The following is a 56,842-nucleotide window of genomic DNA, read 5'->3' on the forward strand; positions in this document are numbered from 1 at the left end:
GGCGGAGGCGACGGGAATTCGCCTACGGGGAGCCGCCCGACCAGGCGGATCACGACACCTCGGGAGCGTCGGACCTGAAGGTGGTGTTCGCCCGGGCGCTGGCCAGGCTGCCGGTGAAGCAGCGGGCGGTGCTGGTGCTGCGCTTCTACGAGGACCTGCCCGTCGGGGAGGTCGCCGCGATCCTCCGGGTCTCGTCCGGAACGGTGAAGAGCCAGACGCACGCGGCGCTGAAGCGGTTACGCGAGGTCGCTCCCGAGCTGGAAGAGGTGTTGATATGACGGACCAGAGGCTGCGGGAGCTCTTCGACGATCTCGCCGAGACCCTGCCTGAGGGGCCGTCACGCGCCGGTGAGCTGTGGCGGCAGGGCACGCGGAGCCGTAGCCGCCGCCGGTGGGCGGTGGTCGCGGCGGCCGCGACGGTCGCCGCGCTCGTCGTGGTGGAGATCGTGGTGTCCCCGGCGCCGGTCCAGCGCGGCATCGCCGTGTATCCCAGCGTCACACCCGCGCCTGGGACCCCGGCGGCCACACCCATGGACACGGCGCCGCCGCCCAGCGGCGAGGCGGGGCTGCCCACGCTGGCGACCGCGCTGCCGGAGAGGTGGGCCGACATCCCTGTCGTGACCGCGGTTCCCGGACCCGTTCTGGCGCTGGCCGAGTTCGGCGACGGGCGGATCTACATGATGAAGTCCGACGGCCGCGTCCCGCTCGATGTGAAGCCGGCTGATTCCGTGGACCCGGCCGGCAATGGCGGGACGCCGCTGAAGCCCAACTCGCTCTCCCCCGACGGCACGATGGCCGCCTTCCCGCAGAAGAACGAGGTGGTGGTCGTCGACCTCGTGATCGGCCAGGCCAGGCGCTATCCGGTGCCGGGGTTCAACGAGGTGGTGCTCTGGCGGGGCGAGCAGCTCCTCGTCGAGCAGGAGAAGGCGAACTACCTGCTCGACCTGGCCACGGGGAAGGCGCGGCGGCAGGCGTACAAGGGCTTCACAGGTGTCGCGGGCTACCGCGACCTCAGGATCGTCTCGCCCGGCGAAGGCGGGCGGACGGTCATCCAGGAGGGCGGGGTGGAGGTGACGCTGGACGTCCAGGGGATCACCAACCAGGGCAGCATGCCCGTGGGCGCCCTGGGCAACCACGGATGGCAGCGCGGCAACCTCGTCGCCAGGTCCGCGCCGGCCCCGGGCGACCGGGCGGAGAGAGCCGACGTGGTCGTCGTGGCCGACCCCGACACGGGACGGGTGGTCAGGACGCTGCTCCTGCCCTGGGGCGATCCTCCTGACATGAGGTGCGGGAAGAGCGGCTGCGCCGTGCGGGGCTGGATCAGCCAGGACACGGTGATCATCGAGAGCAGGGACCGGCTGCTCGGCTGGAACATCCACACCGGCGCGCTGTCACGCGTCGCCGACCTGCCCGAGGGCGTGACCGCCTACTCCCTGCGCGGTTGGTGAGCGGCTCCCGGGACGACCGGTCAGGAGGCGCGGTTCTGCCGCGAGGTCTTCTTCCGCCGGAGGCGGCGCGAGCTGGAGCCGCGGGGGTTCTGGACCGGCCCTCTCGGGACGACGTCGAAAGCACGCAGGCCGTCGCCGCAGATGGCCTCGCCGCCGTACCAGCCCCACAGGAAGAAGATCAGGCCGAACAGCAGGCCCAAGATCGCCGTCCCGATGAAGAAGTCGACGAATCCGGCGAGTTCGAAAGCGCTGAACGCCAGGATCGCGATGATGAGGTCCCTGGTGGGCATGCGGTGGTGCGGGGCGCCCACGGGCCGGTCATCGTGGCTCCACCCCCAGGGGATCCGCCGGCGCAGCCGCCCGGCCGGCCACAGCCGGGTGCCGTCCGGGAGGGTCACCACTGCCCGGCGGAACGGCCACGGGCCGACTCGCACCGAGACCTCGCCGCCCCTGGAGAAGTCGGCCCAGTTGGGCATCCGGTCCAGAGCCGGGTGCCAGTAGACCCGCTGCACGAAGGCTCCTACGTCGCCGGGCGGGATCAGGCGCAGATAGCCCGCGTACCACTGGGCCAGGCCCGATCCGTACGTGGCCAGCAGCGGCACGGCCCGCCACGACGCCTCCGGCATCCTGGCGGCCCGCAGGTTGAGTGCCAGGCGGGCGCCGACGAGCAGCACCAGGAAGGCGTAGGCCGCGAGCACGACCGGCAGACAGCGGCTCTGCCAGTCCCCGGGGGGCGGGAACGCCTCGTCCTCGGCGGGGAACACCAGGCCGGCCGCGTTACCGGGGTCGTAGCGGACGGTCGCCGTGGAATCCATGGCCAAGGGGGCATCGACCTGGACGACGGTGACGTGCTCGACGCCCTGGGCGTCGGTCCACGTCAGGTCCACGGTGTCGGCGTCGTCGTAGATGTGGCTCACGTACGCGGTGGCGCGTGCCGTGGCGCGCGCTTCCTGCCCCGCGACGCCGGCGCATCGTACGCCCAGGATGGCCACGGCCACCAGCAGGCCCAGCGTGAGCCCCGCCAACGACACCACGTTCGTGCGTAAGGCAGGGCGCTCCTCCGACCTCATCGCGATCACCCCGTCGTCCCGATGCCGATACCCGGCCAACGCCGGGGATCCCGGAAAAGTGCCATGGATCTGCGGCACGTAGGTCCCGCATGACCGCAACCGGGTCCAGGCGTCGTTGACGACGACCTGATGTTCCTCTCGGCTGATCATGTCCCAACGGGGCTTGGAAGTTGAGTTGAGCTCAACTAACATGATGCTGTGGAGCCATTGTCCGATCGCGCCGCCGCCACCCGCGGCCGCATCCTCGAAGCCGCCGCCGCCGAACTCATCGAGACCGGCGACGTCGAGGTCGCGGCGGTCGCGCGCCGTGCCGGGCTCAGCGTCGGCCTGCCGTACCGCTACTTCGAGACCCGCAGCGGCTTGATGAGCGCGCTGCTCGCCGACTTCTACGACCGGCTCGTGAACGAGACCGTGCTCGGCCACTTCTCCGGCCACACGTGGCTCGAGCGCTGGCGGGCGCAGCTCACCCGGTGGGTCGACTGGGTCTACGACGAGCCGCTCGCCTCCGTCGTGCTCGGCCGGATGGTCGGCGACGCCCAGGTCGCCGCGATGGAAGCCCGCTGTGCCAGCCAGGTCATCGCCCTCGGGGCCAAGCATGTGGCCGCCGGCCAGGCCGAAGGCGTCGTCACCCGCGGGCGCGACGCCGAGCTCATGTCCGCGGCCGTCGTCGGTGGCATGCGTTCGGTCCTGGCCGTCGTCCTCAATCAGGATCCCCGCCCCGACCGGGCCGCGGTGCTGCAGGAGATCTGGGAGTTCAGCACCGGCGCGCTCGGCGCGACCCGGGAGGACACGCCATGACCGGCAGGGTCCGGACGTCGGCCACCGCGGGAGCCATGTCCGCACTCCACCGTGACGGCTACCTCGTCATGCGCGACCTGCTCACCCCGGCCACCTGCAGCCGCATCCGCGCCGAGCTCACCCCGCTGCTCCGCCCCGCGGGCCGTGACCCCTTCCGGTCGCGCCACGTCCGGCGCGTGTACGGGGTGCTGCACAACACCCGGGCCACGGATCCCCTCATCGACCACCCCCGCGTGCTCGCCCTCCTCGACCGGCTGCTCCTGCCCAACTACCTGCTGTCCCAGCTGGAGGTCACGGAGGTCTCCCCCGGCGCGCCCGCCCGTCCCGCGAGCTACGACGATCAACGCTACCCGCTTGCCCGCCCCCGCCCGGCCCTGTCCATCGCCGCCCTCTGGACCCTCGACCCGGGCACCGTCCTGACGGTGTGGCAGGGCAGCCACCGCTGGCCCTCCCGTCACCCCACCACCGAGGGCGCGCCCCTCACTCCCCCGCCCGGCTCCTGCACCCTGCTCCTCGGCACCCTCTGGCACGGCCGGCCCCCGCAACCGGCACCGCCGTCCTTGACCGTCACCACGCAGTACTGCGAGCCGTGGCTACGCACCCGGGAGGCGTTCGCCCTCTCCCCCGGCAGGCAGGTGGCCCGGCAGCTCAGCGACCGGATCCGCCGCATGCTCGGATACAGCGTCCACCCGCCGGACACCGGTCTGGTGGACGGCATGCACCCCTACCGCCTCTTCTCCTGACACCCTCGATCCGGTGGTGGCAGAGCTGCCTTGGCGGGGCGTAAGCGGCACGGGCAGGCGCGCCTTCACGTCGCCACCATGCGACGCCTCCGCCGTCGGCATGTTCCTCAAAGGCGTTCGAGTTCTTCGGCGCGGCGCAGGTCCTTGGGGCGTCCCAGGGCTCGGCGCATCAGAATGAGGTCGTCCCGGCGCAGGTAGAGCACCCGCAGACCGTCCGTGTCGACGGCGGTCAGGGCCCGGTCGAGCAACGGGCTCACCTGCAGTGCCCCCCACGGCAGGGCGGGCGTGCAGCAGTCGCCGCTCACCCAGGGGGAGTCGAACTGCACCTTGGGACGCAGGAGCGCCTGCGGCCTGGGCGGGACGGGGCCATGTTCGTCGTCCAGCACCGTGCAGCCGGCGGCGGCGAGGGCGGCCGCCAGGGCGTCGGCCTGCTCCGGCGCTCCGTCCCACAGCAGGTCGAGGTCCCCGGTCAGCTCTGTCGACCCGTGCAGGATCCCGGCGACCTGGCCGATCACCACAGCTCGTGCTCCGGCCGCGTCCAGAGCCCGCAGCAGCGGGAAGGGGTCGAAGCGCTGCGCGCTGTCGGTCGCGAGGCTGCCTGCGACGGGATCGGCGTCGTCGTGGGTGCGGCCGGTGGCGGGGCGGCCGAGGGTCAGCGCCCTGGTGCGGTCGACGGCCTCGTGCAGCAGTTCCAGTGGTCCACGGTTCACCGCTTCATCCAACACCAGGCGTACGAACGGCTGTGCCGATGCTCCCCCGCCAAGCAGGCCGGAGGCGGCTTACGCGGATCGATTCATTCAATGCACGGTAGTTTGTTGGTGATCGTGGCGATTTTCCCTCATGCGGCCGTGCTCTCTTCTCGCCCTGCCGCACCCCCGGTCCCTCCTCACGCGGTGGCCGACCGGCCGGATTCGCCGCAGGAGACCGCGCCTCTTCCCGCGCGTCCCGGGCGGTGTCACGCCGCCTGCTCTGGCTCGCCTCACCCCTCCCGGTGATCGCCACCGGCCTCGCGGGGCGGCCCGATGCCCGCGCCCACGCCGTGCGGTGACACCGATCGGCCGACTGATTTTTGCCGGTAGATTCGTTCGGAAGGCCCTCTCACCTGGGAATTACGAGGATGACACGCGCCTTACCGGAAGAATTCCCGGCTAGTCAGATCAGTAATGCAGCCAATTCTTATACGGAATGCACACGAGCAATCACATACCTTCCGTAACTCCGATAGAGTGATTAAACTCACACAAATGACGACGCATCTAGCTCGTTACCTCACACCGATGGAGGACAGCTCTCGGTGGGACGGGTTCGAATTCCGGCCTGGCGACATCGTCATCAATTCCCCGGCGAAGTGCGGCACCACCTGGACCCAGATGATCTGCGCGCTCCTGGTCTTCCAGACACCCCGGCTGCCTGCGCCGCTGTCGAGCCTCTCACCGTGGATCGACATGCTCGTACGCCCGAAGCAGGAGGTCTGGGACCACCTGTCCGCTCAGCAGCACCGCCGTTTCATCAAGACCCACATCCCGCTCGACGGCATCCCGGCCGACCCCCAGGTCACCTACATCACGGTGGGGCGGGATCCGCGTGATGTCGCCATCTCCCTGCGCAGCCACGGCAAGAACCTCAAACGCGACGTGATCCGCCGGCTGATCCACCAGGCCGCCCACCCCGGCAACGGGGCGGCCGACGCCCCGGTCGACGGCCATGACGACAGGGACCTGCTCGACGAACGCACGTACTTGTTACGTTGGGTGGACAACGACGACTCGCCGTACGACAACCTCGACTCGCTGCGTGCGCTGATCTGGACGCAGAGCCGCGCGTGGGTACGCCGCGAGGAGCCGAACGTCATCCTGCTGCACTACGCCGAGCTTTCGGAGGACCTCGCCGGCCAGATGCGACGGCTCGCCGAACGGCTCGGCATCGAGATCGACGAGAGCAAGTGGCCGGAACTGGTCGAGGCCGCCACTTTCCAGCAGATGCGAAATCGCGCGGCCGAACTCGCACCCGACGAGCAACTGGGCTACATCCGCGATCGCCGGCGCTTTTTCCGCAGTGGTAAGTCGGGCCAATGGCAGCAGTTCCTCTCCGTCGAGGATCGAGCACACTACGACCGTCGAATAGCCGAGTTCGCGGAGCCGGACCTGCTCGAATGGCTCCATCACGAGACCGCGTGACGCGGTGTTCCGATGAAACACCAGAAAATTCCAGATGTACGGCCGGAAGTGCCCGGGCTCGTGACGGTGGAATGCGTTCCCTCGTTGGGCGACGTCGCCGGGTGCGTGTGGGATGACGTCGCCGACCCGCGGGACATGTTCCAGAGCCGCGCGTGGTTGCGGGCTCTGGAGCGATCCGGCGACGCCGCCCTCATGTACCTGATCGCCAGACGACCCGGGCACCCTCGGATCCTCGGTGCCCTCCCCCTCTATGACTCGCTCCCCAGTCGCGGCGACTACCTGTACTGGCCGGAGCTCCACTTCCAGGACCTGCTGCACGCCGCGGGTCCGCCCGGTGGCCGGCTGGGACTGGTGGCCGGCTCCCGTGCGGGGTTCAGCACGCGGCTCATCGTGGACCGCGCCCTGCCGAGTTCGACCAGGACGGCGGTCCTGCGGGCACTCCGGGAGGCCGCCTGCGCCGTCGCGGCCGAGCGCGGGCTCCCGTACACCTTCTTCCTGTTCCTCGACGCCTCCGCCTGGACGGACCTCGCTCCGGTCGCCGGCGACGGAGATCACCACCGATTGGCGAGCGTCGCGCAGACCGAGCTGGAGCTCCCCGGTGAGGGCTTCGAGGACTACCTCGCGACGCTGCCGCGCAACACCCGCACCAGCGTCCGCAGGGAAGTCGGGGTCTTCGCCAAGGAGTGCGCGACCGAGACCGTCCCTCTGCGCGAGGCCATCGCGACCATCGCGCCGATGATCGTGAACGTGCGGGCCAGGCACGGGATGGCCTACAGCGTGGACGCGGTCACGCGGCGCCTCTCGGCGTACGCCTCCGCCCTCGGCGACGCCGCGTCGACGGCCGTGCTCTGCCGCGCGCAGGGCCGTGTCGTCGGCACCGGGGTCATGTGCCGCTGGCACGACCGGCTGTACGTGACGGACTTCGGGCGCCTCGACGACGAAGCGCCGGACCCGTTCGTGTACTTCAACGCGGCGATCTACGAACCCATCAAGCACGCCTATGCGACGGGGCTGTCGAGCGTCGTCACCGGCGCCGGGGCGGAGCTCGGCAAGGCCCGGCGCGGCTCGGCCGTGCTCCCGCTGGTGCACCTGGCGTGGGCGGCGGCCGGAGATCGCCCGGACCGCCGGATCGACACCGCGCCGGCGGAGACCCGCAGGAAGCACTGGCGCGAGCTGCGCAGCTCTCATCCCAGGTACTTCGACTCGGTGTGGGACGGGCTGTTGTGACGCGACATCGAGCCGAGGGAGGCTAGCGTGAGGCGAGTGGACGAGCCGATCGGCCCCGTCCGTGACACGGCCGGGACCGCCGCGCCGGGACTTCTCGGGCGGGTGCCCCGAGACCCGAGCAGGGTGGCCCTGGTCCACGAGGATCGTGACCTCACCTTCGGCGACCTCGCCGCGCTCAGCGAGGACGTCAGCGACGCCGTACGAGGTCATCACCTGCAGCGCCGCGTGGTGGGCGTGCCGGCGGAGCGGAGCCCGGAGTTCGTCGCGCGGATCATGGGGGTCTGGAACGCGGGCGCGGTCCCGGCGATCCTCGGGGACTGGGGCAGCGAGCGGGTGCGCAGGGCGTTGACGGCCGCCGGCGCCGCGGCGACCTTCGGGCCCGCCCTGACCGGTCTGGAGCTGCTGGACACCGGCCGGCAGCTCCATGGCGAGGACATGGGAGAAGTCAGTCATGTCCTCTTCACCTCCGGCACGACGGGGAAGCCCAAGGGGATCGTCGTCGGACGAACGGCCTTCGAGGCCGCCGGCGTGGCGTTCTTCAAGGAACTGCCCATGGACGAATCCGATCGGATCGCCTTTCTCAGCAGACCCGGCCACGACCCGAGCCTGCGGGAGCTGATGGCGCCCTGGCTCACCGGTGCGACGTTGGTCATTCCCGACGGTCGCACGGCCTCGGATCCGCGGCTCGCGGCGGCCTGGCTCGCGAAGCGCTCCATCACCGTGCTCCAGGGCTCGCCGGTCCTTCTCCAGCTCATGGCGGGCTCGTCGCGGCTTCCCGTCGAGAGCCTGCGGCTGGTCTGCTCGGTGGGGGCCCGGCTCACGGCCGCGGCGCTGCGCTCAACGGCGCGGTTGGCCCCGCGTGCCACCATCGTCAACTGCTACGGCGCGTCGGAGACCCCGCAGGTCGTGTGCATGCACCAGGTGCCGCCCGGTGAAGGGGTCGCGAGCGAGGATCCGGTTCCCATCGGACGCGCGCTCGGCCATGCCTCTGTCAAGATCGACAGCGCGGGCCGGCTGCACGTGGAAGCCGCGGCCTGCGCGCTCGGCTACACCGACGGAACCCCGCTGGCGGTTCCCGGCCATGACGGCCGGCACTGGTACGACACCGGCGACCTCGTCCGTCGATTACCGGACGGCTCGCTGTGCTTCCTGAAGCGGGCGGACCGGCAGGTCCAGGTCAACGGCACGCGGGTGGAGCTGGAGGAGATCGAGGGCGCGGCCGCCCGGGTCGCCGGCGTCGTCGACGCGGTGGCGACGTTCGTCGAGGACGACAGCGGTGTCGGCTCCGTGCGCCTGACCGTCGTACGGAGCCCCACGACGGCGGTCGACGGCGACGTGCTTCGCGCGGTGCTCGGCGCCTGTCTGGACCCCGCGGTCATGCCCTCGAGCATCGAGGTGCGCGACTCGGAGGACCGGCCTGGCGCGCAGGACGAGGACCGGGCGGCGACGCTGTGGGAGGTGCTTCACGAGAGCGCGCGGTCCGTTCTGGGCCGAGGCCGGATCGACCCTGACCGCGGCTTCTTCGACGCCGGTTTCACGTCGATGTCCCTCATGCGTTTCGTGTCGGAGGTCTCCGTCCGTCTCGGAGCGGAGATCTCTCCCGTGCTCGTCTTCCAATATCCCACCCTGAACACTTTTGCCGATCACCTGGCTCGCTCCCTGCACGGATCGGAGGACGGACGACATGGGTGACCTCGTTGAGCCGATCGCGATCATCGGGATGGCCGGTCGTTTCCCGGCGGCGGCCGACACCCGGCAGCTGTGGAGAAACCTCGTGGCCGGACAGGAGGCGGTGCGCTTCCCGTCCGCGGACGAGCTGCGGTCGAGCGGCGTGTCGCGTGAGGCGCTGGACGACCCGGCCTACGTGCGGGCGGTGGCCGAGCCTGAGGGCATCGACCTGTTCGACGCCGAGTTCTTCCGCCTGACCCGGCGTGAGGCCGAGACGTGCGACCCGCAGCTGCGGCTGTACCTGGAGACCTCGCACGCCGCCGTCGAGAACGCCGGCTATGACGCCTCGAGACTCGGCAGAGCGGGCGTGTTCTCGTCGGTCGCCGCGAACCGCTACGGGATCGGCCGCGCCCTCGGGAGCCTGGAGGCGCTCCGGAGTGCCACCGGCATGGCGGCCGGCATGTGGAACAACCCCGACAGCGCGTCGACGCTGGTCTCGTACAAGCTGAATCTGAACGGCCCCAGCATGACGGTGCAGACCGCGTGTTCGAGCTCGCTCGTGGCCGTGCATCTCGCCGTGAACGCGCTTCGGCTCCACGAGTGCGACGTCGCTCTGGCCGGCGGCGCCGACGTCGAGTTCCCCGTCGGCCACGGGTACTGGTGGGCCCAGGACGGCCCGCTGAGCCGGGACGGCCACTGCCGCCCCTTCGACGCGGCGGCCAGCGGCACGATCTTCGGCAGCGGCGTCGGCGTCGTGGTGCTCAAGCGGCTCGCCGACGCCGTGGCCGACGGCGATCGGATCTGCGCGGTGATCCGGGCCGTGGCCGTCAACAACGACGGCGCGAACAAGGTCGGCTTCACCGCGCCCAGTGCCGATCGGCAGGCGGAGGTCGTGCTGAGAGCCATGGAGCTGGCCGGCGTGGGTCCCGCGGACATCGGGTACGTCGAGGCGCACGCCACCGCGACCCGGCTGGGCGACGCCATCGAGATCTCGGCGCTGAGGAAGGCGTTCGGCGCGGCGCCGGGACTCGCGCCCGGGCGGTGTCCCATCGGATCGATCAAGGGGAACGTGGGCCACCTGGGTCACGCGGCGGGGATCACCTCGCTGATCAAGGCCGCGTTGTCGCTGGACCATGAGCAGATCCCCGCGAGCATCAACCTCGAGGAGGTGAACCCGCTCCTCGGGCTCGGGGACTCACCGTTCTTCGTCAACGACGCGCTGCGGCCCTGGCCTCGATCGGCCGGCCACCCGCGTTTGGCGGGGGTCAGCTCGTTCGGGATCGGTGGCACGAACGCGCACGCGATCCTCGAAGAGGCGCCGGCCCGCGCGGCAGACCCGGCTCCGGGACCCACGCAGCTGATCGTGTGGTCGGGACGGACGCCGTCCGCGGCCGAGGCCTGCCCGCAGCTGCTCGCCCGAGCCTTCGAGGAGAGTGCGGACCCGCTCTCCAGTGTCTCGTTCACGCTGCAGCAGGGGCGCACGCCGCACCCGGTCCGAGGCGCCGTGGTGGTCGAGAGCGTCTCCGATGCGGCCACCGCCGTGCTCGACCGGGCGAGGCGCGTCGTCACGCCGGAGGAGCACGCGGACCGGAGCACCGTGTTCCTGTTCCCAGGGGAAGGGGCGCAGCACGCCCGCATGGCGGCGGAGCTCTATCGCACCGAGCCGGCGTTCAGGGCGGCGCTCGACGAGTGCTTCGACCTCTTCGAGGCCCACGGCCTGGCGCCGCGACAGAACCGGGCGGAGGCCTGGGTAGACACCACCGTCGGGCAGCCGTTGCTCTTCGGCGTCGAGTACGCGCTGGGGCGGCTGTGGCTGGCGCTGGGCGTCGAGCCCGACGTGCTGCTCGGCCACGGCGTCGGGGAGTTCGCGGCCGCCGCGCTCGCCGAGGTGTTCACCCTCCAGGAAGCGGTACGGCTGGTGAGCGCCCGAGCCCGGGCGATGGGCGAGTCCCCCGAGGGCGCGATGGTGGCGGTCGCGGCCGACCTGGGCACCGTGTCGCCGCTGCTGTTCGGGAGCCTCGACGTCGCCGTGGTGACCAGCGACCGGCAGACGGTCGTCGGCGGATCGGCGGACGACGTGCGCCGCTTCGAGGACGAGGTCCTCGCGGGGACGGGGCTCGCCGCGTCCCGGCTGAGATCGCGGCACGCCTACCACACCCCGGCCATGACGAGCGCCGCCGAGCGGTTCCGCCCGGCCTTCGACGGCATCGAGCCGCGTCGTCCCCGTTGGAAGATCTGCTCCGCGTCCACAGGCGGTCTGGTGGAGGCGGCACAGGCGCGCAGCGTGGACTTCTGGATCGAGCAGCTCACCCGGCCCGTGCTGGTCAAGCAGGCGCTCGAGGCCGTGCTGTCCGGCGGTGACCGGGTGCTGGTGGAGGTGGGCCCCGGGCGGACGCTCACCACCCTGGCCCGCGCGCATCCCGAGGTGCGCGCCAGGCGGCACCTGGCGGTGCCGACGCTCCCGGGCGGGCCGTCGAAGGGCGCCACCGAACGCGCCTCGTTCCTGCACGCGCTGGCCCGGATGTGGACCCTCGGCACGGAGGTGAACTGGTCGGCGCTGGGTGCCACGGGTCCTCGTGAACGCGTTCCTTTGCCGGGTTACCCGTACCAACGCGAGCGGCACTGGATCGAGCGGGCGTCCGCGAGCGGCTCCCCCGCGCCGGAGGCGGGGGAACCAGCGGACCGTGCGGTGTTCCGGCTGCCCACGTGGGTGGAGGCGGCACCGGCCGGGCATCGCGATGCCGGCGCCGGGGACCGGCCTCTGGTGCTCCTGCCCGACGATCCGCGACGAGCCGGCGAGCTGGTCGCCCTGCTCGGCAAGGCCGGGTGGGACCCGTTGCCGGTGCGGCACGGCTCCTCGTATTCGGAGGCGGCGGACGGGTTCGTGATCCGCCCCGGGCACTCGGCGGACGTCGTCCGGCTGCTGGACGAGCTGAGGGACTCGCGGCGATACCCGGAGCTCATCGTCGACGCGACGCAGCTCGGCGGCCCGGCCGAACCCGATCTGAGCAGCATCGACGACCAGCTCGACGCCGGTTTCCACCGGGTCGTCGAGCTGCTGCAGGAAGCGGCGCGGCGGGCGCCCGACAAGCGCGCTCGCGACGTCCTGGTCGTCACCGAGCTGTCCGCGGACGTGACGGGCGGCGAGAGCGTGCACCCGGTGCGGGCCATGCTGCTCGGACTCCTGCGCAGCTACATGCTCGAGAACCCGCGGGCCACGTGCAAGCTCGTCGACGTCCAGGACGGCGTGAGCGGCGATCGGCTGCTCGCGGAGCTGCGCGGCCTCGATCGATCGGAGATCGTCGCCCTGCGGGGAGATCGGCGTTGGGTCCCCGGAGAGCGGGAGCTCGTCCCTGACGGTGCGGGCCCCGTCGAGCTGCGCCGCGAAGGTGCCTACGTCATCACCGGCGGACTCGGCGGCCTCGGTCTGGCCGTGGCGCGTGGCCTGGCGGACACCGGCCTGCGACCACGGCTGCTGCTGCTGGGCCGCCGTCCGGCAGGCGGGCACGACGCCGAGCTCGCCGAGATCCGGGCTCTCGGAGCCGAGTGCCGCGTCGAGGCGTGCGACGTGACCGACGTGGACGCGCTGCGGCGCGTGATCGACCGGGCGTCGGACGCGTTCGGGGGCATCAACGGGGTCTTCCACCTCGCCGGCGTGGCGGGCGGGGGCATGCTGCAGTTCCGGACGCGCGAGCAGGTGTCGGCGACGCTCGCGCCGAAGGTCCACGGGACGCTGGCCCTGCTCGAGGTGCTGCGGGGCCGGGCGGACCTCGACTTCTTCGTGGCCTTCTCCAGCCGCGCGGCGCTCAGGGGCCTGGTGGGCAGCGCCGACTACGCCGCGGCGAACGCCTTCCTCGACGCGGTGGTGCGCCGGCAGCCCTTGGCCGGCTGCGCCTCGATGGCCATCAACTGGCCGTCCTGGGCCGAGGTCGGCATGGCCGCCCGCCAGGGGCGGCAGGCCGGGCGCTCCGGACCGGGGCCGGAGGTGCGCCGGTGGTCGACCCCGCTGTCGGCCGAGGACTATCCGATCCTGGACGAGCACCGGATGAACGGCGTCCCGGTGCTGCCGGGCACGGCCCAGGTCGACTTCGTCCTGCGGGCCTTCCGGGAGGCGGTCGATCACCCGAACGGGCGGCCCGCGCAGCTGCGCCACATGGTCTTCCGGCAGCCGATCACCACCCCGGAGCCCGTGTCACTCGAGGTCGGCTTCGAACCGCACGAGGACCTCTGGCGATTCACCGTTCGCTCCGCGCCGCTCTCGTCCGGCTCGTCCGACGACTACCGCGTCCACACGACGGGTGAGATCCGGCTGGCGGAGGCCAGGGCGGAGCCGGTGGACCTGGACGGGCTGCGCGCGTCGCTGCCCGAGCGGCGGGTACCCGTGAACGACCCTGACAACCGGATGTTCACCATCGGTCCGCGCTGGCCGGGAGAGGAGATCTGGACCTCCGGGCAGGACGCCGGCACGAAGCTCGCCGTGCTCACCTTTCCCGAAGCGTTCGGCCATGAGCTCGACGAGCACGCCCTGCATCCCACGCTCCTGGACGCGGCGGTGTCACTGGCGCGGGATCCTGACCATGAGCCGCCGCACGCGCCCTTCGCCTACCAGTCGATCGTGGTGCACCGGCCGATACCGGGTCTTGCGTACAGCCACATCCGCCGACGCCCGAGCGGTTCGGACACGATCGTGGCCGACATCGACGTGCTGACCGCCGGCGGTGACGTCGCCGTCGAGGTCAGGGGCTTCACCATGCGCCGCGTCGACGAATCCATGGTCGCCCCCGAGTCCTTCCGTGAGGAGCGGGACACCGATGCCGGGCAGGACCCCGGGATCACGCCCGCGACCGGGGTCGGCATGTTGCTGCGCATCCTGGGCCGGCCCGGCCACCGGCAGGTGGCGATCACCTTGCCGGGAGAGGCCGCGGTCCTGAAGAACCCCGAGCTCACGCCGGACGCGCCGGCCGCGGCACGTGCGCAACCAGGGTCGGCCGAGCGAGCGCCGGACGGAGCGCCGCCGGACGAGGCGTCGCTGGAGGCCCGGCTGAGGGAGATGTGGTGCGCCGAATTCGGTGTGGAGTCTGTGGGCCCCGACGAGAGCTTCTTCGATCTGGGCGGCGACTCCTTCGCCGCCGTGGGACTGGTCGAGGAGATCCGCAGGGGCTTCGACGTGGACGTCGGCATCGCCGTGATCTTCGACCATCCGACGGTGGCCGAGCTGGCCGCCGAGTTGCGACGGCTGCTCAGCCACGAACCTTCCTGACCCATTCACGAAGAGTTTCGGCAGGCAGCTGTTCGACGATTTGATGGCCGCCGCCGATCATGTGGACCGACAGCCAATCCGTCGTGTAATGGCTCCAGTCATTGAGGCACTCGGTGTCCCAGGAGCTCGCGTCGTCGGTGGCGCCGACCGCGATGATCGGCGCGTTCGACATCGGGCGCGGATCTGATTCCAGATAGCGATTGAGCAGGTGATATTCAGAACGCCACAGACGCGCGTATTCGGGGAGCGCCACCGTGTCCATGATGTGGAGCGGCGCCTCGATCTCCTCGGCCAGCGCCCGGTCCGGCAGCTCCGCCAGAGGCGAGACAGGCGTGCGGTGCGGCGGGTACTGACACATGACGACGATGCCGCGAAGCTGCCGCTCCAGGCGCTCGGCCGCCTCCAGGCAGACCAGAGCACCCATGCTGTGGCCCACGAGCACGACATCCGTGGCGCCGGAGTCCGCGACGAGGGACGCGAGCGCCGCTCCGCGCTCGTCGATGGAGGGCACGCTCATCGGCTCGCTCCAGTTGGCCCGGCGGATGACGGGTTCCCGGCCCGGCTCGTTCCACCGGTCCACGAACTTCGTCCGGCCTCCCAGACCAGGAACGAATATGACGGCCTGGTCACCATCGATTGCCGGACTGACGACGTAACTCGCAGAGTCCTGACCACCCATGTCATTGGCTCCTAATACCGGACGGTCTCCACAATTTCTCGACAATACTGGATCATTTAAATGGATCTATGGCAAAGTGTGATAGGTGTCCACGCTGCTTGCCGCCGCCGTGATCATCCTGATTGCTTCAACGGTGCACGCCGTGACAGGATTCGGGTACGCCCTGGTCGCCACACCGTTGCTGGCCCTCACTGTCGACCCGCACACAGCGGTGGTCGCCACCACGATGTCCGCCCTGGCCATGACCATCACGATCGCGGTACGTCAGCGTCACCACGCCGAGTGGAAGGTGGCCATGATCGCCATGGCCGGCATCGTGCTCGGCATGCCGCTCGGACTCTGGGTGTACGGAGTGACGTCCGAGCAGGTGCTCACGGCGCTGATCGCGATCGGCGTCCTGGGCTGCACGGTGATGGTGTGGCGGCGGGTGAAGGTGCCGGGCAACGTTCCCGTACTGGTCGGGGTCGGCCTCCTGTCCGGCGCGCTGTCCACCTCCACCGGCACCAACGGGCCGCCGATGGTCGCGGCCTTCCAGGGCATGGGGTATGAGCCCTCCAAGTTCCGCGCCACCCTCTCGGTGGTGTTCGCCGGCACCAGCGTGTTCAGCCTGATCGGGTTCGCCGTGGCCGGCCAGGTGAATGCCCAGTCGCTCTGGATCGGGCTGGTGGGCCTGCCCGTGGTACAGCTGGGGTGGTTCGCCGGAAATGCGATCTTCAGCCGGATCGATGCGGAGCGCTTCCGCAAGGTGGTGCTGGCGGCCCTCCTCGTCAGCGCGGCGGTGACCCTCGCCAGCGCGCTCAACGGCTGACGAAGCGGCCCGAGTCGCGCTCGCCGGGAGAACCGGCAGGTCGGTGCCGGGTTCAGTGCTGGTGGATCCTCCTCGCGACCGGCACGAGCAAGACTGACGGAAGTCTTACGGGAGCCCGCTTCTCGTCGCGGACGGGAGCCGCGGCTGCTCGAATCGCAGATGTGACTCATGAACGACATTCAGCGGAGAGCGGCCCGCCCATCGCGCGACGGGTGATGCTCTCGATGCTCGGCGCGGGCGCCGCCGGCCTGGCCGCCGCGCCTCTCGTGCGGAGCGGCTGGGAACGGCTCCTCGGCACGGCCTCGCAGAACGACCCCACCGGGCTCAGCGGGCTGCTGCCCAACCCGGGCGGCTTCCGCTACTACAGCGTCGCGGCCTCGGTGCCCAGGAAGACCGCGACCGACTACCGGCTGGAGCTCGGCGGCCTGGTCGAGCGGCCGGGGGCGTACACGCTCGACGAGCTGCGCGCGCTCCCCCAGACGCGGGTCGTCGGCGAGGCACGGTGCACCGACGGCTGGCGGGTGCCGGACGTCCCCTTCTCCGGGGTGCTGCTCTCGCACCTCCTCGACGCGGCGGGGGTCCGCCCCGAGGGCAAGGCGGTCCGCTTCACCTGCTTCGACGGCGTCTACAGCGAGAGTCTCACGCTCGAACAGGCCCGCCGGGCCGACGTGCTGGTGGCCCTGGACATGCTGGACGCGCCGGTCACGCACGCCCACGGCGGCCCGGTGCGGCTCTACGTCGCCCCGATGTACTTCTACAAGTCCGCCAAATGGCTGTCCGGCATCTCCGTCACCGACCAGGTCATCCCGGGCTACTGGGAGGAGTACGGCTATGACGTCGACGGCTGGCTCGACCCGGCGGCCTGAGCCCTCGCTGCGGCGGTTCAGCCGGGGCGAGCGGCTGGTTCACCGCGCGACCGCCGCGCTCATGCTGGTGTGCGCGGGGGCGGCGGCCTGCGTGTACTTCGCGCCGCTGGCCCAGCTGGTCGGCCGCCGCCACCTGATGGTCGTCGTGCACGAGTGGTCGGGGCTGCTGCTGCCCGTGCCCGTCCTGCTCGGTCTCGCCTCGCGGGCCTTCCGCGCCGATCTGCGCAGGCTCAACCGGCTGGCGCCGTACGACAGGCAGTGGCTGCGCGCGGTACGCGGGCGTGTCCCGGGGCCGCTCCCGGCCGGCAAGTTCAACGCCGGGCAGAAGGTGTACGCCGGTTGGATCGCCGGAGCCGTGCCGGTGATGACGTTCACCGGCCTGCTGATGTGGTTCACCGGCCTGCTGCCGGGGATCCCCCGCGCGAGCGCGATCTTCGTGCACGACCTGACGGCGGTGGCGATCGCCGTCGTCGTGATCGGGCACATGCGGCTGGCGTACCGGGACCCGCAGGCGCGGCGCGGGATGCGTACGGGCTGGGTGACGACCGCGTGGGCCAGGAAGAACCATCCCCGGTGGCTCGACGACGAGACGGGCGGCTAGGCCGAGGCGATGAGCTCCGCGGCCCGCTCGGCGATGCCGTACACGGTCGCGCCGGTGTTCGACGACACGATCGACGGCATCACCGAGGCGTCGGCGGCGCGCAGGCCCTCGATGCCGTGGACCCGCAGTTCCCCGTCGACCACGGCGCCGATCGCGCAGGTGCCGGCCGGGTGGAAGGACGAGGCCAGGCCGGCGCGCAGGTAGGCGCGCAGCGCCCTCCTGTCCCGCACGTCCGCGCCGGGCAGCACCTCGCCGCCGCGCCAGGCGTCCAGCGCCCGCGCCCGGCCGATCTCCCTGGCGGCCTCCAGGCCGGCGACCATCGTGGCCAGGTCGCGGGTGTCGGAGTAGGAGGCGGGGTCGACGACGGGCGGGGCCGACGGAGAGGCGGAGGCCAGGCGCACCGTGCCGCGGCTGCGCGGGCGCGTCAGGGACACCAGGATCGTGTAGCCCCGGGACGGGCCGCCCAGCGCGCGGGAGTGGCTCGGCACGTCCACGAAGCCGATCTCCAGGTCGGGGCCGTCCTGCGCGTACGGGCTCCGCAGCAGGCCGAGCACCTCGTCGTGGCCGGCACGCGGCGGGAGGGGGCGGGCGGGTGCGTACACCAGGCCCGCTGTGACGTGATCCGAGAGGTTCGACCCGACTCCCGGAAGGCCGTGCACGACCTCGACGCCCGCCTCCCGCAGGTGCTCCGGCGGGCCGATGCCGGACAGCATCAGCAGGTGCGGCGTCCCGATGGCGCCGGCCGCCAGCACCACCTCCCGCGCGGCCCGGACGGTGACCCGCTCCCCCGCGGCGGTGTAGACCACGCCCGCGCACCGGCCGCGTTCGACCAGGACGCGGTGGACGAGCCCGCCCGTCACGACCTGCAGGTTGGCGCGCCCGGGGGTCGACGACAGGTCGATGGTCGGGTCGGGCCTGCCGAAGCCCTCCTCCAGGCCGGACGAGATGTCGACGGCCCTGCGGTGCCCGGCTTCCACGGCCGCCTCCAGGCAGGCTTCGAGCAGCGGGTTCGGCCGCGCCGGGCCGCTCCGCCCCGGCCGTTCGCTCAGCTTGAGGTACGGCAGGAGGTCGTCGAACCTCCATCCCTCCGGCCAGGCGTCGTAGCGGGTGCGGTGCCCGGGGGTGAACACCCCGGCCGCGCTGCGCTCGTCCCGGCCGGCGGCCTCCAGCAGCAGCACGCGTGAACCGCCGTCCTCGGACAGCCGGGCCGCCAGCACGCTTGCGGCGGTGCCCGCGCCCACCACGACGAAGTCGTACTCCACCGCACTCCCCTGACGTCACCGGTTTGAGAGGTGACGAAGATTGCACAGCGAGATGTCACCTGTCAAACTGGTGATGTGAAGCATGTCTTTCTGTGCGGCGACCCCGCGCTCGACCTGGCCTGCACGCTCCGGGCCCGCCGCACCACGCGCTTCGAGACGCTGGAGGCCCCGGACCGGCTCGACGCCTGGTATCTGGAGTCCGGCATCGTCGACGCCGTCTCCCCCTGCCAGGAGGCCGACCTCGTCCAGGCGCTGGCGGTGCGCGAGGCCATCTACGCGCTGGTCACCGCCCGCCTGGCCGACGACGGCTACGATGACGAGGCGCTCGCCCTGGTCAACGAGACGGCGCGCAGGCCCCCGGCCACGCCCCAGCTCACCGCCGAGGGCCGGTGGGTCGAGGCGACCCCGGCGCAGGCGCTGTCCACTGTGGCGCGGCACGCGATCGAGCTCCTCAGCGGGCCGGAGGCGCCGCTGATGAAGGAGTGCGCCAACCCCGAGTGCACCAAGGTCTTCATCGACCGGTCGCGTGGCGGGCGCCGGGAGTGGTGCGGCATGGAGTCGTGCGGCAACAAGATCAAGGCGGCGGCCTACCGGGCCCGCAAGAAGGAGACCCGGACGGCCGGCGCCCGCTGACACTCGGGTGCCGCCGGATCACGGCGGCACCCGAGTTCGGCGATCAGGCCGGGTAGTCCTTGGGGTTGATCTGCGTGGCCTGCGCCTTGCCGCCCCTGACCTGGTGGAGGGTGATGGTCCAGATGCTGTACGAGGTGGCGGTGGTGACGAACTTCAGCCGGTCGTTGAAGCGCTGGTAACTGGCCCCCACGGCGAACCTGCGCTTGCTGGTGCTGAAGCGGGAGCCGGTGGTGAAGTAGATCCGGTACGACCCGTCCCTGACGTCCTTGATGCTCGCGGAGGACTTCGCGCGGACGTAGATGCTGATCGCCTTGGTCTTGCCCTTGACGAGGGTGACGACGCCGTCCCTCGGCGTGCCGTTCTTGATCTTCAGGACCCCCCGGCCGCCGCTGAGGCCGTCGTAGATGATCCTGCCGTTGCCCGGGCGGGCCGCGGCGGCGCTCTGCGAGGTCTGGGCGGCGGACTCCGTACCGGTCACGGTGGTGGCACCGGCCGGGGCGGCGGTCAGCAGGCCGGCGGTCAGCGCGACGGCGACGACACCGGCCCGCAGGGCGGCTCCTTCGAGAGGTTTCTTCACGACGAACATCTCCTTGAGCGCATGGTCACGGCCAGGGACAAACATAGAAGAAACCGGCGGATCGCGTACCTGTTATGTCCCAGGAGTGCTCTTCACTAAGTCGCGCAGGCGGGCCCACGGCGCCGGGGTGCCGGTCGGCCTGATGAAGAAGTCGCACGAGGTCCGGCCTCAGGTGCCGCCCCGCGCCCCCACGACGATCACGCCGGCCGCGTGCAGGCTGGTCAGCAGGGTCCAGTCGTCGGCGGGGTCGAGCCAGACCTGGAGCTCCGCCGGGCCCGACGGCCGTGGCAGCGCTCCGGCGGGCTCGTAGAAGGCCGAGACCAGGACCAGGGGCACCGGCGCCTCCCATCGGGAGGGGGTCGGTGGCTCGTGCCGTCCGCCGAGGAGCACGGCGCGCTCGGCCTCGTCGCAGGCGTCGAGCTCCGGCCCGGCCGCGAGCTGGGCCTGCAGCCTGACCTGCAGGTCCAGGGCGAGGCGGACCCGCGCCGCGGCGCGCTCGCCGTCGGTGGCGAGCGCGGCGTAGCCGGGGATGAGCATCCCGACCAGCTCGGCGTCGTCGTCGGCGTAGCCGCGGTGGGTCCCGCCCGCGTAGATCATTTCATAGCGGTACGGCCGGCCGTCGCCGTTGACCGGGGCGGCCGGAGGCGGCTGCGCCGCCGAGGTGTTGCGGATGATCACGGCACGTTTCGCGGTGCGGTCGCTCATCCCGCCGGCACCCAGCGAGTGGCCGCGAACAGGGCGGTGAGCTGCTCCTTGTCGGCGGCCCGCCAGAACAGCTCGTCCATCAGGACCCGGAAGGAGAGGCTTCCCCGCTCCGTGAGGTCCAGCCCGGGATTCAGCTTGAGGAGCTCGGCGTGGGTGCCCAGCCGGTCGATGCGCCCCAGGTTGGGCAGATCGCCCAGCATCGCGGTGCGGAACGCCGCCTCGACCGCCCCGAGCGACACCTTCACCTGTGACTGGATCACGGCGGCATCGAGCGAACCGTCCCACAGCCGCAGCTCGATGTGGTCCTTCGCGGTCCCCTTCATGCTCTCCATGTTCACCGCGGACTTGCGGTCGCTGCGCGAGTTCCGCACCTGGGCTATCGGCTCGTAGCCCACCGCGGGCACCTCGTTGGGCCGGCACTGCGCCAGGCCCCGGTGGCTTTCCCGCTCCGGGTTGTGCCCGAGTCTGAACAGGGTGTCGGTGTGATGGTCGGCGTAGTTCCGCACGCTGGTGTAGTTCTCCACGATGTGGTCGTAGTCGTGCGTGCTCACGTGGACGTGGCCGCCGGTCGAGGCGCTGGCGGTGCCGCCGTGGGCGCGGATGATCTGGATGGCGGTGTGCAGGTTCTCCCACGTCGCCCGCTCGTCGTACAGGATGGGCGAGATCAGCTCCCCGTCGACCGTGCCGTCCTGTTCCAGCCGCCACAGACCGCGCCCGCCGTTCTTCCCCGAGTGATAGCCCTGGTCCCGCATGGTGTGGTAGCCGTGCACCTCGGCGTCGCCGGTCAGACCTGCCTTGTGCAGGGCGCGGGCGATGGCCCGCAGGGCCTGGCGGGCGTTGTGCTTCGGCAGGTCGAACTCGAGCTCCACCCCGAACCCGCGCCCGCCGTCGCGTGCCCCCAGGGACGCGGTGGCGTTCTCCAGCATGTAGGGGATCACCGTCTCTCCCCTGACGGCGCGTTCCACCGCCTGATCGTAGGCGCGCCGGTACGCCGCGAAATCCCTCGTGAAAGACACCTCGGGGCGCTCCGGCCAGCGCTGCCACGCCCGGCTGCGGGCCTCCAGCGAGGCGACCCGCTCCTGCGCGGCCACGGCCGACGCGTCGGTGCCGGTGAACCGCGACACGGCGCGGCGCAGGGAAGGGTGTGCCTGGCGGAACGCCTGCTGCGCCTGCGCGTGCTCGCGGGCCGCGGCCTGCCGGGCGTCCCGGACGGCCGAGGGCGACAGGTCGTGCAGGCCCGGCGGGACATGCCGCGGGACATGCCGCGGGTCCGGACGCCTGACGACGTTCGCACCCAGGGCGTCGAGCACCCGCTGCCTGTCGACCGGGAAGAACGGGTCGACGACGTGCGGCAGTGCCGCGGTGACCTGCCGCACCAGCTGCTCGACGGAATGGTGGTGACCCGCGTCCCCCGCCAACCGGCGCAGCGGATCGAACACCCAGATCCTGGACGGCGACTCGGAGCCGGTGATCTCGGCGAGGCGGGAAAGGATGCGCGCCTCGTCCTTGCCCAGCTGCGGGATGCCGCGCTCGGCCGCGATCCGCAGCCCGTCCCAGAGGTACGGGTCGCGCGCCCGGTAGTCGGTGAGGCGGCCGACGAGATCCTCGCGACCGGCCGCCCGCGCCAGGTCGGCGCCGTGCGCCTGCGCGTCCTCGGCCAGGCGGACGAGCTGCTCGGTGGAGCGTCCCAGCCCGAGGTCGCCGGCCAGGCGCTCCAGCGGCGGGACGGTGTCACGGCCGGAGCCCGCGACGATCTCCTCCAGGCGCGCGGACAACCGCGCCGTCGGGTCGCGGAGATCGGTCAAGGAGTATCTGTCGGCCAGCAGCACCCCGTTCCACAGGTACGGGTCGTCCTGCCAGAACCGGTCCATGGCCGCGTGGAAGGCCGCGTCCCCGGTCGTCCCGGCCGGGAAGTAGCCGTGCTCGTGGGCCGCCCGGACGACCGGCAGCAACTGCCTGGCGTCCTGGATGCCGTGCCGGTCGAGCACGGGCCTGACGAAGTTCCGGGCCCTGGTGGAGGTGAAGGGCCTGTCCATCATCCCGATCATGAGCCCGATCGTGCGTGCCTGCTCGGCGGTCGCGTCACGGAGAGAGAACAGGGATTGGTGCCGCTGCCCCGTCCAGCGGTGGGCATCCGCCGCCATGGCCGTTCTGAGAGCTCCGACCAGGTCGGTACGGCCGCTCAGGCCGTCCGGGTCCATGCCCGATTGCCGGGCATGGTCGAAGAGCTCCGCCAAGGCGTCGAAATCGAGGTCCAAGCCGAGTTCGGCGGCCAGGTCGTGGAGGGCTCTTCGCGGGTTCGGCCAGGCGAGGATCCGGCTCATCGAGGCCAGGGCTCTGGCCGTCGTGTCGCTCTCGTCGACGATGGGCAGCTGTTCCACGAGGCTCCGGCCCTCCGCAAGGAGTTCCGCGTCCGGCACGGCCGGGGAGTTGCTGAGCAGTCGTTCGATCCGGTTCGGCGGGCCGTCGTGATGGGGGCGGCCGCTGCCGGGCGTCCAGCGGTGGAAGATCGCCGCGGCTTCGGCGAAGTTCCGGGGCCGCGGGTCCGCGATCGGAGAGAATCCCTCGGTGTCCGGGAGGCCGGGCATCTCGTGCGTGTTCGCCGGGTGCGGTGGGCGGGGTCCGGGATCGGGAGCCGCCAGGGCGCGGTCGAGTACCGGGCGTACCTCGGGCAGCGGGCCGGACCTGGGCACGATGGGCTGACCGCCCTGGAGGTCCGTGCGCGCATGCTGGTGCGCCTCCGAGATCGCCGGTGCCCGCTGATCGGCCTCCGGGATCGCCGGTGCCCGCTGATCGGCCTCCGGGATCGCCGGTGCCCGCTGATCGGCCTCCGAGGCTGCCGGTGGCCGGTGATCGGTCGCCGGCGGGTTGCTGGCGTCGCGCGGCAAGGGAGCGGGGTCGTCCGTGTGCCGCTCCCGGGCGACCGGTGCCGTTTCGGTGGTTCTGGGAGGCGGGCTGTCCTGACCCTGGTGGTGGTTGTCCTGGTCGGCGGCACCGGCACCGGCGTCGTCCGGGGTCGGAGTGATGATCGCGGGGACCGTGGCCGGGAGCAGCGACGCGCGCGGGAGGCCGCCCGGCGTCGCGGGCTCGGCTCGCGCGGCGACAGGTGCGGTGTCGCCCAGAGGGGCTCGGGCGGCGGGGGCGGTGTCGCCGATCGGGGGCCGGGCGGCGGGGAGGTTCTGGTCCGGTCGTGCGACAGTGCCGCCCTGATCGGGTCGTGCGGAAGTGCCGTTCTGCTCCGGTCGTGCGGGGGTGCCGCCCTGCTCGGCTCTGTCCCCGGCCGGGCTGTGCAGGAGCACGTCGTGGCGCCGGGTGACCTCGCCGGCGATCACCTGGCCCTGGTGCGGTTGGGGCAGGTTGGTCCCCGCTTCGGGCGGCTGCCGGTTGATCAGGGTGCCGGCGTCGGCGTGCGGTCCGGGCCGAGGGCGGTGCTGCCCCAGGGTGGTGGAGTCGCGGCCTGCCGGAGGGGCGGTGCCGTGCCGTACGGGCCGGGGCGAGGGCGAGGGCGGGAGCACGGGGAAGGGCAGGGGCAGGGGCGGGGGCTGATCGCCGGAGGAGGGCGGCGGGTCGGCGTCGGCGTTCGGGGTGGTGGCGGACGGGCTGTCGCCGAGCTCCGCGACCGCCCGCATCGGGATGTGGCTCACGCGTGCCGAGGCGGGGATGTCGAGCCCGCCCGCGACGCCGGAGAGGAAGGTGTACGCCAGGTGCTCGCCGTCGAGCTGCCCGCTGAGCGCCAGCCCCGGGACGGCTCCTGCGGTGCCCGCCGTTCCTCCCAGCAGCGCCTGGCCGTACATGCTCTGCGCGATCGCCGCGATCTTGTCGCGTACCGCCAGTTCGGCCTCGGACGCCACGTACACCATCGGCCGGCTCAGCAGCCGGGACAGGGCCGCGTTCGCGCCGGCGAACAGCGCACCGGTCAGCGCGCCGCTGCCGAACGACATCGCCAGCGACGCGAGGTCGTAGTCCCCCGCCTCGCGATCCCCCCAGATGCGCTGCGCCACCTGCACGCCGAGGTCCAGTCCGCCCATGATCCCGGCGAACTTCAGCATGTTGACCAGGACGAGCCGCTTCAGCGTCTGGATGTTCACCTGGGTCAGCAGCGTGTTGTGCTGGATCAGCTTGAGAACGGCCGGGCCGTTGACGTAGATCCACACCAGCAGCTTGACGATCATGGCGCCGAGCAGGGCGAGCGAGGCGTAGATCATCCACTCGGTGTGCTGCATCCGCACGCCGTGCTCGCGCAGGGCCGCCGCCTCCTCCCGGAGCCTCTTCTCCAGGAGGTCGATCAGCGTCTCGTCCGAAGGGGTGCCGTCCGCGTCCGGCTGTCCGCCGAGCGCGCTGAACACCTGCTCGAACGTGTCCTTCGCGGCGCCCTGCCACTGCTTGTCGCGCAGCGAGCGCACGACCGCGGCGGCGTCGTCCGACCTGATCGCGGCCAGCAGGTCCGCCAGGTTCTCCAGCACCTGCGCCTCGGCGAGGACCCCGTCGACGTCGGTCTCCGGCAGCGCCCCGCCCGTCAGCGGCAGCGCCAGCGGCTTCACGATGTCGGGCACCAGGCTGAGATCGAGCCCCATCACCGCGGCTCTGGCGTGCCGGGTTCGGGCAGGAACGACTCGAAGTTGGTTCCTTCCCCGAACAGGTCCTCGAACGGGAGATCCGGCACGCCGAAGGGCTCCATCAGCTCCTTCATCTCGGTGGAGACCTGCCTGGTCGCCCGCCCGATCTGCTCGACGACGGAGGCGGACAGCTCCGACGGGGACAGCTTGCGGTAGACCCTGGGGTCGAACTCGATCGTGCGCACCTCCCCGCGGGGACCGACGGTCACGGTCACCATGCCGTCCTTGGACTTCGCCGTCGCCGACAGCTCACGCACCCTCTCCTGCATCTTCTTGAGCTGTTCGGTCTGCTGGTTGACCTCCTGGACGAGTTGTTCCAGCAGCCGCCACGGCTCGTCCATCGTCACCTCTCATACGCACCAAAAACCTCAGAAGCCCCATTCTTTCCCGATTCTTCCACCGATGTCTGCATGTGCCAGCTAGGCTCCCCAGCCGTGGAGTACGACGGCGTCGTCTACAGCAAGAGCCATCTCCACCGGCTGGCGAGCGCGGCGGACGGCATGGCCGGTGACGTGTCCGAGACCCATGACCGGTTCGAGGCGGCGTCGAGCGCGGCACGCACCGCCCTCGGCGACGACGACTACGGCCGCGCGTACTGGCAGGCGCGCGGGCAGCGGATGGAGAGCATCGGCAGGGGGCTCGAGCTGCTCGCGACCGCGCTCCGGGAGCAGGAAAGCCGGCTTCACCGGGCATCGAAGACGTACAAGGCCGGCGAGGACGCCAGCACCCTGCGGACCTGAGAGCGTCACGCGGGCCGGCTGGGCACAGATCGCCTGCGTCTTGCCCGGGTGATGATCAGTGTGGCTACCACGGCGTCGATCACGGTCTGAGGCGAGGCCGACTCGCCCTCAGATGCACCGCGATTGCCGACGGCCCTTCGTTGGTGATCACGATTCCGCATCTTCCTCTCCTGCTGTACGTGCTCGGCCTGGAATATGCGGAATGTGGAGGTCTCAGCGGAAGAGTCCCGCCCGCGCCGCCGGAGGGCACGGTGGCTGAGTGTGGGGGTCGTGCTCCTGGCCGTCGGCGGCGGCCTGCTGGCGATGGCGCGCGTGGACGTGCCGCCGCTGCCGGAGGACACGCCCGTCGAGCAGCCCACGGACAGCCCGTCGCCCGCCCCGCCACGCGTGACGCTCGACCCGCCACGCGTGCCGGCCGGAACCGAGGAGGTGCGGGTGAACGCCGCCTGCCCGTCCTCCTTCACCGTGAGCTCGGACGCCCTCCCCTACGACATGTCCCTGGACCCGCCGGGCGGCGAAGTGGAACTCGTCGAGAACCTCACCCCCGGCAAGTACCGGGTGCTCGTCAATTGCGAGGAATCCTCCCTGATCGGCACCGCCGAGCTCGTCGTCATGAACAGCACGGCCACGCCCGCCCCGTCCGTGCAGGCGCGGATCGCCTCCACGTACGTCACGCTCACCCAAGCCCGGCCCGGCGCCTGGCGCGCCCATCCGCAGGTCAGGGGCAGCGACGTCGGCGCCGAGCCGGGCGACGTCCCCTACGAGCTCACGGTCACGCACGAGCTCCGGGTGCCGGCCGACGACCCCGACGTGGCCGCCCTGCGGTCGGGCACCGCCGCTCTCTACCCCGACGCGTTCGCCACGAGCAGGCTGGGCGACATCAACCCGGATCCGAACTCCTCCGATCTGCCGGTCGCCTTCGCCCCGCCCGTCGTACGACTGGAGCGCGGCGCGAGCCAGGCCGTCGTCACCCTCTCCGGCCGGACCTACGGCTTCGCCGACCCGGACAACGGCGGCCTCGTGGGCATCGAGTACTCGCCACCCAGCGGAGAAGACGTGCTCCCCTTGACGGCGCACGAGCTGGTCATCTCCGCCACCGGCTGGACGGTCGGCGGCACGCGCGGCGCACCTCCGCTGACCCAGGACCGGCACTACCTGCGCGTGAACGCGCAAGGCCAGATGAAGGCCGGTTTCCTCAAGGACGGCCTGACCGGGTCCGTGGCCGGCTATCTCTTCGATGGCGGAGTGATCAGCCAGTACATCGAAGGCAGCGAAGAGCCGCGCGTCGTTCCGGACGAACGGGCCGAGCCCGAGTTCTTTCCGCGGAGCTGGACGGCACTGCAGACAGTCTTCGCGGGGGCGGCCGTGCTTGCCCTGCTCTACGCGTTCGTCCGGGCGCTCGGCGCCGCCTGGTGGGCGCGACGCCGTAACCGGGTGCTCGTGCTGTTCTTGTCAGCGCTGGTCGTGGGGACGTTCACGGGGCTGGGCCTAACCATGATCTTGGTTGCTCTGATCGGCCTTCCGCTCCTGTCACTCATCTCGGCCGCCCGCGCCGTGAGCGACGCCCGCCCGGCGCCGGTCGCGGCGGGAGCGGCGGCGCTCACCGGCACCGGGCTCTCGCTGTGGGCTCTGTGGATGCTCACCGACAACGCAGTCCTCCTGTGGTCGCCGGCCGCCCTGGTGGTCGCCATGGGCGTGACGGCGGCGGTCCCCCGGTGGCGGCGCACCCTGCCGGTCGTCGCGTTCGTCGTGCTGGTCGTCGGCGCGTTCCTGGCGGGACGGGTCGTCGTCGGCGGAATCGTCCCCGGCCCCTTGCTGTGGTTCTCGTTGATCGCCGTGTGCCTGTCCGTGCTGGCTGTCGGCTGGGTCACCGAGGCGAGCCACCGATGGTCCGCGCGCACCGCGGCCCTGTGCGTCGTGACCGTGCTGGTGGCGGTCGGCGTCCCGTCCTACGCGGCCGAGAACCAGTGGACCGTGCTGGGATTGACCGCCGACGAAACCTGGCGGGACGCGCGGTTCCTGGCGACGGGCTACTGGCTCACCACGTACGGCACGCTGCTGCTGGCCCTGGCCGCGCTCATCATCCGGGTACGCCGCATCGGCCAGGAGAGCGCCGCCATGACCGCGACGATCGCCTATTACACGGCCGTGCTGATCCTGCTCCTGCTGCGCGGGTGGAACGCGGTGGGCACCGATTACTTCGGGCTGACGCTGCTGCTGGCCTGGGCGGGCATCGCGTGGCTGCTGCCTCGCGGCACCGCGGCGGGACCCGTGGCGGTCATGCCGGTGTCGGCTGCGGAGCACCAGACCCTCGTCCGTGACATGCTCAGGCGGCGCTCCGTCCGCCTGGCCCTGACCGGCCTGCTGCGGCAGGGGCCGGCGGGTGACGGCTCGCCGTCCGACTTCGAGGAGCAGCGGGCGGCGCTGGAACGGGCGAGCGACGAGCACGCCGGGCCCGTCGACTCCGACTTCGCGCTGGCCACCGTCGCGGGGCGGACGCCGTGGCAGAACGCGCTGGCCGCGCTCGCCATGGGAACACTCCTGTCGCTGCCCTTCTCGACCGTACGGATCGTCGTCTCCGCGGACGCCTGGAGTGGCGACGACACCCAGCCCCTGCTGGTGGCTTTCCTGGCGTTGCTCTCGCTGCCCGCCCTCTGCATGATCTTCGGCTACTTCTACGCGCGGGTGCGCGGCGACAACCCCATCGCGAAGTCACTCGCGCTGCTGGTGGCCGCGCTTCTCGTCGAGCTGCCCGTCTACGTCCAGACACTCGTCGCCGTCACCGCCGATCCAGGGGTGCCCACGACACCGCAGCCCACGTCCGAAGAGGCGCTGATCGGCACGCTCGTCGCCGTGGGCAACATCGCGTTCGTCAGCATCGGGCTGGGGTTGTGGTGGGAATGGCGCCTGATGCGGCTGGCCGGCGAGCCGTGGGCGCGCGTCAGGAGCATCCGCACCCTGCGCACGCTGGGAGCGCCGCTGGTCGCCGTGGTCATCGCCATCGCGACCACGGCCGCGACCGCCCTGGTCAACAACGTCATCGCCCCGCTGCCGGTCGCCCAGGTGGGGAACACCCCCGGCGAGAGCACGCCGTCCCCCACCCCTCGCCCCTGACCCGCAAGAGAGGGTGACGGTCTTGACCCGGCCGGCACGGTCGTGCCGCCCAACCTGTGGGCAGCACGACCACGACCCGTCGGTTCTCCAGGACCCCCTGCGCTTCGACGTGCGCCGATTCACCGGCACCCCGTCCACCCCGCACCTGGCATTCGGCCCCGGCCCGCACTACTGCCTGGGCGCGAACCTGGCCCGCATGGAACCGCAGGAAGCGTTCCGCGCCCTGGTGACGCGCCTGCCAGGACTGCACGCGCAGAAGGAGGAGCTGTCGGCGGTCGCGTGGAGCGACGGGTTCGTCTACCGGCCACTCCGGCTGCCGGTCAAGACAGGCTGAGCCCGCAACGGGGTGAAATAGCTGGGAAGCCCGGGTGACCTGCGGCGGCGCAGCGGATCGCGCGTCGCCCTGACGACCATTCCGACCGGCACGAACACGGCCACCCACACCACGTCCAAGAGCAGGCTCACGCCGAGCCCGCGGATCCTTACCAACATGTGTCCTCCTTTACTCCTCCCGCCGACCGTGCTTCAGTCGAGCGGGATCTTCTCGCGCCGGTCGTCCTGCTCCGACCAGGCGGGCTGAGCGGCCTTCTCCAGCAGGAACGGCCCCATCGCCAGCAGGTCGATGTCCGTCCGCATGAAGCACCGGTAAGCGTCCTCCGGCGACTCCACGATGGGCTCGCCCCTGACGTTGAAGGACGTGTTGACCAGTACGGGACAGCCCGTCCGCGCCTTGAACTCGGTCAGCAGGCGGTGGAAACCCGGGTTGGTGTCCCTGGACACCGTCTGCACCCGGGCGGAGTGATCGACGTGCGTCACCGCGGGCACGGTGGACCGCATCACGCGCAGGCGCTCCATGCCGGTCGCGCCCTCGCGCTCGTCCGTCCGCAGCCGCCGGCCCTCGGCCACGGGCGAGACCACGAGCATGTACGGGCTGGGCTGGCGCACGTCGAAGTAGTCCGTGGCGTCCTCTTCCGGCACGGCGGGCGCGAACGGCCGGAACGACTCCCTGAACTTGATCTTCAAGTTCATCACCGACTGCATGTCGATCCTGCGCGGATCGCCGAGGATCGACCGCGCGCCCAGCGCCCTCGGCCCGAACTCCATCCGCCCCTGGAACCAGCCGACGACCTTCCCCTCGGCCAGCTCGCCCGCGACCCTTCGGGCCATCTCCTCCTCGTCGAGGCGCGTGTACGGCAGGCCGCTCGCGTCGAGGACGGCCCTGATGTCCCGCTCGCCGTACGCGGGACCGAGGAAGGCGCCGCGCATGGCATCGGCCCCCGACGCGACGTGGTCGCGCGCACCGCCCGCCGCCAGCAGGGCCGCTCCGAGCGCCCCTCCCGCGTCGCCCGCCGCGGGCTGCACCCAGATCTCGTCGAAGATCCCCTCCCTCACGATCTTCCCGTTGGCGACGCAGTTCAGCGCCACGCCGCCGGCCAGGCACAGCCTCCGCTCCCCGGTCCGTTCCCTGGCGGTCCGGGCGAGGCGCACCATGATGTCCTCGGTGACCTGCTGGACGGACGCCGCGAGGTCGAACTCGCGCTCGGTGCAGGGGCCTTCGGGCTCCCGGCGCGGGCCGCCGAACAGCTCCTCGAACCGCTCGCCGGTCATGACCTCGCCGTACTGGAACTCGAACGCGGACAGGTCGAGCCGGAAGGAGCCGTCGGGGCGCACGTCCACCAGCCGCTCCCTGATCAGGGACGCGTACCGCGGCGTGCCGTAAGGGGCGAGGCCCATGAGCTTGTACTCGCCGGAGTCCACCTTGAAGCCGCAGAAGTAGGTGAACGCGGAGTACAGCATGCCGAGGGAGTGCGGGAACCTGAGCTCGCCGATCGGTTCGACGCGGCCGCCCGTGCCGTGCCACAGGGAGGTGGTGGTCCACTCTCCGACGCCGTCCACGCACAGGACCGCCGCCGACTCGTACGGGCTCGGCAGGAAGGCGGAGGCGGCGTGCGACTCGTGGTGCAGGAAACGCCGGATGGGCGGCACCTCCCCGAGATCCATCTCGGCGAGCCGATCACCCACCGTGTCCAGGGTGCGCGCCTTCCAGCGCAGCCACTCCGGCAGCGCCCGCCGGAAGGCCCGCCGTCCTTTCGGGGCCACGCCGGCGAAGGTCGCGAGGACCGGGCGGAACTTCAGCGCCGGATCCTCGTAGTAGGCGACGGCCGCGAGGTCGTCGAGCTTCGCGCCCGCTTCCTCCAGGCAGTACGCGATGGCCTGCCGGGGGAAGGACGGGTCGTGCCTGCGCCTGCTGAACCGCTCCTCCTGGGCGGCGACGATCCTGCCGCCGTCCACGAGCGCGGCGGCGCTGTCGTGGTAGTAGGCCGAGATGCCTAGCACGAGATCGGGCATGGGGATCAGCTCCTCGTCGGGACGCGCGTGCGCAGCGCCGCGTAGAGACCGGCCACGCGTCCGCCGGGAGGGTTGAGGGACCTGTAGCCGACCCTGATCCGTTCCCAGGCGGCCGTCACCCCCTCCGGCCCGAGCACCCGCGGCAGGTCGGCAAGGTAGGTGTCGATCGCGTCGGCCGCCCAGGCCGCATGGCCGGTGGCGACGTTGTCGATGGTGTTGTGCAGGTCGACGAACAGGGTGCTGTAGCCGTACCGCCTGAGCGCGGCAGCCGCCCTGCGGTATCCGCCGCCCACCCCGGACAGCTCCATGGCGAGGTTGAGCCCGAGGATCTCCGGCATGAACGTGCGGGGGAAGCGGGAGATCGCCAGCCAGAAGACCGGCTTGGCGAACGATTCCTCCCTGAAACCCGGCCAGCCCGCGTACTCCGGCGCGGAGGTCGGCGGCGTAGAGCGCCAGGATGCGCATGGTCAGCTCGGTCTCGGCGTTCCCGGCGGCGGGCAGCCATTGCAGCCACGCCCCGGCCACCAGACCCATGGGCGCCCAGGCGAGCACCGCACGCGGAAGAAGCTTCGCGGGGTCGGCCGCGACCAGGCGCTCGCGGTAGCCGCCGATCTCGGTCCCCGCCCAGTCCCGGGCCTGGCCGATCAGGTCGTCCGGGCCGTCGCAGGGCGCACCGTCCGGGAATCCGAACTCCAGCGGCGAGAAGACCCCTTCGGGGTCCAGGGAACGCAGATACAGATCGCGATCAGAACATCGGATAGATGGACGCATCATGTTGCCGCTTCTTCTTCTTTTTGAATCTCTTGAAGAACGCGGCCGTCCGTCGAATTCTTGGCATTGTCCCTTCCTCAGGCGAGGCCGAGTTCCGAGCTGATGATCCGCGCGGCGGCCGCGTATCCCCGGTCAGTCATGTGCACCCAGTCCGTGAAGAGCCAGGCACCGGGTTCCACCGCGTCGGGAAGGGCCGAATTGAGGTCGAGGAACGGGATGTCCCGTTCCTTGCACACCTTTCTCAGGCCCCAGGAGTAGGAGGCGTGCACCTCGGGTTTCAGCACCGGCCGGAAAAGGTGCCAGAAATCCGCCATGAGGGCTTCGTCTTCTTCGAAGAGCAGGGCCTCCTCGGGGGAGGCCGGCTTGTCCGTCCACGGCGCCGTCGCCTGCAGCGCATAGTGGACCCGCGCGCTCGTCGGCCCTGCCAGCGACAGCAGCCGGTCCAGGTCGAGCGCCAGGTTCTCGAGCGCCGTCCGGATCCGCTCCTCCATGTCCGGCCCGAACGCCGGCTCGGGCTCGTCCTCCGTATGACCGAGCCGTCTCGCCGCCCGCGCCAGCCGTCGCAGCACGTCCACCGGCACCGCGGGAGTTCCCTCGTCCAGCTGCCGGAAGAACCCGTCGGACATGAAGAACTGCGGGTAGTCGTGCCCGGGGTCCGGCAGCCCGGCGATCACCAGGTTGTTCAGCCCGGAGACCAGCACGATGTCGCTGATCTCGGGAAGGTCGTGGCGGTGCATCAGGAAGAGGATCACTTCCTGGGTGGAGTTGAAGGCGGGCGCCCCCATGTTCAGCCACGGCGTGCCCGAGTCGATCGCCAGGCGCGAGGCGATCGTCCGCTCGTCGCCGGTCGCGCCGTACCCGAAGGCGGGCGAGCCGCCCAGGATCAGGCTCACCGGTCCGGCAGGCCGCTCGTGGTACACGGAGTAGGCGCCTCGCTCGTCGCGCGTCAACCGGAACCCCGCCGGTCGGTGTTGATGACCTCCGAGTGGTATTCCGCCCGGTTGAAGAACACCATGTACGGGACCCAGCGAATGTCGACCTGCCCGGTCGCCGCGGGGTCGCCGATCAAGAAATTGCCGTACTCCATCGCCTGAGGAGTCAATCTGGAGCGATGTTCCACAACACACCCCCGTTCGACTTTTCTGGCTTTCAGTACACATCCAGATGCGCGACAGCTGACCCCTAATTTTTCCGCCGACCCCATATTCGGCAGCACGAAATCGCCACCATTCCGGAAACAGGGCAACGAGCTCGAGGTATTTTGTGGCATCTCGCGCCCGACCCCTCGTTGACCCCTCGTTGGCCGCGATCATGGCCCGCCGAAATGCAGCACATCTCACCGGCGGGATCGCCCGGCACTCAGCTGGTGACGATCACGTCGCGCAGGAGGAAATAGCTGACGGAGTGGGCCTGCAGGTAGAGGTGGAATTTCGCGGCCTTCGCCCTGGCCGACTTGTCCGCGGTGACGATCGTGACGACCACGTATTTCTTTGCGGGATTCGTGCGGATCTTCCCGTACGCGTACGTGGGCAGGACCATGTCACTGCGGATGTTCATCGCGTTGGAGTTGAGTTTCGCCAGCCGTGTGGCGGCGGTCCTGGCGGCCTTGTCCGTCGGGAACGTCATCATGACCTGCACCGCCTTGAGGTGCCCGCGGTAGGCCGAATAGGCGATCTGAACGGCGCGCTCGCAGTTGTTCTTGGCCAGCACGCCCTGGCCGTCCACCGGATCGCAGGTGTCGTACGTCCAGCCGTCGACCTTGTTCGCGTCGAACTTGACGCCGCTCAGGTTGAATTTCCAGTCGTCGAACTCGGAGTCGGCGATCGGCGATCCCGCCTGGGCGCGGGACGAGGGGGACGGGGTGGCCGGCGCGTCCGGCGACGGGTCGGACTGCCGGGGCGCCGCCGTGGGGAGCGACGTGGCGGTGCTCGGCAGGGCGATGGCGGGCTTGGAGCCCGGGGAGTTCAAGTAGGTGACCGCGCCGATCGCGGCGCCGACGAGGAGGACGCCCAGGCCGGCGGACAGTGCGATGATCAGGGTCCTGTTGCGGCGGGGAGGCAGGGCGTACTCGTCGTAGGCCAGGGGCAGGGCGTACACGTCGTCCTGGATGTACTGGGTCTGCGGCCCGGGTGACCAGGGCGGGCCCGCGTGCCAGGGGTGGGGGTCGGGCCCCTGGCGGGTGACCCGCGGTTCGTGGCCGGGCTGCGGGGCCGGCTGACCGTACGGCGGGCGGCCGTGGCCGGGGCGGCTGTGCGCTCCCCGCTGTCGCGGGTCCCACGGGTCTTGTGGGTGGGGGTGTGGAGGGTAGGCCATTGGCTCATTGTGGGATGGTCAATGGCCGTTGCCGCTGATACCCCGCCAAAGGGCATCAGACTGAACCCGGCCTACGGGCGCGTACGTACAAGACCGAGGTCCTTGACGACGACGCCTTCCTTCATCACGATCTCGATGTGCGCGGGGCCGGCCAGCGCGTGGATGTCCCGCAACGGATCGGCGTCGGTGACCACGAGGTCGGCGAGCTTGCCCGCCTCCAGGGTGCCCACCTCGCCGGAGATGCCGAGCAGTTCGGAGGCGGTGCGGGTCCCGGCGACGATGGCGGCCATCGGGGACATGCCGAGCTCGACGAGATGGCCGAGCTCCCGCAGGTTCTCCCCGTGCGGGCAGACGCCGGCGTCCGTGCCCAGCGCGATCCTGGCTCCGCGCTCCTCCAGCAGGTCGAGTCCTTCGTCGTCGATGCCGTACCCGTGCTCGACGCTGGTCACCCCGCCCCGCAGGGCGGTCAGGATCCCCTTGCGTCGAAGCCCAGCAGGACCTCCTGCTTCTCGACGGCGTAACCCCGCTCCCTGACGACCGCGAGCTGTCGGCGCAGGTCCTCCACGGACGCGACGGTGCGCGGCGTCAGGCGCGGCAGGCCGGTGCGCGCGAGGCGGCGCAGCCGTTCCTCGAGGTCGGGGAGGTTCGCGAGCAGGGCCTTGCCCGTCGCCGTGCACGCCGCGGGCAGGCGCCCGCCGACCCGGGAGTGGGTGTTCGCGTTCGCCTCGCCGGCCACCTTCTCCACGTAGAGCACGTGACCGCGGTCGAGGACCGCCAGGTGGATGGTCGCCCTGGTGGCGGCGAACAGGTCGTTGAGGAGGGGCCACGCGGCGCAGCACGGCGGAGACCGGCACCCGCTGGCCCAGCTCGAACATGCGCATGCCGAGCTGGTAGGAGTCCCCCTTGCGCTCCAGCAGCCCCCATTGCACCAGCTCCTGCGTTAGCCGGTACGCCGACGCCTTCGGCACCCCCCGAGCGCCGGCTGAGCTCGGTGAGCCGGAGCTGGACCGCCCCCGACTCGAACGCCCCGAAGATCAACTAGGCTTTACCGAGGACCGAATTGGGGTATTCCTCCTCGCCGTCGGGGCCGGCCGGCGCCGCCACGAACACCTGTGAGGACATCGGAACTCCCCTCGCGACCACTTTTCCATTTGTCCCATGAATAGTGCAGAGGGTGTGAAATGTAGGTTTGGCCGACGCTCCGATGTAAAGATCAGGTGACGGCCTGGCACGGGGGAGGACCCCTTGGACATCACGGCGCCGCCGCGCTTCGGGTACGCCGACTCGCCCTTCGGCCAGCTCCACTACGCCGAGCAGGGCGCGGGCCGTCCCCTGCTGCTCCTGCACCAGACCCCGAGGTCGTGGGACGAGTTCCGCGAGCTGATGCCCCTGCTGGCGCCGCACCGGCGCGTCCTGGCCATGGACATGCTCGGTTTCGGGGCCAGCGCGAAGCCCCCGGCGCCCCACACGATCGAGCTGTTCGCGGCCGGCGCGCTGGCGCTGCTGGACGGCCTCGGCATCGAGCGGGCCGACGTGCTCGGCCACCACACCGGCGGCGCGGTGGCAGTCGAGCTGGCGGCGTCCGCGCCGGAGCGGGTGGGCCTGCTGGTCCTGTCGTCGGCCCCGTGGGCGGACGCCCGCTACCGCGCCTCCCACGCGCACGGCCCGGGGGTGGACGAGGCCGAGCCGTCCCCGGAGGGCGACCACCTGATCAAGCTGTGGCGGTTGCGGCAGCCGTACTATCCCGAACCGGTCACCGGCCTCCTCGACCGGTTCGTCCGCGACGCCCTCGCGCCGGGGGTCGATCCGGCGGAAGGCCACCGGGCGTGCGCGCGCTATGTCATGGAGGACCGGATCGGCCTGGTGACGGCGCCCGTGCTGCTGCTGGCCGGCGCCGCGGACCCGTTCGCGCTGCCGAACCTGGTCCCGCTCCGGGAGCATCTCACCGGGGCGGCGAGCGTGACGTCGGCCGTCGTCGAGGGCGGCACGATCCCGCTCATGGAGCACAAGCCCGCCGAGGTCGCCGCGGCCGTGGCGGCGTTCCTGACGGCCTGATCAGGTCCGGCCGCCGTCGGCGGCCATGATCGACTTCGTGATGCGCCTGCTCACCATGCTGAGCAGGCCCACGTACTCGTTGACGTCGGCGCGGAAGGTCGGCGCCGTCACCGACAGCGCGGCGACCATGGTCCCGGTGGCCCCGGTGAGCGGGATGGCCACGCTGAGGTAGCCGACCCGGGTCCGCTCCCGCTCGACGGCGTACCCGGCCTTCCTGGCCTGCTGGATCTCCTGGGCGAGCAGCTTCGGGGCGGTGACCGTGCGCGGCGTCACGCGGGCCGGCGGGGTGGCCACGACGTCGCCGAAGAGGGCCGCCGGGCCGAACGCCAGCAGGGCCTTGCCGGTCGCCGTGCAGTGCAGCGGCATGCGGCCGGCGATGCGCGACGGCCTGGACACCTGGCCGTGGCCGGAGACCTTCTCCAGGTAGATGACCTCCAGCTCGTCCAGCACCGCCAGGTGGATGGTCCCCCCGTCGCCTGGTAGAGGTCCTCCATGAAGGGCCGCGCCGCCTCCCGCAGGATCCGCTGGCGCGGCACGCGCTGCCCGATCTCGAACAGGCGCATGCCCAGCCGGTATTCGGGCCCGCGCCGCTCCAGCAGGCCCCACTGCAGCAGTTCCTGGGCCAGCCGGTGGACCGACGCCTTGGCCACGCCGGTGCGGCGGACGATCTCGGACAGGCCCAGGCTCTCGTCGTCCGGGCCGAAGGCCTCCAGGATCAGCCGCACCTTGCCCAGTACGCGCCGCCTCGGCGCCCATGAAGTTGAACGCGGTGACCCCTCCCGCCGGCAGATCTCCCAGAACCGGGAGGCGGAGAAGCGGTGATGGGCCACCAGCGTGGCGCCGGAGATCAGCGCGGGCAGCAGGCCCGCGTGCCGGACGCCGGCGAAGTGCGGCAGCAGCGCCCCCTTGGCGCGGCCGGTCGTCCCCGAGGTGGCATGACGAGGGCGGGGTCCGCCGGTCCCGGACGCCGTGCCGGAAGGCGGTGCGGCGCGGCCAGCAGGTCGTCCAGGTCGGCGACGAGCAGGCGCGCCCCGGCGGCCCCGGCGAGCCGCCGCGCCGCGTCGAGCCGTACGTCCAGGGCCAGCGGCACCTCCACGGCGCCGAGCCTGGCCAGGGCGAACATCGCCTCGACCAGGCGCGGCCCCGGAGGCAGGCACGTGAGGACCCGGTCGCCGCCCGCCACCAGACCGGCGAGCCCGCCCGCCACGGCGGTCGCCCCCTCCAGGCACTCGCCGACCCGCAGCGAGGCGCTGCCCTCGAACCGCACGAGCTCCGCCTCCGGCGCGCCGGCCGCCCGGCGCTCCAGCAGGTCGAGCATCGTCTCCGGCGCGGCCGTGACATCGTCCATGTTCTCCCTCACGGGGTTGTCCCTCACGAGATGGCAGGATGTCCCACCGCCGTCCCAGGGACCACGGCGGGTGGATCGATGTACGGACCGCCGGGGAAGGGGTCTAGTCCACCTCCACGACGGCCTCGGCGAACTGGGCCGAGTACAGCCGGGCGTAGGCCCCGCCCTCGGCCAGCAGCGACTCGTGCGTGCCCTGCTCCACGATCCGGCCGTCCTCCATGACCAGGATCAGGCTGGCGTCGCGGATCGTGGACAGCCGGTGGGCGATCACGAAGCTGGTGCGCCCCTCGCGCAGCGAGCTCATCGCCCGCTGGATGAGCACCTCGGTACGGGTGTCGACCGAGCTGGTGGCCTCGTCCAGGATCAGGATCGCCGGCTCGGACAGGAACGCGCGGGCGATCGTGATCAGCTGCTTCTCGCCCGCGCTGACCGTCCCGCCCTCCTCGTCGATCACCGTGTCGTAGCCGTCGGGCAGCGTGTGCGCGATGCGGTCCACGTGGGCGGCCTCCGCGGCGGCCTCGATCCGCTCGCGGGTGGCGCCTTCCGCCCCGTAGCCGATGTTCTCCGCGATCGTGCCACCGAACAGCCAGGTGTCCTGCAGCACCATGCCGATGTTGGCGCGCAGCTCCTCCCTGGACATCTCGGCGATGTCGACGCCGTCGAGCGTGATGCGGCCGCCGGTCACCTCGTAGAAGCGCATGATGAGGTTGACCAGCGTCGTCTTGCCCGCTCCCGTGGGGCCGACGATGGCCACGGTCTGGCCGGGCTCCACGGTCAGCGACAGGTTCTCGATCAGCGGCCGGTCCGGCGTGTACCGGAAGGAGACGTTCTCGAACGCCACCCGGCCCCTGACCTGCGCGGGCCGCTCGGGCTCGGCCGGCTCCGGCGACTGCTCGGGAGCCTCCAGCAGCTCGAAGACCCGCTCGGCCGAGGCGACGCCCGACTGCACCATGTTCGCCATGCCGGCCACCTGGGTGAGCGGCTGGCTGAACTGCCGCGAGTACTGGATGAAGGCCTGCACGTCGCCCAGCGAGATCGAGCCCGAGGCCACCTTGAACCCGCCGACCACGGCGACCAGCACGTAGTTGAGGTTGCCGATGAACATCATCGCCGGCTGGATGGCCCCGGAGATGAACTGGGCGCGGAAGCTGGAGGTGAACAGTGCGTCGTTGTGCTGCTCGAAGATCTCGGCGGCCTCCTTCTGCCTGCCGAACACCTTGACCAGCGTGTGCCCGCCGTACATCTCCTCGATGTGGCCGTTGAGCTTGCCCGTCGAGGACCACTGCTTGATGAACTGCGGCTGCGAGCGCTTGCCGATGACGGTGGTGACGTAGACCGACACCGGCACGCTGACCAGCGCGATGAGGGCCAGCACGGGCGAGATCCAGAACATCACCACGAGCACCGCCACGACCGTCAGCACCGAGGAGATGAGCTGGCTCATCGTCTGCTGCAGCGTCTGGGCGATGTTGTCGGTGTCGTTGGTGGCGCGGCTGAGGATCTCGCCGCGCGGCTGGCCGTCGAAGTAGCTCAGCGGCAGCCGCCCCAGCTTGGCCTCGATCCGCTCGCGCAGCCGGAACGCCGCCCGCTGCACGACGGTCGTGGTCAGCCGGAACTGCACGATGCCGAGCAGCGCCGCCAGCACGTAGATCGCCAGCACCCAGGCCAGCACCTGGGCCAGCGCGGTGAAGTCGATGCCGTGGCCGGGCACCAGGTTCATCGACGACACCAGGTCGGCGAAGGTGCCCTGGCCCTTGGCGCGCAGCCCCGCCACGGCCTGTTCCTTGGTGATCCCGGCGGGCAGCTGGGCCCCGATGATGCCGGCGAAGATCAGGTCCGTGGCGTGGCCGAGGATCTTGGGGCCCGTCACGGTCAGCGCGACGCTGGCCGTGCCGAGGGCCAGGACGACGGCCAGCAGCGTGCGCTCGGGGCGCAGCAGCCTCAGCAGGCTGCGGAGCGTGCCGCCGAAGTCGAGGGCCTTCTCGGCGGGCCCGGACATCATCCTGCCCGGCCCGAAAGCGGGCTGGGGCCGGCGCGCGGGCGCTTGTGTGGTCATGAGCCCTCCTTCGTCGGTCTCATGACCACAAGGCTGTGCTTATTGATGACCTCGACAAGCTCGGTCATGCCGCGGCCTCCTGTTCGGTGAGCTGGGACAGCACGATCTCCCGATAGGTCGGGCAGGTCGTCATGAGCTCGGCGTGGGTGCCGCTGCCGACCACGCGGCCGTCGTCGAGCACGAGAATGCGGTCGGCGTCGCGGATGGTGTTGACCCGCTGGGCCACGATGACGATCGTGGCGTCGGCGATCTCCTCGGCCAGCGCCGCGCGCAGCCGGGCGTCGGTGGCGTAGTCGAGGGCGGAGAAGGAGTCGTCGAACAGGAAGATCTCGGGCCGGTGCACCAGTGTCCTGGCGATGGCCAGGCGCTGGCGCTGGCCGCCGGAGACGTTCGTGCCGCCCTGGGAGATCGGCTCGTCCAGGCCGCCGGGCATCGCCTCGACGAACTCGCGGGCCTGGGCCACCTCCAGGGCCTTCCACAGCTCCTCGTCGGTCGCGTCCGGCCTGCCGTACCTCAGGTTGGAGGCGACGGTGCCGGAGAAGAGGTAGGGCGACTGCGGGACCAGGCCGACCGCCCGGGAGAGCGCGGCCGCGTCGAGGTCGCGCACGTCGACGCCGTCGACCAGCACCTCGCCGGCGGTCGCGTCGAACAGGCGCGGGATCAGGTTGAGCAGCGTCGTCTTGCCGCTGCCCGTGCTGCCGATGATCGCGGTGGTACGGCCGGGCCGCGCCGTGAAGCTCACGTCGCACAGCACCGGCGCCTCGGCGCCCGGGTAGCGGAAGTCCACCGCCCGCAGCTCCAGCTCGCCGAGATGTCGTTCGGGGGTGATCGGCTTCGCCGGCGGGTGCACGGTCGGCTCGGTGTCGAGCACCTCGTCGATGCGCTCGGCGCAGACCTCCGCCCGCGGGATCATCATGAACATGAACATCGCCATCATCACCGACATGAGGATCTGCATCAGGTAGGAGATGACCGCGGTCAGCGCGCCCACCTGCATGCTCCCGTCGGCGATGCGGTGGCCGCCGAACCACACCACGGCGACGCTGGAGACGTTCACCACCAGCATGACCGAGGGGAACATCAGCGCCATCAGCCGCCCGACCCGCAGCGACAGGTCGGTCAGCTGCTCGTTGGCCCCGCCGAAGCGCTCGCGCTCGTGCTTGTCGCGGACGAAGGCCCTGATGACCCGGATGCCGGTGATCTGCTCGCGCAGCACCTGGTTGATCCGGTCGATGCGCTCCTGCATCGTGCGGAAGAGCGGGCGCATCAGCACCACGATCACGCCCACGATGACGATCATCACGGGCAGCACGACGAGCAGCAGCGACGACAGCGCCGCGTCCTGGCGCAGCGCCAGCACGATGCCGCCGACGCACATGATCGGGGCCGCCACCATCATCGTGAACGTCATCAGCACGAGCAGCTGGATCTGCTGCACGTCGTTGGTGGTCCGGGTGATCAGAGAGGGGGCGCCGAACCTGTTGACCTCCTGGGCGGAGAAGTCCTGCACCCGGTGGAAGATCGCGGCCCGCAGGTCCCTGCCCAGGGCCATCGAGGTCTGGGCGCCGTAGTACACGGCCACGATCGAGCAGACGATCTGGATGAGGGTCACACCGAGCATCACCAGCCCGATGCGCATGATGTAGCCGGTGTCGCCCTTGACGACGCCGTCGTCGATGATGTCGGCGTTGAGGGTGGGGAGATAGAGCGTGGCCAGGGTCTGCACGAACTGGAAGAGGACCACGAGTGTGATCTCTTTCCCGTACGGCCTGAGCTGGACCCGCAGGAGACGGAGCAGCATCAAGAGGCGCTTTCTGTCGATGGGGTGGTGGCGGGCCGCACGAGCAGCCCGTCGAGCAGGACGGAGACGATCTCCTCGTCCTCCAGGTCGCCGAACTCGCCGATCCGGCCGAAGCCGCGGTGCTCGCTCGACGCGATCAGTACGACCAGCAGCTGCGCCGTGGCCTGGGGAGAGCGGCGCAGCCGGTCGCGGTCGGGCTCGATCAGGGCGGCGAGCCCGTCCACGATCAGGCGCCGGCCCTCCATGATCTGCTGGAAGAACTCGGCGTCGTCGGCCATCAGTTCCTTGGGCACGGCCATGAGGTTGGCGTTGGCCCTCATCCCCTTCCGCAGCATCGCGACCGCCTCGCTCAGCCGCGCGCGCAGCTCGGCCCGCGTGCCGATGGCCGCCAGCGCCTGCGCCGCCGGCCGGGAGTCGAACGCGACCATGAGCGTCGCCCGCAGCAGCGAGGCTTTGTCGGGGAAGACGCCGAAGATCGTGCCCTCGGCCACGCCGGCGGCCTCGGCGATCTGACGGGTGCTCACCGCGGCGCCGAACTCGCGCAGCAGGGGCAGCGTCGCGGCGATGAGCGCGGCACGGCGGTCTTCCGGGGCCATGGCCGGCACCCTTCGCCTCCTTGTGGTCATAGCGGGCCATCCTAATGAGCGAGCACTCACTCGTTCAAATGGTTATGTGTCAGGGTCAACCGCTACGCTCCATCCGTGCTCAAACCTTGGTTGCCCGGTTTCCTGCTGCTCGCCGCCATCTGGGGCAACAGCTTCTTCTTCATCAAGGTCGCGGTGGAGTCCCTCCATCCGCTCCAGGTCTCCTTCGGCCGGATGGTCATCGGGGCGCTGGTGCTCCTGCTGGCCGTGCTGCTCGGCGGCAGGCGACTGCCGCGCGACCCGCGCCTGTGGGGCCACTTCCAGATCGCCTCGATCGTGCTCACCACGCTGCCGTTCACCCTTTTCGCGTACGGCGAGCAGTACGTCTCCTCCGTGGTCGCCGCCATCTGGAACGCCACCACCCCGCTCTGCACGCTCGCCTTCACCCTGCTGCTGCGCACCGAGAAGGCGACCGCCGGCCGGGTGGCGGGCCTCGGCCTCGGCTTCGCGGGCGTCATGGTCGTGCTCGGGATCTGGCAGCCGATGGGCGGCGGGCAGCTCGGCGGCAGCCTGGCCTGCTTCGGCGCCGCGGCCTGCTACGGGATCGGCGGCGCCTACATGGGCCGCTTCATCACCGGCCGGCGCCCCGAGCCGCCGGTCGTGCTGGCCGCCGGGCAGCTGCTCAGCGGCGCGGTGCAGCTGGCCGTGATCACGCTGCTGGCCGGGGTGCCGCTGGTGGACCAGCACGCGCCCGCCGCGGTCTGGTGGAGCCTGGCCGGGCTCGGCGGGCTCGGCACCGGGCTGGCGTACCTGCTGCTCTACTGGGTGCAGGTGCGCGCCGGGGTGACCACGACCTCCACGGTCACCTACCTGCTGCCGGTCTTCGCCGCGATCTCCGGGATCGCCATCCTGGGTGAGGGGCTCAGCTGGAACCAGCCGGTCGGCGCCGTCGTCATCCTCGCCGCCATCGCCCTCACCCAGCGCGCCGCGCCCCGCCCCCTTCCCGCTCAGCCCGAGCAGGCCTCCGGCGCGGCGGACCCGGCGCCCCGACCGTGAACGGGGGGTGAATTCTGCAGTAAGGTCGCCTTTCCGCAGGCGCGGATCCGGCAATCGCCATCCCATAATTCCAGCCATGGGGGTTATTTCAGGAAACAGGATGCGATGAAGCGCTGGATCGGTGTCATTCTGGCGGCGGTCCTGGCCGGGGTGGCGGGCGTGGCGATCCTCTTGGGGAACCGGGGGGAGAAGGCCCCGGAGGCGCTCGTCGTGCGGGGGGTCATCGGGTCGGAGAAGAAGCCGTTCTTCGACGACCCCCGAGTCAAGGCGGCCTTCGCCAAGCACGGGCTGCGGGTCGAGGTGGACACCGCGGGGTCGCGGCAGATCGTCACCGACGTGGACCTGAGCCGCTACGCCTTCGCCTTCCCCTCCAGCGTTCCGGCCGCCGAGCGGATCAAGCGCGACCGCAAGGCGGTCACCACGTATTCGCCGTTCTACTCGCCGATGGCGGTGGCCACGTTCGAGCCGGTCGCGAAGCTGCTGGCGGGGGCGGACGTGGTCCGCAATTCCGGCAAAGGCTACCAAATCCTCGATATTAGGAAATATCTCGATTTAATAGCCAAAGGCACTCGCTGGGATCAGCTTCCCGGCAATTCGGCTTACCCGGCTCGTAAGCGGGTGCTCCTCACCACCACCGACATCCGTACCTCCAACTCCGCCGCCATGTACCTGTCGGCCATCGGCTATGTCGCCAACGGCGAGGACGTGCCCACCTCCGACGCCCAGATCGCCAAGATCGCCCCGATAATCGCGCCCGCCGTCCTCGACCAGGGCTTCGCCGAGTCCACCAGCGAGGCGTCGTTCGACGACTACCTCGCGCTGGGCGCGGGCAAGACGCCGCTGCTGGTCGTCTACGAGGCGCAGTACCTGGCGCACGTCTTCGCCGGCGACGGCGCGATCAAGCCCGAGATGCGGCTGGTCTACCCGTCGCCGACCGTGCTCAGCAAGCACACGCTGGTCCCGCTGAGCCCGCCGGGCGACCGGGTGGGCCGGCTGCTCACGAAGGACGCCGAGCTGCAGGCCCTGGCGGCCGCGTACGGCTTCCGTACCACCGACCCTCGGGCGTTCGCCGGCCTGGTCGCCAGGACCGGGGCGCCGGCGGCGGCCGAGCTGGTGGACGTCGTCGAGCCGCCCACGTACGAGCGGCTGGACCAGCTCATCACCACCATCGACTCCGCCCGGCCCTAGCAAGGAGATCCCGCACGTGTCCGATCTGGTGCTCACGCCGCCCGAGCCGGTCGCCCCGGTCCCGGCCGAGACGGCGGCCACCATGCTGCCGATCGCCGGCGAGCGCGCCGCCGAGCTGGCCGCCAAGGCCCGCGACTTCGCCGGCGAGCTGAGCGGGCTCGACCACCGCTCCCCCGAGTTCTCCCGCAAGGTGCACGACATCTCCTCGATGGGCGACACGGAGATCAAGTCCGCCTCCCAGGTGGCCAACCGCATGCTCAAGCGGCCGGTCGCCGCCCTGGACGCGGCCCGGGGCGAGGGCGCCGACGCCCAGGCCAGGGTGGCCAAGGAGCTGGTGGCGCTGCGCCGCACCGTCGTGGACCTGGATCCGAAGCAGGCGGCGAGCGGGACGCGCAAGCTCCTGGGGCTCATCCCGTTCGGCGACCGGCTGCGCGACTACTTCGCCAAGTACCACTCCGCGCAGAAGCACATCGACGACATCATCCGCGCGCTGAAGTCCGGCCAGGACGAGCTGCTGCGCGACAACGCCGCCATCGAGGGCGAGAAGGCGAACCTGTGGGAGACGATGACCCGGCTGCAGGAGTACGCGGTCCTGGCCCAGGCCATGGACGCCGCCCTTGAGGAGCGCATCGCGCTGGCCGGCGAGGAGCGGGCCACCGCGCTGCGCTCCGACGCCCTGTTCACCGTGCGCCAGCGCCACCAGGACCTGCTCACCCAGCTCGCCGTGTCGGCCCAGGGCTACCTGGCGCTCGACCTCGTACGCAAGAACAACCTGGAGCTGAGCAAGGGCGTCGACCGCGCCACCACGACCACGGTCGCGGCGCTGCGCACGGCGGTCACGGTCGCGCAGGCGCTGGCCAACCAGAAGCTGGTGCTCGACCAGATCACCGCGCTGAACGCCACGACCGGTGACCTGATCCTGGCCACCAGCGAGATGCTGCGCACCCAGGCCGGCGCGATCCAGAACCAGGCGGCCTCGACGACCGTGGACCTGGACACGCTACGGCAGGCGTTCGACAACGTCTACGCCACGATGGACACGATCGACGCGTTCCGGGCGAAGGCCGTGGACAACATGGCGGCCACCGTCGACAGCCTGTCCGCCGAGCTGGGGCACGCCAAGGCGTACCTCGAGCGGGCCCGGGAGGGCGAGCGATGAGGCGAGCCCTGCCCCTGGTCCTGCTCGCCGCCCTGCTGGCGGGCTGCGGCGGGGGCGAGGAGCCCGCCGACGCGCCCGACGTGCTCCGGGTGCTGGCCGGCAGCGAGATCAAGGACCTCGAGCCGCTGCTGCGGCGGGCCGAGGCGGAGGCCGGCGTCAAGGTGCGGCTCACCTACACCGGCACGCTCGACGGCGCCGAGCAGGTCGCGAGCGGCAGCGCGGACGGCCGCCTGGACGCGGTCTGGTTCTCCTCCAACCGCTATCTGTCCCTGATCGACGGCGCGCGGGCCAGGCTGTCCACCCAGTCCAAGATCATGATCTCCCCCGTCGTGCTGGGGCTGAAGCCCGCCAAGGCCCGCGAGCTCGGCTGGGACGGCAAGCAGGTCACCTGGACCGACATCGCGCGGGCGGCCAAGGAGGGCAGGTTCGGCTTCGCCATGACCAACCCCGCCTCCTCCAACTCCGGCTTCTCCGCCCTGGTCGGGGTGGCCGCGGCGCTGTCGGACGCGGACGGCGCGCTCAGCGCCGAGCAGGTCGCGTCGGTGACGCCCCGGCTGAAGGAGTTCTTCTCGGCGCAGCGCCTGACGGCCGGCTCGTCGGGGTGGCTGGCCGACGCCTACGCCCGCGACCCGCGCGTGGACGGCATGGTCAACTACGAGTCGGTCCTGCTGGGGATGCGCGAGCCGCTCGCGCTCGTCTACCCGTCCGACGGCGTGGTCACCGCCGACTACCCGCTCACGCTGCTCGCCTCGGCCCCCGAGCCCAAGAAGGCCCTGTACGGCAAGCTCACCGCCTGGCTGCGCAGTCCCGCCGTACAGAAGGACATCATGACCGGCACCCACCGCCGGCCGGTCACGCCGGGCGTGACCCCGGACCCGCGCTTCGGCGGGAGGCAGCTGATCGAGCTGCCGTTCCCCAACCGGCGCGGCACCGCCGACGAGCTGATCGCCACCTACCTCAACCACGTGCGGGTCCCGGCGGAGACGCGGTTCGTGCTGGACGTCTCCGGCTCGATGGCGGGCGAGCGGATCGACGCGCTCCGGCAGGCGCTGGTCGCCCTGGCCGGCGCCGACACCTCCGCCTCCGGCGCGTTCTCGCGCTTCAGCAACCGCGAGGCCGTCACGATGATCCCGTTCAGCGGCACGCCGATGCGGCCGGTGCCGTTCACCGTGCCCGAACGCGACCCGGAGCCGGTGCTCGCCCAGATCAAGGCGTTCGCGGAAGGGCTGTCCGCGGGCGGCGGCACCGCGATCTACGACAGCCTGGCCGCCGCCTACGACCGTCCGGTGACGCCCGGCCACTACACCTCGATCGTGCTCATGACCGACGGCGACAACACCGACGGCTCCGACTACGCCGCCTTCGAGGCCCGTTACCGGGCGCTGCCGCAGGACCGGCGGGCGCCGGCGTTCGTGGTGCTGTTCGGCGAGAGCGACGCCGAGGAGATGCGCAAGGTCGCCGAGCTGACCGGCGGCGCCGTGTTCGACGCCCGCAGGACGTCGCTGAGCAGCGCGTTCAAGGAGATCCGTGGCTATCAGTGAGCGCGTCCTGCGCTACCTGGGCTCGAACCGGAACATCGCCGGCTCCTGCCTGGCGCTGCTCGGCCTGGTGGCCCACTTCCTGGGCCTGGCGGGCGCGTTCTGGCCCGTGGTCGTGGTGGCGCTGTACGGGGTGGGGGCGCTGCTCGCCCCGCCGGACCGGGTCCGGCTGAGGATCTCGCACGCCGAGGTGGAGACGCGGGCGCTCAGGGCCGACCTGGACGAGCTGCTGCGGCGGATCGGCGGGCGCTTCCCCGGTGACGTGCACGCGGCCGTGGACGCGCTGGCCGAGGTCCTGAGGGGTGTGCTGGAGCGCGCCGAGCAGCTTACCTCCTCCCCCGACCAGCTGCACGTGGTGTCGCAGACGATCCGCCGATATCTGCCCGCCAGCCTGGAGGCGTACGCGAACCTGCCGCGCGGTTACGTCCTCACCCGCCGCGGCGGGCGGGAGCGCAGCGCGCACGAGGAGCTGCTCGCCCAGCTCGCCCTGCTCGACGCCCAGCTGCGCAAGGTGGCCGAGGCCATCCATCGGGGGGACGAGCAGGCGCTGCGCGATCAGGGCCGGTTCCTGCGGGACAGGTTCGGCGGCTCCGAGCTGGACCTGGGCTGACGACCGAAGCGGGCTCGCGGGCTCGAGGGGCTCAGCCGGCGGGCGAGCAGCGAGCACGACGTCGTCGCGGCGGCCCCGCAGCGCCTTGCCCACGATCACCTCGCTGGATCAGGCGGCCGCCGGGAGCCGCAGGTGCACGGGGAGGGCGGACAGGCCGTTCATGATCAGCGACGGCGTCCTGGTCAGGCTCTCCGCGGGCGCCGCCAGGCGGAGATCGGGGAAGCGGTCGAGCAGCGTGCGGAACGCGATGCGGGCCTCGACCCGGGCGAGCGGCGCGCCGACGCAGTAGTGGATGCCGTGCCCGAAGGCGACGTGCGTCGGGGCCTCCCGGGTGATGTCCAGCGAGGCGCCCTGGGGGAACGTCCGCGGGTCGCGGTTGGCGGCGACCAGGGCGAAGTACACGACCGAGCCTGCCGGGAGCGTCACGCCGCCGGCCTCGACGGGCTCCACGGTGCGGTACGACAGGGTGCTCTGCACGGGCCCGTCATGGCGCAGGAGCTCCTCGATCGCCGGGTCGAGCAGCTCGGGGCGCTTGCGGAGCAGGGCGAGCTGGTCGGGGTGGGTGAGCAGGGCGCGCATGCCGTTGCCGATGAGGTTCACCGTCGTCTCGTGGCCGGCGATCACCAGCAGGAAGATCATCGACGTCAGCTCGTCCTGGCTGAGCCCCTCGCCGTCGTCGCGGGCCGCGATCAGGTCGGAGAGCAGGTCGTCCTGCGGGTCGCGGCGTTTCTTCCCGATCAGTTCGCGGCTGTAGGCGAGCAGCGAGGCGACCGCCTCGTGGAATTCCTCGTAGCTGTGGATGCCGGGGGAAACGGCCGGCAGGGTCCACTCCCGGAAGTCGGCCCGCTCCGCCTCCGGGATGCCGATCAGCTCGCAGATCACGCCGATCGCCAGCGGGTAGGCCAGCGCGGAGATGAGATCGACGGTCCCCCGTCCGTCGGCCTCGGCCAGCAGGTCGTCGGTGATCTGCTGGATCCGCGGGATGAGCTTCTCGACCCTGCGGCGGGTGAACGTCGAGGTCACCAGCCTGCGCAGCCGCGGGTGATCCGGCGGGTCGCTGTTGAGCATGGTCGTGTGGATGCCGCGCGCCACGTCCTGGGGCAGTTGGTGCGCGTACGACCCCGACGTCCAGCCGCCCTTGACCAGCCGCGGGTCGGACAGCAGCGCCCTGGTCTCGGCGTAGCCGGTCACCAGCCACGCCGTCATGCCGGCCGGCGTCGTGATCGGGTGCACGGGCCCCTTCGCGGCGAGGTCGGCGTAAACGTGGTGCCGCTCGTCGCCGCGAATCGCGGTGAACGGCGCCGGCCCGGATTCATCGGACAAGGCAATCCCCCATTGCTTCCTTTATTGAATTTCCAGGGCGAAACGTTACCTATGGGCAATATGCGGGCCGTAGACAGAACGTAGACGCCCCGCATTGCGTACGTACGTCGACGGACTAGGTACTCATACGGGTATCCCTCCCGTGCCGCTCGCGACGCCGCCGTACGCACTCTTGATTCATCGACAGACACCGTCGAGGAACGAAGGAATCGTCAACCATGTGCCAGCACCGGCCACGGTGTCCATCCATATATGCCGGCGACCGCGACGCCGTCCATCGACTCGCAAGTGGGAGTGCCGCATGAACGACCACGCCTTGATGAATCAGAGCATCGGGCACCGTCTCGACCTCAGCGTCCTGAGCCGGGCCTGGAACTGGATCAAGTCCAGGGCCCTGGGCACCGACGAGAGCCAGGTGCCGGGTGAGCTGATCGCCTCTTGGTCGCTGACATCGGACATGCGGGCGCGGCCTCTCATCCATTCCCGGCTGGCCTCATGGGGGCTCGACGGACTGGCGGAGGCCGCCGAACTGCTGGTGGACCAGCTGATCGTCGACGCGGGCGACCACGCGCGCGGGCCGTACCGGCTGACCGTCTGGGCCACCGACGGCGTGCTGCGCTGCGAGGTCGAGTCGGAGGACGCGCAGGACGCGCCGACGCCGCACGATCTGCAGGTGTTCCGGCGGCTGGCCTGCTGCTGGGGCGCCGCGGGCAAGGCCTTCTGGTTCGAGATCCCGATGAATGCTCAGGACAAGTGCCGCAACTCGGCCTGGGCCTCCGGCGACCGGACCGCGTAGGTGACGGCGCGCTCGACGCCGAGCTTCGCCCCGTGGCGGAAGGCGGACGTGAACGCCGGTTTCCCGAGGGCGTGGCGGGCCTGCCGCACGCAGCGTTCGTGCCAGGCGGCGTGGTAGCAGAGCCGCTCGGGTGAGGCGCCCGCCGCCTGCCACAACGCGTGCGCGGCTCCGAGGAGCTCGGCGGCCCTGTCGTGCTCCTCGCGGGCGCCGGCGATCCAGGCCAGCACTTCCAGGCACTGGGTCAGGCACCAGCGGTCGTCGACCTCTCCGGTGAACCGCGCGGCCGCCGTCAGGAGCGTTTCGGCCTGCTCGTAGTCGCCCAGGTTCCAGCGCGCCACGCCGAGCGCGAACTGGGCGTACGCGCGTGACACCAGCGCGTGGTGGGACTCGCTCAGGGCCAGCAGTTCCTCGCCGAACTCCGCGGCCAGTCCGGGGTCCTCGGTCGATCCGTACGCGGCCGCGAAGTAGAGGTTGAACATGAGCCCGTCCATGTCGTTCAGGGCCCGGTGCAGGCCCATCGACTCGCGCAGCAGCGCGAGACCGCGCCGGGTGTCGCCGGCGGTGCAGGCGGCCACCCCCGCGGTCCGCACGGCGTACGGCACGAGGTCCTCGTAGCCCAGCCGGGCGGCGAGCTCGCGGCATTCCTCCAGCCGCGGCAGCGCCGCGTCGAGGTCTCCCTGGCGCAGGGCGAGCATGCTGTCCACCCAGAGCGCCGTCGCCCGGGTCCGGCCCGGCTCCGGCACCAGCCCCAGGCCGTGTTCGATCCAGTAGCGGCCCTCGGTGAGCGCGCCGGCGAGCACCCAGAAGCACCACAGCGCGGACGCGGTGCCCAGGCCCAGGGGCGCCAGCGCCGGTTCGTTCAGGCACGTCTGGAGCGCGACGCGGATGTTGGGCAGCTCCTCGCGCAGGGCCAGGTAGCGGTCCAGCTGGTCGGGCACCAGCTGGTCGGTCCGGTGCGTCTCCGCCAGCTCGCGGTAGTGGCCGACGAAGCGCCTGCGCAGCCATTGCCGCTCGGCGGGCGTCAGCTGCTCGCAGCCGTACGCGCGCAGGCTCTCCAGCATGCGGAAGCCGAGCCCGCCCCGGCACAGCACCGACTTGTCCACCAGTGCGGCCAGGAGGTCGAGCACGTCGGCCGGATCGATGCCCTCGCCCGAGCACACCGTCTCCGCGGTGTCCAGATCGACCCCTCCGGCGAACATCGACAGCCGGGCCCACAGCCGCCGCTCCTCGGGCGAGCACAGCTGGAAGCTCCATTGGATGGTCGCCCGCAGCGTCTGGTGCCGCGGCAGGGCCATGGGGCCGCCGGCCTCCAGCACGTCGAAGCGCCGGTCCAGCTCGTACGCGAGCTTGTCCAGCGGCAGGGTGCGCAGCCGGGCCGCGGCCAGCTCGATGGCCAGCGGGATCCCTTCCAGCCGCCGCACCAGCCGCACCACGCAGGCGAGGTTGCCCGCGTTCAGCGAGAAGCCCGGCACGACGTGCGCCGCGCGCTCCACGAAAAGGCGCACTGAGTCGTGCCTGGCGGCCTCCCGTACGGTGCGGCTGGGCGTCGGCGGGCCGGCCCGCGTCTCCTCGTGGAGCTCCGGGCCGGCCTGGACCTCGTGGAGCGCGGGTACGGGCCCGGGTACGGACAGCGGCGGGACCGGGAGCACCTGCTCGCCGTTCACGCCCAGCGAGTGCCTGCTGGTCACCAGCACCTGCAGGCGGGGGGTGGCGTGCAGCAGCCGTTCCACGAAGTGCGCGCAGAGCAGGTCCAGGTGCTCGCAGTTGTCCAGGACCAGCAGCATGCGCCGGTTGGACAGGTGCTCCACCAGCAGCCCCATGGGGTCGGGGTGCGTCTGGCGCAGCCCCAGGGCCGCGGCCACCGTCGGCTCCAGCAGCTCGCCGGTCTCCAGGGTGGCGAGCTCGATCACCTCGACGCCGTCGCGGTACTTGTTGCGCAGGTGCTCCGCGAGCCGGAGCGCCAGCCGGGTCTTGCCGACCCCGCCGGGGCCGGTCAGGGTGAGCAGCCGCGTGCCGGCCAGCGCCTTACGCGCCGCCGACAGTTCCCACCTTCGCCCAATGAAGGTGGATTTATCCAACAAAAACGTCATGAGGGGCCCTGCCACTCCCGTGAGACACCGAACGGCGCCAAGCCTCCACCCCCCAGAGTATTCCTGACCCGTTCCCCGGCACAGCCGCGTTCTCATTTCCCGGCAAAAGGGCCCCCGCTACCAGTTTTACGAATGCAAGCCTACAATTTTGCCGGACGCTTGATTTCGATGAATCGCATCGACTCCATGTGATTCCTTGTTCATCATGAGTCTCACCGCGGAGCCGGCCGTCGTCCGCCGCCCGTACCGCTGGGTGGTGCTGGCGCTGGCCTGGGCGGCGTTCACGATGACCGCCGTCGATCGGTCCACCTGGGGCCCGGCCTCGGTGGCGGTGGGCGAGCACCTCGGCGTGTCGCTGGCCGGGCTCGGGGTCTTCGCCACCGGCTACTACGTCGGTTACGTCGTCTCCAACGCCGCGGGCGGCGTGCTGACCGACTGGCTCGGCCCCCGGGTGGTGGTCGGCTGCTCGCTGTTCCTCGCCGGCGGGTTCATGATCCTGTTCGGCGAGACGGACTCCGTGGCGACGGGCATCGCGTTCCAGGCCGGGGTCGGGGTGTTCGCCGGGTGCGACTACTCGGCCGGGGTCAAGCTCGTCTCCCAGTGGTTCCCGCCCACGGACCGCGGGTTCGCCATGGGCGTGTTCATGACCGCCACCTCGCTGGGCACGGTGATCGCGAACGCGCTCGTCCCGAGCCTCATCGCCGCGTCCGGGTGGCGTACGTCGTACCACGTGTTCGGTGCGGCCTCGATGGTCGTCGCGGTCCTGTGCCTCGTCCTGCTGCGCGGCACCAAGGCGGCGCACGTCGCCCGCGCGGTGCCGGACCTGCGCCCGCTGGCCCGCGACCGGGACCTGTGGCTGCTCGGCCTGGCCGGGTTCGGCGCGCTGTGGGGCACCTACGGCTTCATCACCTGGTCCAACGCCCTGATGATCAAGGGCGGTCACCTCACCCCCGTGCAGGCCGGCACCGTGGTCGCGATCTTCGGCGTCACCGCCATCGTCGCGAAGCCGCTCATGGGCATGGCGTCCGACCTGTTCGGCGGCCGGCGCAAGCTCCCGGCCGCCGCCGTGCTCGCCGCCTTCGTCGTGACGCTGCTGGTGTTCGGCACCCGCGACAGCCTGAGCGGGTTCCTGTGGGTGGCGCCGTTCCTCGGGGTCGCGGCGTACGTGTACAGCCCGCTGATGATCGCGCTGATCCCGGAACTCGCCGGGGTCCGGCTGGCCGGGTCGGCGGCCGGTGCGACGAACGCGTTCTGGCAGCTCGGCAGCACGATCGTGCCGGTGGTGCTCGGCGCGGTGTTCCAGGCGACCCACTCGTTCTTCTGGGCCTTCGCCACGCTCGCCGCGGGCCCGCTGCTCGGCCTGGTCCTCCTGCTGGGGGTCAGGGAGCGCAGAGCCGGCGCCCGCGTCCCCGCCGTGACGGCGCTCGCGGGGTGAGGGCCGCGCACGTACGCTGTCGTCCGGCCATCCCGCTTCTCTCGATCGAGGAGGACGTCAGTGGTGGACAAGATCGCCCTCGAAGAGCATTTCGGGGCCACCGACCCGGACATCGTCGAGCAGTCCGCGACGCACTTCACGGCCGGTGCCTGGCCCGCGCACCGCGACATGCTGCTGGACATCCATGGGGCACGGCTGCGGATCATGGACGAATGCCGCATCGAGAAGGCCGTGCTGTCCCTTCTCTCGCCGGGCATCCAGTCGCTGCACGAGGCGAAGAAGGCGGTCGACTGGGCCTGCCGTCTCAACGATCACGCGGCCGAGCAGGTCGTCCGGCGGCCCGACCGGTTCGCCTCCTTCGCGGCACTGCCCATGCAGGACCCCGACGCGGCCGTGACCGAGCTCCGGCGCGCGGTCACCGAGCTGGGGCTGGTCGGCGCGCTGATCAACGGGTTCTCGCAGGTCGGCGACGAGCACACGGTCGTCTACCTCGACGACCCGCGCTACGCCGGCTTCTGGGCGGCCGTCGAAGAGCTGGACGTGCCCGTCTACCTGCACCCGCGCGACCCGCTGAAGGCCATCAGCCCCCAGTACGAGGGCCACCCCTGGCTGTACGGCTCGGCGTGGGCGTTCTCGGTCGAGACCGGGACGCACGCGCTGCGGCTCATGGGCAGCGGCCTGTTCGACCGCCACCCCGGGATCTCCGTGATCCTCGGCCATCTGGGCGAGCTGCTGCCGTTCAACATCTGGCGTACCGACCACCGGCTCGCCGTCGCGCCCCGCGGCCTCGACGTGCGGCACCCGTTCGGCCACTACCTGCGGACCAACTTCTACCTCACCACCAGCGGCAACTTCCGCACGCCCGCGCTGCTCAACACGATCCAGGAGGTGGGCGCCGACCGGCTGCTGTTCTCCGCCGACTACCCGTTCGAGGACATGCGCGAGGCCGCCGCCTGGTTCGACGGGCTGGAGCTGAACGAGAACGACCTCGTCAAGATCGGCCGTACGAACGCGCAGCGGCTCCTACGGCTGTGAGGTCCGGTCAGCACATCGAGGGGACGCAGGTGAAGGGACTGTGGAGAGTGGGCTCCGGCTGCGTCGGGCGGGCTGCGGCGGCGGTCTCCACGGGCCGTTCCGGGGGACCTTCGGAGCTCGGGCATGAGCTCGGGCCGGAGGTCGGGCCGGAGCTCGGGCCCGCTGAGTCGTCGCCAACCGGGGCGCTCGCGGTCTTCTCGGTGCGGGTCGGCTTGGGGGCGGGGGCCGAGGTCGGGATCTTGGGGCGGGGCGTCTGCCTGGAGGCCGGGGGTGTCGTCGTCCGGCGTTCCGCCTTCTTGATCTGCGCCGGCGTCGTGGGCTCGGCCGTGACGGAGGGCCCGAACGGCTGAGACATCACATGCTGCTCGGAGGCCGATCCCACCGACCGGCCACCCCCGTCGATCAATAGGCCGCCCGCGACCGCCGGCGCCGCCGCCGCACTGCCGGCCACCGTGAGGATCATCGTACGGCGGCGCCTGGGCGCGGGAGGACGCGCGGGCGAGGGCAGCACACCCGGCGGGGCAGCACGGCCGGCGAGGTGAGCACAACGAGCGAGGGCGGGGAAGTCAGCGAGGTCAGCACGGCCAGCGAGGGCGGCGCGGCCGGCGAGGGCAGCCTGGCGACCAGGTCGCAGACGCTCGGCCGCTTGGCGGGGTCCTTGGACAGAGCGGCGGTGACGAGTTCGAGCAGCGTTCCGGCCGGCCCGGAGATCTCCGGCTCCATGTCGAGGATGCGGTTGATCACCGCCGTGGTGGAGTCCGTGCCGAACGCGATCCGGCCCGAGGCGGCGAACCCCATGGTCACGCCCCCGAGAAGATGCCGGCCGCCTCCGTCACCGGCAACCCGCCGAGCTGCTCCGGCACGAGGTAGCACCGGCGCGGTGGAGAGCCTGCCCGCCATCACGAAGGCGGCCGACGATGTCGTACGGCCCCAGCCGCCGCGGATCGTCCTCCACCAACGGCTGATTCACTTAGCCCGCCAACGGCACCAACAGATCGGACAAAAGCTTCCCATACTCGCGATCAAGAGGCATCCGAACCACCGAGATCACAATCTCCGTACAAATGCGGACAAATGTTGACCATTCCACTTTCCTGATGGTTAATCGGAAGGGAGTGCGCCGCTTTCAACGGGGGAAGCGGCTATTCATGGCCATGGGGGAAACATGACCAGGAGTCTTGTCGGCATGCTCTTAGCCGCCACCGTCGCGACCGGGGTCATCGCGGTGACTCCGACGGCGGCCTCGGCATCGGGCACGGCGGCCCGTCCGCACCTGCTCGACTACAAGATCTATTTCGGTAAGTGCGAGGACACCTGCCGCATCAAGGTGCGGATCAAGAGCGTCACTCGCCTGAAGCTGTACGACGTCAGCCTGAACGCCCGGCTCTGGGTCAACGGCAAGAAGGTCGGGACCTGCTACGACTACGTCGGCAGCATCCGTCCCAAGGGAGTCCGCTGGGCCGGGTGCACCGTACGCTCGTCGAAGCTCTCCACCATGTGGAACCGCTACCTCGACGGCGAGATCGACTTCAACACCGAGACTAAGACCAACGTCCACTACGAGTGGTATTCCTGACCTGCGGACCACTCGGCGACCTCGGGAGCGTGCACGCCGGCGTTGAGCCGCAGCAACACCGCCGCGTGCCTCAGGTCATAGGGCCGCTGCGCCAGAGGTGGCCGTGGCCATGGGGGGCTCCATCGTCGTCGGTCGGTCAACGTGACAGGCGATAGTTATCAACGGGCACCGACGATCCGGAGGCGGGCGCGAGCCGGCGCCCGGAAACACGAACCGCGCATCCGCGAAGATCGCGGATGCGCGGTTACGGTGCGGTGCGCCGCCGAAGACTCGAACCACAGCCACAAAGAAGGCCGAGGGAAGGAGGAAGCCCGCGCCGAGGGCGACGTCTCCAGCCATCACAGCACATTCACGCGTTCTCCGACACCGCGTACGCCGCGCAGGAGCTGGTTGTAGGTGTGCTGGTCATCGGTGAGCCGACGACCTGGCGTCGTCTCCTCGACCAGGACCCGCACGACGTCGGCGGCTGCCTTCGTAGCCCAGGTCGGCCAGAGCCGGGAGCTTGCCGCGCACCTCGGCGAGCGCCGGGATGACGCGGTGGGGCCGGGCGCGGGTCAGATCGTGTTCGCGAGCGGGTCGTGCGTCGGAGACCCACAGCGGACGGCCGTCCGGTGCGGAGATGACGCGAATAGTGCCGCCGTGGTGTTCGTGCCTACTGCCGGGCGCCGCCTCTGACAACAAGCGAGCACGCGCCTGCGCCTCAATGCACGGCGGGCCGCACCCGGGCCAGCGCCAACCCCAGTACCCCGAAGGCGAGCAGCCCGACCG

The 56,842-nt window shown here is 71.2% G+C and carries 52 protein-coding genes and 2 pseudogenes (3 of these 54 cut by a window edge); 27 read left to right on the top strand and 27 right to left on the bottom strand.

Features of this window, described 5'->3' with window-relative positions; translation table 11 throughout:
• Positions 1-278, top strand: partial view of a SigE family RNA polymerase sigma factor gene (locus ACFKCF_RS18870; protein ID WP_394495183.1) — the 3' portion only. The gene continues 208 nt to the left of window position 1, outside the view; the window shows 278 of its 486 coding nt (coding positions 209-486); its start codon lies beyond the left edge, outside the window; the stop codon is at positions 276-278.
• The gene (locus ACFKCF_RS18875; protein WP_394495185.1) at positions 275-1,447 is read left to right on the top strand and encodes a hypothetical protein; all 1,173 of its coding nucleotides are present in this window, start codon (positions 275-277) and stop codon (positions 1,445-1,447) included. Before ACFKCF_RS18870 ends, ACFKCF_RS18875 begins: the two co-directional genes overlap by 4 nt.
• 20 nt (positions 1,448-1,467) lie before the next feature.
• Here the strand turns inward: ACFKCF_RS18875 and ACFKCF_RS18880 are convergent, their stop codons facing one another.
• Positions 1,468-2,667 carry a hypothetical protein gene (locus ACFKCF_RS18880; RefSeq protein ID WP_394495187.1) on the bottom strand — a complete coding sequence of 400 codons (1,200 nt, stop codon included), beginning with the start codon at positions 2,665-2,667 and terminating at the stop codon, positions 1,468-1,470.
• Between the two features lie 48 nt (positions 2,668-2,715).
• Between ACFKCF_RS18880 and ACFKCF_RS18885 the strand changes: the two genes are divergently transcribed.
• Both ACFKCF_RS18885 and ACFKCF_RS18890 read left to right on the top strand, forming a co-directional pair.
• A complete protein-coding gene (locus tag ACFKCF_RS18885; RefSeq protein ID WP_394495188.1) occupies positions 2,716-3,315 on the top strand; it encodes a TetR/AcrR family transcriptional regulator in 600 nt (199 codons plus the stop codon).
• Entirely contained in the window at positions 3,312-4,058 is a 747-nt protein-coding gene (locus tag ACFKCF_RS18890; RefSeq protein WP_394495190.1) for a phytanoyl-CoA dioxygenase family protein, read from the top strand. The genes ACFKCF_RS18885 and ACFKCF_RS18890 overlap by 4 nt, the downstream gene beginning before the upstream one ends.
• A 107-nt stretch (positions 4,059-4,165) precedes the next feature.
• Here ACFKCF_RS18890 and ACFKCF_RS18895 read toward each other — a convergent pair whose 3' ends face one another.
• Positions 4,166-4,768, bottom strand: a complete 603-nt coding sequence (locus ACFKCF_RS18895) for a hypothetical protein (RefSeq protein ID WP_394495191.1) — start codon at positions 4,766-4,768, stop codon at positions 4,166-4,168.
• Positions 4,769-5,302: 534 nt separating this feature from the next.
• Between ACFKCF_RS18895 and ACFKCF_RS18900 the strand changes: the two genes are divergently transcribed.
• The 4 genes from ACFKCF_RS18900 (at position 5,303) to ACFKCF_RS18915 (ending at position 14,390) form a co-directional block, all read left to right on the top strand.
• Entirely contained in the window at positions 5,303-6,235 is a 933-nt protein-coding gene (locus tag ACFKCF_RS18900; protein ID WP_394495193.1) for a sulfotransferase domain-containing protein, read from the top strand.
• Between the two features lie 84 nt (positions 6,236-6,319).
• Positions 6,320-7,462, top strand: coding sequence for a peptidogalycan biosysnthesis protein (locus tag ACFKCF_RS18905; RefSeq protein WP_394495195.1), 1,143 nt, complete (start codon positions 6,320-6,322; stop codon positions 7,460-7,462).
• A 27-nt stretch (positions 7,463-7,489) separates the two neighbouring features.
• Positions 7,490-9,154, top strand: coding sequence for an AMP-binding protein (locus tag ACFKCF_RS18910; protein WP_394495197.1), 1,665 nt, complete (start codon positions 7,490-7,492; stop codon positions 9,152-9,154).
• On the top strand, positions 9,147-14,390 hold the full coding sequence (locus ACFKCF_RS18915) for an SDR family NAD(P)-dependent oxidoreductase (protein WP_394495199.1): 5,244 nt from the start codon (positions 9,147-9,149) through the stop codon (positions 14,388-14,390). The genes ACFKCF_RS18910 and ACFKCF_RS18915 overlap by 8 nt, the downstream gene beginning before the upstream one ends.
• Here ACFKCF_RS18915 and ACFKCF_RS18920 read toward each other — a convergent pair.
• Positions 14,371-15,069, bottom strand: a complete 699-nt coding sequence (locus ACFKCF_RS18920; RefSeq protein WP_394495200.1) for a thioesterase II family protein — start codon at positions 15,067-15,069, stop codon at positions 14,371-14,373. The two genes, ACFKCF_RS18915 and ACFKCF_RS18920, sit on opposite strands and share 20 nt — an antisense overlap.
• 85 nt (positions 15,070-15,154) lie before the next feature.
• Here ACFKCF_RS18920 and ACFKCF_RS18925 point away from each other — a divergent pair, with 85 nt between their 5' ends.
• The 3 genes from ACFKCF_RS18925 (at position 15,155) to ACFKCF_RS18935 (ending at position 17,344) form a co-directional block, all read left to right on the top strand.
• Positions 15,155-15,877: a sulfite exporter TauE/SafE family protein gene (locus ACFKCF_RS18925; RefSeq protein WP_394495202.1), complete on the top strand. Its 723-nt coding sequence runs from the start codon at positions 15,155-15,157 to the stop codon at positions 15,875-15,877.
• 161 nt (positions 15,878-16,038) lie between these two features.
• Positions 16,039-16,743: a molybdopterin-dependent oxidoreductase gene (locus ACFKCF_RS18930; RefSeq protein ID WP_394495204.1), complete on the top strand. Its 705-nt coding sequence runs from the start codon at positions 16,039-16,041 to the stop codon at positions 16,741-16,743.
• A complete protein-coding gene (locus ACFKCF_RS18935) occupies positions 16,709-17,344 on the top strand; it encodes a cytochrome b/b6 domain-containing protein (protein WP_394495206.1) in 636 nt (211 codons plus the stop codon). The genes ACFKCF_RS18930 and ACFKCF_RS18935 overlap by 35 nt, the downstream gene beginning before the upstream one ends.
• Here the strand turns inward: ACFKCF_RS18935 and ACFKCF_RS18940 are convergent.
• On the bottom strand, positions 17,341-18,606 hold the full coding sequence (locus ACFKCF_RS18940) for a GMC family oxidoreductase (protein WP_394495207.1): 1,266 nt from the start codon (positions 18,604-18,606) through the stop codon (positions 17,341-17,343). The genes ACFKCF_RS18935 and ACFKCF_RS18940 overlap by 4 nt on opposite strands.
• A gap of 75 nt (positions 18,607-18,681) precedes the next feature.
• Between ACFKCF_RS18940 and ACFKCF_RS18945 the strand changes: the two genes are divergently transcribed.
• On the top strand, positions 18,682-19,239 hold the full coding sequence (locus ACFKCF_RS18945; RefSeq protein WP_394495209.1) for a CGNR zinc finger domain-containing protein: 558 nt from the start codon (positions 18,682-18,684) through the stop codon (positions 19,237-19,239).
• A 43-nt stretch (positions 19,240-19,282) separates the two neighbouring features.
• Here the strand turns inward: ACFKCF_RS18945 and ACFKCF_RS18950 are convergent, their stop codons facing one another.
• The 4 genes from ACFKCF_RS18950 to ACFKCF_RS18965 form a co-directional block, all read right to left on the bottom strand.
• Positions 19,283-19,816 carry a hypothetical protein gene (locus ACFKCF_RS18950; RefSeq protein WP_394495211.1) on the bottom strand — a complete coding sequence of 178 codons (534 nt, stop codon included), beginning with the start codon at positions 19,814-19,816 and terminating at the stop codon, positions 19,283-19,285.
• 168 nt (positions 19,817-19,984) lie between these two features.
• Complete coding sequence (locus ACFKCF_RS18955; RefSeq protein WP_394495213.1) at positions 19,985-20,521, bottom strand: hypothetical protein; 537 nt, start codon at positions 20,519-20,521, stop codon at positions 19,985-19,987.
• Positions 20,518-25,095: an amidoligase family protein gene (locus tag ACFKCF_RS18960; protein ID WP_394495215.1), complete on the bottom strand. Its 4,578-nt coding sequence runs from the start codon at positions 25,093-25,095 to the stop codon at positions 20,518-20,520. The genes ACFKCF_RS18955 and ACFKCF_RS18960 overlap by 4 nt, the downstream gene beginning before the upstream one ends.
• Positions 25,095-25,478 (bottom strand): YbaB/EbfC family nucleoid-associated protein, encoded by a 384-nt coding sequence (locus tag ACFKCF_RS18965; RefSeq protein ID WP_394495217.1) that lies wholly within the window; start codon positions 25,476-25,478, stop codon positions 25,095-25,097. Before ACFKCF_RS18965 ends, ACFKCF_RS18960 begins: the two co-directional genes overlap by 1 nt.
• 93 nt (positions 25,479-25,571) lie before the next feature.
• On the opposite strand from ACFKCF_RS18965, the gene ACFKCF_RS18970 reads away from it, so the two are divergent.
• From ACFKCF_RS18970 to ACFKCF_RS18980, 3 genes are all read left to right on the top strand, one after another.
• A complete protein-coding gene (locus ACFKCF_RS18970) occupies positions 25,572-25,877 on the top strand; it encodes a hypothetical protein (protein ID WP_394495219.1) in 306 nt (101 codons plus the stop codon).
• A 261-nt stretch (positions 25,878-26,138) separates the two neighbouring features.
• Positions 26,139-28,991 carry a hypothetical protein gene (locus ACFKCF_RS18975; protein ID WP_394495220.1) on the top strand — a complete coding sequence of 951 codons (2,853 nt, stop codon included), beginning with the start codon at positions 26,139-26,141 and terminating at the stop codon, positions 28,989-28,991.
• A gap of 22 nt (positions 28,992-29,013) precedes the next feature.
• Positions 29,014-29,325 carry a cytochrome P450 gene (locus ACFKCF_RS18980; protein WP_394495222.1) on the top strand — a complete coding sequence of 104 codons (312 nt, stop codon included), beginning with the start codon at positions 29,014-29,016 and terminating at the stop codon, positions 29,323-29,325.
• Positions 29,326-29,516: 191 nt separating this feature from the next.
• On the opposite strand, the gene ACFKCF_RS18985 is transcribed toward ACFKCF_RS18980, so the two are convergent.
• On the bottom strand, positions 29,517-31,340 hold the full coding sequence (locus ACFKCF_RS18985) for a carbamoyltransferase (RefSeq protein WP_394495223.1): 1,824 nt from the start codon (positions 31,338-31,340) through the stop codon (positions 29,517-29,519).
• Positions 31,341-31,345: 5 nt separating this feature from the next.
• On the bottom strand, positions 31,346-31,678 hold the full coding sequence (locus ACFKCF_RS18990; protein WP_394495225.1) for an iron-containing redox enzyme family protein: 333 nt from the start codon (positions 31,676-31,678) through the stop codon (positions 31,346-31,348).
• Here ACFKCF_RS18990 and ACFKCF_RS18995 point away from each other — a divergent pair.
• Positions 31,677-32,138 (top strand): hypothetical protein, encoded by a 462-nt coding sequence (locus ACFKCF_RS18995; RefSeq protein WP_394495226.1) that lies wholly within the window; start codon positions 31,677-31,679, stop codon positions 32,136-32,138. The genes ACFKCF_RS18990 and ACFKCF_RS18995 overlap by 2 nt on opposite strands.
• A gap of 50 nt (positions 32,139-32,188) precedes the next feature.
• Here the strand turns inward: ACFKCF_RS18995 and ACFKCF_RS19000 are convergent, their stop codons facing one another.
• The 6 genes and pseudogenes from ACFKCF_RS19000 to ACFKCF_RS19025 form a co-directional block, all read right to left on the bottom strand.
• Complete coding sequence (locus ACFKCF_RS19000) at positions 32,189-33,061, bottom strand: SGNH/GDSL hydrolase family protein (protein ID WP_394495228.1); 873 nt, start codon at positions 33,059-33,061, stop codon at positions 32,189-32,191.
• A complete protein-coding gene (locus tag ACFKCF_RS19005; RefSeq protein ID WP_394495230.1) occupies positions 33,058-33,198 on the bottom strand; it encodes a hypothetical protein in 141 nt (46 codons plus the stop codon). Before ACFKCF_RS19005 ends, ACFKCF_RS19000 begins: the two co-directional genes overlap by 4 nt.
• Before the next feature lie 272 nt (positions 33,199-33,470).
• Entirely contained in the window at positions 33,471-34,424 is a 954-nt protein-coding gene (locus ACFKCF_RS19010) for a hypothetical protein (RefSeq protein ID WP_394495232.1), read from the bottom strand.
• Positions 34,425-34,495: 71 nt separating this feature from the next.
• Positions 34,496-34,873, bottom strand: a complete 378-nt coding sequence (locus ACFKCF_RS19015) for an amidohydrolase family protein (protein WP_394495586.1) — start codon at positions 34,871-34,873, stop codon at positions 34,496-34,498.
• 17 nt (positions 34,874-34,890) lie between these two features.
• Positions 34,891-35,178, bottom strand: coding sequence for an IclR family transcriptional regulator C-terminal domain-containing protein (locus ACFKCF_RS19020; protein ID WP_394495588.1), 288 nt, complete (start codon positions 35,176-35,178; stop codon positions 34,891-34,893).
• Positions 35,179-35,332: 154 nt separating this feature from the next.
• A pseudogene (locus tag ACFKCF_RS19025) lies at positions 35,333-35,392 on the bottom strand (helix-turn-helix domain-containing protein); the annotation flags it as partial.
• A 277-nt stretch (positions 35,393-35,669) separates the two neighbouring features.
• Here ACFKCF_RS19025 and ACFKCF_RS19030 point away from each other — a divergent pair.
• A complete protein-coding gene (locus ACFKCF_RS19030; protein WP_394495234.1) occupies positions 35,670-36,479 on the top strand; it encodes an alpha/beta fold hydrolase in 810 nt (269 codons plus the stop codon).
• Here the strand turns inward: ACFKCF_RS19030 and ACFKCF_RS19035 are convergent, their stop codons facing one another.
• The 6 genes and pseudogenes from ACFKCF_RS19035 to ACFKCF_RS19060 all read right to left on the bottom strand — a co-directional run bounded on the left by ACFKCF_RS19035 (position 36,480) and on the right by ACFKCF_RS19060 (position 42,280).
• Positions 36,480-36,929 (bottom strand): IclR family transcriptional regulator, encoded by a 450-nt coding sequence (locus ACFKCF_RS19035; protein WP_394495236.1) that lies wholly within the window; start codon positions 36,927-36,929, stop codon positions 36,480-36,482.
• Positions 36,930-37,072: 143 nt separating this feature from the next.
• Positions 37,073-37,309, bottom strand: a pseudogene (locus ACFKCF_RS19040) (helix-turn-helix domain-containing protein); the annotation flags it as partial.
• A gap of 17 nt (positions 37,310-37,326) precedes the next feature.
• Entirely contained in the window at positions 37,327-37,827 is a 501-nt protein-coding gene (locus tag ACFKCF_RS19045; RefSeq protein ID WP_394495238.1) for an AMP-binding protein, read from the bottom strand.
• Between the two features lie 103 nt (positions 37,828-37,930).
• On the bottom strand, positions 37,931-39,883 hold the full coding sequence (locus ACFKCF_RS19050; RefSeq protein ID WP_394495239.1) for an ABC transporter ATP-binding protein: 1,953 nt from the start codon (positions 39,881-39,883) through the stop codon (positions 37,931-37,933).
• A 64-nt stretch (positions 39,884-39,947) separates the two neighbouring features.
• Positions 39,948-41,684 (bottom strand): ABC transporter ATP-binding protein, encoded by a 1,737-nt coding sequence (locus ACFKCF_RS19055; RefSeq protein ID WP_394495241.1) that lies wholly within the window; start codon positions 41,682-41,684, stop codon positions 39,948-39,950.
• On the bottom strand, positions 41,684-42,280 hold the full coding sequence (locus ACFKCF_RS19060) for a TetR/AcrR family transcriptional regulator (RefSeq protein WP_394495243.1): 597 nt from the start codon (positions 42,278-42,280) through the stop codon (positions 41,684-41,686). The genes ACFKCF_RS19055 and ACFKCF_RS19060 overlap by 1 nt, the downstream gene beginning before the upstream one ends.
• A 105-nt stretch (positions 42,281-42,385) precedes the next feature.
• Between ACFKCF_RS19060 and ACFKCF_RS19065 the strand changes: the two genes are divergently transcribed.
• The 5 genes from ACFKCF_RS19065 (at position 42,386) to ACFKCF_RS19085 (ending at position 47,819) form a co-directional block, all read left to right on the top strand.
• Positions 42,386-43,324 (top strand): DMT family transporter, encoded by a 939-nt coding sequence (locus ACFKCF_RS19065; protein WP_394495245.1) that lies wholly within the window; start codon positions 42,386-42,388, stop codon positions 43,322-43,324.
• Between the two features lie 105 nt (positions 43,325-43,429).
• Positions 43,430-44,512: a hypothetical protein gene (locus ACFKCF_RS19070; RefSeq protein WP_394495246.1), complete on the top strand. Its 1,083-nt coding sequence runs from the start codon at positions 43,430-43,432 to the stop codon at positions 44,510-44,512.
• Positions 44,513-44,528: 16 nt separating this feature from the next.
• Positions 44,529-45,671 (top strand): toxic anion resistance protein, encoded by a 1,143-nt coding sequence (locus tag ACFKCF_RS19075; RefSeq protein ID WP_394495247.1) that lies wholly within the window; start codon positions 44,529-44,531, stop codon positions 45,669-45,671.
• Entirely contained in the window at positions 45,668-47,212 is a 1,545-nt protein-coding gene (locus ACFKCF_RS19080; protein ID WP_394495249.1) for a substrate-binding domain-containing protein, read from the top strand. The genes ACFKCF_RS19075 and ACFKCF_RS19080 overlap by 4 nt, the downstream gene beginning before the upstream one ends.
• Complete coding sequence (locus ACFKCF_RS19085) at positions 47,199-47,819, top strand: hypothetical protein (RefSeq protein ID WP_394495251.1); 621 nt, start codon at positions 47,199-47,201, stop codon at positions 47,817-47,819. Before ACFKCF_RS19080 ends, ACFKCF_RS19085 begins: the two co-directional genes overlap by 14 nt.
• Before the next feature lie 108 nt (positions 47,820-47,927).
• Here ACFKCF_RS19085 and ACFKCF_RS19090 read toward each other — a convergent pair whose 3' ends face one another.
• Complete coding sequence (locus ACFKCF_RS19090) at positions 47,928-49,142, bottom strand: cytochrome P450 (RefSeq protein WP_394495252.1); 1,215 nt, start codon at positions 49,140-49,142, stop codon at positions 47,928-47,930.
• Positions 49,143-49,443: 301 nt separating this feature from the next.
• Between ACFKCF_RS19090 and ACFKCF_RS19095 the strand changes: the two genes are divergently transcribed.
• Positions 49,444-49,938: a hypothetical protein gene (locus ACFKCF_RS19095; protein WP_394495254.1), complete on the top strand. Its 495-nt coding sequence runs from the start codon at positions 49,444-49,446 to the stop codon at positions 49,936-49,938.
• On the opposite strand, the gene ACFKCF_RS19100 is transcribed toward ACFKCF_RS19095, so the two are convergent.
• A complete protein-coding gene (locus ACFKCF_RS19100) occupies positions 49,887-52,028 on the bottom strand; it encodes an ATP-binding protein (protein WP_394495255.1) in 2,142 nt (713 codons plus the stop codon). The two genes, ACFKCF_RS19095 and ACFKCF_RS19100, sit on opposite strands and share 52 nt — an antisense overlap.
• A 205-nt stretch (positions 52,029-52,233) precedes the next feature.
• On the opposite strand from ACFKCF_RS19100, the gene ACFKCF_RS19105 reads away from it, so the two are divergent.
• The 3 genes from ACFKCF_RS19105 to ACFKCF_RS19115 are packed head-to-tail and all read left to right on the top strand — an operon-like array spanning position 52,234 to position 54,848.
• Positions 52,234-53,463 (top strand): MFS transporter, encoded by a 1,230-nt coding sequence (locus tag ACFKCF_RS19105; protein WP_394495256.1) that lies wholly within the window; start codon positions 52,234-52,236, stop codon positions 53,461-53,463.
• 60 nt (positions 53,464-53,523) lie between these two features.
• Entirely contained in the window at positions 53,524-54,498 is a 975-nt protein-coding gene (locus ACFKCF_RS19110; protein ID WP_394495258.1) for an amidohydrolase family protein, read from the top strand.
• 29 nt (positions 54,499-54,527) lie between these two features.
• Positions 54,528-54,848 carry a hypothetical protein gene (locus tag ACFKCF_RS19115; RefSeq protein WP_394495259.1) on the top strand — a complete coding sequence of 107 codons (321 nt, stop codon included), beginning with the start codon at positions 54,528-54,530 and terminating at the stop codon, positions 54,846-54,848.
• Positions 54,849-54,957: 109 nt separating this feature from the next.
• Here ACFKCF_RS19115 and ACFKCF_RS19120 read toward each other — a convergent pair whose 3' ends face one another.
• Complete coding sequence (locus ACFKCF_RS19120) at positions 54,958-55,302, bottom strand: hypothetical protein (RefSeq protein WP_394495261.1); 345 nt, start codon at positions 55,300-55,302, stop codon at positions 54,958-54,960.
• Between the two features lie 361 nt (positions 55,303-55,663).
• Here ACFKCF_RS19120 and ACFKCF_RS19125 point away from each other — a divergent pair, with 361 nt between their 5' ends.
• Positions 55,664-56,074 (top strand): hypothetical protein, encoded by a 411-nt coding sequence (locus ACFKCF_RS19125; protein ID WP_394495262.1) that lies wholly within the window; start codon positions 55,664-55,666, stop codon positions 56,072-56,074.
• Between the two features lie 405 nt (positions 56,075-56,479).
• Here ACFKCF_RS19125 and ACFKCF_RS19130 read toward each other — a convergent pair whose 3' ends face one another.
• On the bottom strand, positions 56,480-56,842 hold the 3' portion of the coding sequence (locus ACFKCF_RS19130) for a transposase family protein (RefSeq protein ID WP_394495263.1). It continues 18 nt past the right edge of the window; 363 of the gene's 381 nt are visible here — the last part of the coding sequence; the start codon falls outside the window, past its right edge; it ends in the stop codon at positions 56,480-56,482.
• A protein-coding gene (locus tag ACFKCF_RS19135; RefSeq protein WP_394495265.1) for a CPBP family intramembrane glutamic endopeptidase crosses the window boundary here: on the bottom strand, positions 56,775-56,842 show its 3' end. 799 nt of this gene lie beyond the right edge of the window; 68 of the gene's 867 nt are visible here — the last part of the coding sequence; its start codon lies off the right edge, out of view; it ends in the stop codon at positions 56,775-56,777. Before ACFKCF_RS19135 ends, ACFKCF_RS19130 begins: the two co-directional genes overlap by 86 nt.

This window comes from Nonomuraea sp. JJY05, assembly GCF_043496855.1.
GTDB lineage: Bacteria > Actinomycetota > Actinomycetes > Streptosporangiales > Streptosporangiaceae > Nonomuraea.

Excerpts from the sequence above, each read along its gene's own strand:
- ACFKCF_RS18875 (WP_394495185.1), top strand. The coding sequence starts at position 275 with ATGACGGACCAGAGGCTGCGGGAGCTCTTCGACGATCTCGCCGAGACC.
- ACFKCF_RS18880 (WP_394495187.1), bottom strand. The coding sequence starts at position 2,667 with ATGATCAGCCGAGAGGAACATCAGGTCGTCGTCAACGACGCCTGGACC.
- ACFKCF_RS18890 (WP_394495190.1), top strand. The coding sequence starts at position 3,312 with ATGACCGGCAGGGTCCGGACGTCGGCCACCGCGGGAGCCATGTCCGCA.
- ACFKCF_RS18900 (WP_394495193.1), top strand. The coding sequence starts at position 5,303 with ATGACGACGCATCTAGCTCGTTACCTCACACCGATGGAGGACAGCTCT.
- ACFKCF_RS18915 (WP_394495199.1), top strand. The coding sequence starts at position 9,147 with ATGGGTGACCTCGTTGAGCCGATCGCGATCATCGGGATGGCCGGTCGT.
- ACFKCF_RS18920 (WP_394495200.1), bottom strand. The coding sequence starts at position 15,069 with ATGGGTGGTCAGGACTCTGCGAGTTACGTCGTCAGTCCGGCAATCGAT.
- ACFKCF_RS18935 (WP_394495206.1), top strand. The coding sequence starts at position 16,709 with ATGACGTCGACGGCTGGCTCGACCCGGCGGCCTGAGCCCTCGCTGCGG.
- ACFKCF_RS18955 (WP_394495213.1), bottom strand. The coding sequence starts at position 20,521 with ATGAGCGACCGCACCGCGAAACGTGCCGTGATCATCCGCAACACCTCG.
- ACFKCF_RS18960 (WP_394495215.1), bottom strand. The coding sequence starts at position 25,095 with ATGGGGCTCGATCTCAGCCTGGTGCCCGACATCGTGAAGCCGCTGGCG.
- ACFKCF_RS18965 (WP_394495217.1), bottom strand. The coding sequence starts at position 25,478 with ATGGACGAGCCGTGGCGGCTGCTGGAACAACTCGTCCAGGAGGTCAAC.
- ACFKCF_RS18985 (WP_394495223.1), bottom strand. The coding sequence starts at position 31,340 with ATGCCCGATCTCGTGCTAGGCATCTCGGCCTACTACCACGACAGCGCC.
- ACFKCF_RS18995 (WP_394495226.1), top strand. The coding sequence starts at position 31,677 with ATGAACGTGCGGGGGAAGCGGGAGATCGCCAGCCAGAAGACCGGCTTG.
- ACFKCF_RS18990 (WP_394495225.1), bottom strand. The coding sequence starts at position 31,678 with ATGCCGGAGATCCTCGGGCTCAACCTCGCCATGGAGCTGTCCGGGGTG.
- ACFKCF_RS19005 (WP_394495230.1), bottom strand. The coding sequence starts at position 33,198 with ATGGAGTACGGCAATTTCTTGATCGGCGACCCCGCGGCGACCGGGCAG.
- ACFKCF_RS19010 (WP_394495232.1), bottom strand. The coding sequence starts at position 34,424 with ATGGCCTACCCTCCACACCCCCACCCACAAGACCCGTGGGACCCGCGA.
- ACFKCF_RS19045 (WP_394495238.1), bottom strand. The coding sequence starts at position 37,827 with ATGGACGATGTCACGGCCGCGCCGGAGACGATGCTCGACCTGCTGGAG.
- ACFKCF_RS19050 (WP_394495239.1), bottom strand. The coding sequence starts at position 39,883 with ATGACCACACAAGCGCCCGCGCGCCGGCCCCAGCCCGCTTTCGGGCCG.
- ACFKCF_RS19055 (WP_394495241.1), bottom strand. The coding sequence starts at position 41,684 with ATGCTGCTCCGTCTCCTGCGGGTCCAGCTCAGGCCGTACGGGAAAGAG.
- ACFKCF_RS19060 (WP_394495243.1), bottom strand. The coding sequence starts at position 42,280 with ATGGCCCCGGAAGACCGCCGTGCCGCGCTCATCGCCGCGACGCTGCCC.
- ACFKCF_RS19070 (WP_394495246.1), top strand. The coding sequence starts at position 43,430 with ATGAAGCGCTGGATCGGTGTCATTCTGGCGGCGGTCCTGGCCGGGGTG.
- ACFKCF_RS19080 (WP_394495249.1), top strand. The coding sequence starts at position 45,668 with ATGAGGCGAGCCCTGCCCCTGGTCCTGCTCGCCGCCCTGCTGGCGGGC.
- ACFKCF_RS19095 (WP_394495254.1), top strand. The coding sequence starts at position 49,444 with ATGAACGACCACGCCTTGATGAATCAGAGCATCGGGCACCGTCTCGAC.
- ACFKCF_RS19100 (WP_394495255.1), bottom strand. The coding sequence starts at position 52,028 with ATGACGTTTTTGTTGGATAAATCCACCTTCATTGGGCGAAGGTGGGAA.
- ACFKCF_RS19105 (WP_394495256.1), top strand. The coding sequence starts at position 52,234 with ATGAGTCTCACCGCGGAGCCGGCCGTCGTCCGCCGCCCGTACCGCTGG.
- ACFKCF_RS19125 (WP_394495262.1), top strand. The coding sequence starts at position 55,664 with ATGACCAGGAGTCTTGTCGGCATGCTCTTAGCCGCCACCGTCGCGACC.